Below are 40,401 nucleotides of genomic sequence, written 5' to 3' on the forward strand. Positions count from 1 at the left end.
ATGTCAACATATCTGGCGTTGACTTTTGGCACGCTGTTGAGTTCTCAAGGAACGGACACTTCCTTCGGACCGCCTTCCAGCGGGCCCTCCGGGCGTTTCGTTCTTTCGTGTTTCCAGCTTACCAGATGTTTTCCGCTCCGTTTACCGGCGCTTCGTTCATCCGATTTGCTTTCCTTCGGCCTTTCGGCGCTTCCGACTCTAGCAGATCGCTCTGCTTCGCCTTTCCGCACTTCCGGCTTTCCGGAGGTTGTCGGATTATCGACCCGGGGGCCTCTCCGACGTGTTGAACTCTAGCCGAACCGCGCTTCACAAAGCGAATCCGACCGCAACCGACTTAAACACGCACAACAATTCGAGCGGAGACGCACTGAAAGGCGACCCAGCCGGGAAGAGAGGTGTGAACAAGCGGATTGGCCGCCCCGGGACCGTCCGCGCGATTGCGTGTCCGTTGCTCCCAGCCGAGCGACTAGGAAACACTACCCGCCCCTGGCGGCAGAGGCAAACCTCCCCGGCCGGCCCAGACCGGGGGCTCGGCGGTCCGCCCGCCAGAGCCTGCCAGAGCCCTGGAGAGCCCCCGGAATGACGTCGGCGGCCCGGACGCCCGATGGCCGGATGTGACAGATCGCCGTCATTGCAGTCGTCCGGGTGCTGCCGTGACGATGGATGCATGCCCACTCCACACCGTGTCGTCATCGCGGTCTTCCCCGATGTCGACCTGCTCGACGTCACCGGTCCGGCCGAGGTCTTCGCCCTGGCCAACCGGGAGACCGGCGGCCGGGCGGGCTACGAGATCCGGCTGGCCGGCCCCGACAGCGGCCCGGTCGTCACCTCGGCCGGGGTCCGCCTGGTCGCGGACCTCTCCTTCTCCGAAGTGGGCGCCGCAGTGGACACGCTGCTGGTGCCCGGCGCGGTGGAGCTGCGCCCCGACGGTCCGGTGGCCCGGGTCGACGAGGCCGTCGTGGAGTGGGTGAGGGAGACGGCACCGCACGCACGGCGGATCGCCTCGGTGTGCGTGGGAGCGCATCTGCTGGCGGCCGCCGGGCTGTTGGACGGGCGGCGGGCGACCACCCACTGGTCGACCGCGGCCCAGCTCGCCGCCGACCACCCGAAGGTCAGGGTCGACGCCGACCCGATCTTCGTCCGCTCGGGCCGGGTGTGGACCGGCGCGGGCATCAGCACCTGCATGGATCTGGCGCTCGCGCTGGTCGCCGAGGACCACGGCGAGGACCTGGCCCTGGCCGTGGCCCGCCAGCTGGTGATGTATCTGCGGCGGCAGGGCGGCCAGAGCCAGTTCAGCGTGCCGCTGAGCCGGCCCGCCCCGGCCCGCAGGGACATCGACGAGTTGCGCGTCTTCATCACCGAGCATCTCGACGAGGACCTGTCGGCCCCCGTCCTGGCCGCGCGGATGTGCCTGAGCGAGCGCCATTTCGCCCGGGTTTTCCGCCAGGAGACCGGCACCAGCCCGGCCGCCTACGTGGAGGCGGCCCGGGTCGAGGCGGCCCGCCGCCTGCTGGAGACCACTGACCAACCACTGGAGCAGATCGCGGCGGGCATCGGGATGGGCTCGGTGGTAACGCTGCACCGCGCCTTCCGCAAGCAGATCAGCACCACCCCGGCCTCCTACCGTCGCCGTTTCCGCACCACGTCCTGATCGCACCGGCGTCCTGGTCGCACCGGTCTCGTCGCCCCTGCGTCGGGATCACCGGACGCCCTGACCGCTCCCTCACCCGGCCACTGCGGCTCGCGAGTCGTCGCGGCCGAGGCTCCGCCATGCCTGATTCCCGGCACCGGCACGGATACGGGCCGCCCGAATCCGCCCTTGTCCACCCCTTCTCACGTCCACCCCGTTCCGGTCCGGCGTCGCACCTTCCGGTCCGGCTTCCGACCGAATCCGTCATCCGCCCGAAAGGACACCCCAGCCATGTCTGCCTCCACCACCCTGCGTGACGTCATCGGCCTCGACAACACGCCGCCGCGCCTCGGCGAGAGCACCCTGATCATGATCGACTTCCAGAACACCTACCGCGGTGGCGTGATGGCGCTCGACGGCGTCGAGCCCGCCCTGGCCGCCGGGGCCCGTCTGCTCTCCGCCGCCCGCGCGGCCGGCACCCCGGTCGTCCACATCGTCAACGACGGCGGCGAGGGCACCCCTTATGACATCCGCGCCGAGATCGGTGCGATCAGCCCCGAGGTGGCACCGATCGACGGCGAGCCGGTCGTCGTCAAGCAGTTCCCCAACGCCTTCCACCAGACGGAGCTGGAGAAGACACTGCGCGACCTGGGCTCCGGACTCGACCTGGTGCTGGCCGGGTTCATGACCCACATGTGCGTCACCTTCACCGCCCAGGGGGCGTTCAACCTCGGCTACCGGCCCACCGTCGTCGCCGAGGCGACCGCCACCCGCTCGCTGGCCGCGCCCGAGGGCGGCCCCGTGCCCGCCGCCGGACTGCAGGCGGCGAGCCTGACCACGATCACCGACCTCTTCGGCATCGTGGTCCCCACCGTCGACCAGCTCGCCGGCTGACACGTCGGCGCTGCCGACCCCAGGCCCGCCGGGCCGACGGTCGGCAGCGCCCCTGTTCCGCTCGGGGGTCGGGACAGGGGCCGGGGCCGCCCCGGGTCCACTCAGGTACGCGGCGTCGGCCCGGCCACCACCGTGCTGCCGCGACGGCCCACGGCGGAGTCGGCCGGGCGCCGGGCGCATCCGGGGTCCCGCCGGGGGCCGGGGCTGACCCGGTCGGGGCTCGGTCCGAGCTCTGCTAGTGTTGGCGGGCAACATCAGCGCGGGCCTATAGCTCAGACGGTTAGAGCGCTTCCCTGATAAGGAAGAGGCCACAGGTTCAAGTCCTGTTAGGCCCACCGCTGGAACCCCCGGACGTCTGTCGTCCGGGGGTTCTTCTTTGCCCGTCGCGCTGCCTCTCCCCGGGCACGGCCTCCCGCCCCGGGCACCGCGTCCGCGTCCCGCCCGGGGCTCGGCGTGCCCACCCGCCCCGGGCGGTGTCGGTCCGCCGGACGGCGTGGGGCGACCGCCCGGCGGGGTGGGTCAGGAGAGCAGGCCGTTGTAGTCCGGCAGCTTGAAGGTGCGCTCGGCGTGGCCGCCGTCCAGGTCGGTCCAGTTGTTACCGACGCTGGCGATGATCGTGTAGCCCTCGTTCTCGACCTCGACCCGCTCGTCCGTCTTGTACTGCTGGACCGGCTTGAACAGGTCACACAGGTCGCGCCCGTGCAGCTCGTCCACGGTGTAACCGGCCGCGGCCAGGCTGTGCCGGGTGATCGGGTCGATGAAGTCCACCCGCGCGGTGACGAAGATGATCGCGACCCCCCGGCTGTGGGCGTACTGCGCCAGCTCCACGACCGGCGCGATGCCCGACATCGCGAACGGGTGGAAGTGCGTGGCGAGCGTGGTGTTGTCGATGTCGAACACGATCGCGGGCTTCTCGCCGGTGGGCGACGCCGTGCGCTGCTCGACGTACGCGCGGGCGGGCGCGATCGCGGCGCCGACGTCGGCCAGCCACTGCGCCTCGGTCACCGCACCGCTGCTCGCGGCGGCGGCGACGGCCGGGGCCTTGACCGGAGCAACCGGGGCCGCCGGGGCCTTCGGGGCCGCGACCGCCGGGGTGGCGAGACCGGCGGTGATCGCGGCCGTGAAGGCCGCTGCGGCAACGAGCCGTGCCTTGATGCTCATATCGGGGAGGTGGCCTTTCGTCTGTGGGGGTCGTCGGTCGGCGCGGCGGTGGGGATCGGTCGGTGGCGCGAGTCGCGACGACGTTGTGGCCGGGCGGAGCGGGCCTCCCTCGGACGAGGTCCTCGCTCGACGGGGCCGCCGCGGGCGCCGGTCGACGGAGGGTCGAGGGCATGCCGAACGGCCGGCTGTCGGCAGGAGTCGCCACCGGGGGGCCGAGCGCCTTCCGTCCGGCGGGAGCCGGGCGGGAGGGGGCCGAAGTCGCCGCCGACCGGGTCAGTGCAGCCGGGTCGCCCCGCGCGGCCGGGCCCGGCGTCCCATGAAGGGGCGTCAGGCGCAGTCCACCGGAAGGTCCCTGAACCCGGGGCAGTCGTTCCGCCCGGGCGAGAACGTACACCAGCCGACGGGGCGAGCCAATACCCGCGGGTAACAAAGAACCGGCGGGCGGGCGAACATCCATCGGCGGGGCTCCGGACCCCGACGGCACGCCGCACGATCCGGCCTCGTACGACGCGCCGCCACCGGACGCTGCGGGGCCGAGACCACCGGACGCCGGGGCCGTCACCGCCGGACCCTACGGGGCCCTCACCACCGGGCGCCCGGGCGCCGTCGCCGGCCTCGGACGACCCGTCGGCGCGACCGTCGGCGCGCCCGTCACCGCCGGCCCGGAGCGCCGCCGAGGATCGCCGCCGAGGATCGCGGTGAGGCCGTACTCGAAGCGCTCGTCGAAGGAGTCGGCGGCGAGGTGGCCGAGGACGCGCCGGAGGGCCGCGCTGGACGCGGCGCTCGCGACCGTACTTCTCCGGGCCGCCTCCGATCGGCGGCGGCGGGTCTCGGCCCCATAGACGGCGGGTCTCGGGCCGGTAGGCGGCGGGTCTCGGGCCGGTAGGCGGCGGGTCTCGGGCCGGTAGGCGGCCGGGGGCGGGCCCGCGGGCGGCCGGGGGCGGACGGTCTCGACCGTGCGGGCCACCGGGCCCCGAAAGGGGTGAATCGGATAGAACGATATAAATCGCGCAAAACGTGAATCAGGTGTCGTATGTCGGGTAGAACACCCGTGCGGCGTTCGCCCGGCCTACGCCGTTGCGCACCCTGCCGGGTGCCACCGGGACCTCCGGCCGAATCCGGCCACCGGTCCCGGAGGGAAAGAGACCCGGGGTCGGCGCACGTCACGCGCCGCCGCCGGGTGTTCACCCGATGCCCTGGAGATACACGTGTCCACCACCCTGGAGAACGTTCCCCGAGCCCCCGTGCCCCCCGGCCTGCCGGCCGACCTGCCACCCCGGCCGACCGAGGCCGAGTTGCGCTCGATGGGCAAGACCGAGGCCCGCGAACTGAGCGACGCGCTCTTCGACCGCCTGATCGCGCTGCCCCGGGAGTCGCACGCCTACAGCTACGTGCGCGGCACCGTCATCGAGCTGAACATGCCGCTGGTGCGCTTCATCGCCGCCCGCTTCCGGCACCGCGCCGAGGACATGGACGACATCCTGCAGGTCGGCACCATCGGCCTGATCAAGGCCGTCGACGGCTACGATCCCGGCCGCGGCGTCGAGTTCGTCACCTACGCGATCCCCACCATCGCGGGCGAGATCAAGCGCTTCTTCCGCGACACCTCCTGGCCCGTGCGCGTACCGCGCAGCATGCAGGAGCTCTACCTCACCGTCGCCCGCGGCTCCGACCGCCTCGAGCAGCGGCTCGGCCGCCTCCCCCAGCCCGAGGAGATCGCCGAGGACCTCCACCTCACCGTGGACCAGGCCACCGAGGGGCTCGTCGCCGGCCGCGTGTACCGGCCGGACTCCCTCGACGCCCCGCGCGACCAGGACACCGACGAGACCGGCAGCGCCATCCTCGACCGCATCGGCATCTGCGACCCCGGCATCGAACTCGCCGACTTCCGCACCGCCGTCCGGCCGCTGCTGGCCCAGCTGGCCGCCCGTGAACAGACCGTCCTGAAGCTCCGGTTCTGGGACGGCTGCACCCAGTCCGAGATCGCCGAACGCATCGGCGTCTCCCAGATGCACGTCTCCCGGCTGCTCACCACCACCCTGGCCCGGCTGCGCGAGCAGCTCGACGACCAGGACGCCCCCGGCTGGGACGACCTCCCGCACGAGCCCCACCCGGACTGATCCGGGCCGGCGCCGCCAGGCGTCGAGGCGGCCCGCCCCTCGTGTGGGGCGGGCCGCCTCGACGCGCCCGGTCGGGACGGACCGCGGTCAGGACGGACCGGCGGCCCCGGCCGTCACCCGCAGGGCGACGTCGATGCCCCGCAGGAAGTGGTCGAGGTCACCGGGATTGCGGGAGGTCACCAGTCGCCAGCCGTTGGCATCGTCCGTGACCAGCGGTTCGTCGAGCCAGGTCGCGCCGGCGTTGGCGAGGTCGGTGCGCAGCGACGGGTACGAGGTGAGCCGCTTGCCGAACGCCACCCCCGCCTCGGCGAGCAGCCAGGGCCCGTGGCAGATGGCGGCGACCGGGCGGCCGGAGGTGGTGAAGGCGAGCACCGCGTCGACCGCCTTCCGGTGGAGTCGGAGGGTGTCCGCGTTGATGGTCCCGCCGGGGATGAGCAGCAGGTCGTAGTCGGCGGGGTCGACCTCGTCGAGGGTGTGGGTCGGGCGCACCCGCTCCCCCGGCTCCTCGTCCCCGACGAGCGTGCGGATGTCGTCCGCGGTGGGGGCGGCGATGTCGACTCGAACGCCGTCGTCGCGCAGGTGCTGGGCGGGGACGAGGAGTTCGTCCTGTTCGACCCCGTAGTTCGTCACGATCGCGAGGACCTTGGTGTCGCTGGTCATCGTTCCTCCTGAAGGTCGGGATTGGGTGGGCGGAGACGTTCCTCAGGGCTCGGCCAGTCGGTGGGCGGGCGCAGCCGGTGGGCGGGAACGCGGACGCCGGCACCCCTCCGCGCCCCGGGAGCCGGCGGGTACCCGGCTTCGCGCCCGGCATGCCGGATTGGTGGCGTCCGGTTCGGGTAGCCGCGCGGCATCGGCGGGCGGGTGGCGCCCGCTCCGGACCACCGGGAGGCAGTGGTGAGCATCAGACGACGGTCCTGGGCCCTGGCGGTGCAGAACCGGTCCGGCCGGGAGCAGGACGGGCGGGAGCGGGACGGCCGGGAGCGGGACGGCCGGGAGCGGGACGGTGCGGGTGGCGCAGGTGGTGCGGGTGGCCTGCGACGGCGCCCGACGGACGGCACAGGCCCACCGGGCGCCGCCCCGTCGTCCGCCGGCGCACCGGCGGCGGGGCGCGGTGAGGACCGGCCGGTGCCTCCGGCCGCCGACAGCGCCGCACCCTGAGGGCGGCCCCGGCACCGGCCGGAGGCCCGCGTCGACCGACGGTGTCGGGTTCCCGGCGCCGTCGGTCACGGCACCGTTTGTCGCCGCACCGTCGATCACGGCAGCGCGTACGCCTGGAGGCAGGGGTGCCGGCCGCTGCCGGCCGGCGCCGTGAGGACGGTGGCCACGCCGCCGGTGATCTCCACCCGCAGGCTCCCGTCCGCGCTCTCCCAGACCGGTTCGCCGTCGGGGCCCGTCGCGTCGGTCGCGTGGACGACGACGGTGGTGGGCGGGGCGTGGCCGCCGACCGGGCCGGGCAGTGTCACCGCGTAACGGCGTTCGAGGCTTCGCATGGCGGGCTCCTGCTCCCCACCCCCGGCTGACCGGCCCGTACCCGTACCCGCGGCACCCGGTCGGGGGCGGGCACGATCACCCGGCACCACGGCCGACGCCGACGGGCCGGCGATCCGGTCGGGACCGCCGTCCGGACCTCCGGGCCTTCCGGAACTCCTCCGGTACCCGGGCGGGTCCCCCGTAGCGGCCCGGCCAAACGCCGCCGACGGCGATACACCCGGCGGTGTGGACTCGACCGCGTGTCGCTTCACCGGCGGCCGGATTCGGGTTTGGCGGAGCGGTGCCCGGCAAGCCGCCCGTTATGGATGCCTCAGCTCTGCACCTGCACCCGTGGTCCCGCCGACTGCGCCGGGCTCTGGACGCCCCGGCGCACTGGGAGTTCCTCGACGCCCCGGCCTCCTCGCTCGCCGACGCCGTGGAGTCCGTCCCGCTCGGGCCGTCCCGCGACGCCCTGCACGGGGTGTGGCTCGGCCACCCGCTCCACCCCGTGCTGGTCCAGCTCCCGATCGGCTGCTGGATGTCCGCGGGTCTGCTGGACTTCACCCCGGGCGGCCGCCGGGCGGCCGGCACCCTGGTGGCGGCCGGGCTGCTGACCGCCGGGCCGGCCGCGCTCGCCGGCTGGGTGGACTGGGCGCGACTCGACCCGCCGCGCCGGCGCACCGGCCTGGTGCACGCGCTGTCCAACACCACCGGTGTGCTGCTGTACGCCGGATCGCTGCTGGCCCGCTGCCGGGGGCACCGCGCCCGCGGCCGGATGCTCGGCCTGGCCGGGCTGACCGCCGTCTCGGTCGGTGGGGCGCTCGGCGGGCACCTCTCCTACCGGCTGGCCGCCGGGCCCGACCGGTCCGCCGCGGTGCCCCGGCTGGCGCCGCCCGACTGGGTCGGCCTCGGTCCGGTCGACGACTTCCCCGACGGCGAGCCCGTCCGCCGGACGGCGGGCGAACTGACGGTGGTCGTGGTCCACGAGGGCGAGCGCTACCACGTGCTCGCCGAGCGCTGCGCCCACCTGTCCGGGCCGCTGTCCGCCGGGACGGTGGTGGACGGCTGCCTGCGCTGCCCCTGGCACGGCAGCGAGTTCCGGTTGCGGGACGGCGAGGTGGTGCGCGGCCCGGCCACCGCGCCCCAGCCGGTCCTGGAGACCAGGGTGCTCTCGGGCCACCTGGAGGTACGGCTGCCGGGGGCCGGCTGACGTACGGGCCCGCCGAACCCCGTTCGGCCCCGTGTCCCCGGGCGCAGCCCGGGTAGGCGGTGCCGAGGAAGACGATGCCGAACGATCGAATCGAGCCCAGGAGCAGCCCTATGGGGACACCCCCGAACGACCCCGTACCGCCCAGTCCCACACCGGCCCCGGGCCCCGGCCCCGGCCCGCAGCCCGGTCCCCTGCCCGGTCCGGTCCCCGGCCCGGGCGGGCCGGACCCGGTACCGCCCGCACCGCCCCGGCCCGGACCGGACCCGCAGCCGACACCCGCCCCGGGACCGGATCCGCACCCCCGCCCCGGCCCCCTCCCGGGCCCGGGCCCGGCACCGGAACCCGTCTTCTGACCGGTCTCGTTATCCGGGCCTGCCCGCGGGCCTGCGATCGGCGAGCGCTCCCCGGCGGCGGCCGCCGCCGGGGAGCCCCTGCGCCGAGGCGCTCCTGGAGGCCGGTCGTGGTCAGGCCCCGCCCGCCTCTTCGGCGACCTGCCGCAGCGTCCGTCCGCTGCGCACCGAGCGGGCCCGCCGGGGGTCGGGGGCGGGCCGGCCACCACCGTGGCCGTGCCGCACCAGCAGCCAGGCCGCGCGCTCGCCGGTGCCGTCCTCGCGGAACCGGGTGAGTGCCCAGTCCCCGCGCAGCTTGCGGCCGGCCAGCCGGAACGACGCGTGACCGGCGTCAAGCGCCTCCGCGAACGGGAGCTCGTGGCCGCGCCGGTCCGTACTGCGGTTCTCGTATCCGCCCTCGTCCCAGATGATCACCGTGCCGCCGCCGTACTCGGCCTCGGCGATGACCCCCTCGAAGTCGCGGTACTCCCTCGGGTGGTCCTCGGTCGGCATCGCCAGCCGCTTGTCGTGCGGGTCACCGGACGGCCCCTTGGGGACCGCCCAGGACTTGAGCACGCCGTCGACCTCCAGGCGGAAGTCGAAGTGCAGGGTGCGGGCGTCGTGGATCTGCACCACGAACCCGGGCCGCGCGCCCGGTGCGGCGCGGCCGCCGCCCTCGGGTTCGGCGGTCCTGTCGAAGTCGCGCTTGCGGTGGTAGTCCGACAGCGCGTCCGAGCCGCCCATCCCGTCCTCCCTCCACCCCGTACGGCGCCTACCCGCGCTCCCGCGCCCCGACCCGCGCGCCCGCCCGGTTCCCGGTCCAGCGGCCCCGGCACGGGCCCGCACGGGCCGGGTGGGAGTAGCGGTCGCGCAACTTGCTGCCACGGGGGCGGGATGTCCACGTACCGCTCGGTGGGGCCATGCTGGGGGGAGGGCTGTCGAGGGGGCGGCCGTCGGACGACCCGGGGAGGCGCGGCCATGGCCGTCGGGAGCACCGTGCGGGACCGCGGGGCGCCCGGGCCGGGGGCCGCCCGGCACCTGGTCCACTGTCCGCCGTCCTGGGACCACTGCCTGCTGGAGGCGCCGAGCCGCGGTGAGGAGCGGTTCCGGCTGATCGGGGAGGTTCCGGGGGCCGACGACGGGCCGGGCCACTTCCACGATCCGCTGCTGGTCGCCGAGGCGGTCCGGGAGACCACCGAGTTCGTCGGACGGCAGTACTTCGGCGGGCCCCCGGACCGGGCCGGATGGTTCCGCCGGTTCGGACTCGACGTGACCGAGGTGGCCGCCTGGCGGGCCGGGCGCGGTCCGGCCCGGCTGACCGCCGAGCTGCGGGCCACGCCGACCGCGACGGTCGACGGGGTACCGCGCGGCCTCGACCTTCGCCTGGAGGTGTCGCTCGACGACGTACCGTGCGCGACGGGCACCGCGAGCCTGGCGTTCGACCCGCCAGGGCCGCCCCGCGAGCGGGCCGGGCGGTGGGCGGTGCGCGCCGCCCCCGGGGCGGCGGACGCCCCCGCCGACCCCGGTTCGGTCGGCCTCGCCTCGTCGGCGGACGTGGTGCTGAGCGAGCCCGCCCGGGAATCCCGCGGCCGGCTCGACACCTGGGTCCTCCTCCGCCGGGACCGCCCGGCCGACGGTCGGCTCCCGGCTCCGTTACTCCTGGAGGCGGTGCGGCAGGCCTCGGTGCTGGTCGCCGGGCGCGCCGGCGGGCTGGTCCCCGGGCGGACCCTGCCGGCCTCCTGCGACGTGCGCGTCCGCGGCCTCGCCGAGGTGGACCCGCCGGTGCACTGCGCGGCCGTCGCCGGGCCGGTCGGGCGGGACACGGCGGGGCGGCCGACCGTCCCGGTCACCCTGACGCTGACCCAGCACCGGCGGACCGTCGCCGAGGCACGCACCACCGTGGTGCAGGACTTCTGACCCGCCGCCGGCCGGCGGGCCACCATCACCGCCGTCACCGTCGTCACTGCCGGGGACCCGGCGCACGAGAGCACAGCGAGTACGGGGGGTGGGCCCGGTGAGGTTCCGGATCCTGGGACCGATGGAGATCGAGGGCGGCACGGGCCCGCACACACCGCGGGCGGCCAAGCTGCGGGTCGTCCTCGGCACCCTGCTGGTCCACGCCGACCGGGTGGTCTCGGTCGACAGCCTGGTCGCCGAGCTGTGGCGGGACGAGCCGCCCCGCACGGCCACCGCCACCGTGCACGTCTACGTCTCGCAGCTGCGCAAGCTGCTGCACGCCGCCGACCCCGACCGGGGCCGGGAGCTGCTGCGCACCCAGTCCCCGGGCTACCGGCTCTGCGTACCGCCGGACCGGCTCGACCTGTCCGAATTCGAGCGACTGCACCGGCGCGGCCGGGAGGCACTCGCCGCCGGCCGCCACCGCGCCGCCGCCGACCTCCAGCGCCGGGCCCTCGCGCTCCGGCGCGGCCCGCTGCTCTCCGACACCCCGCACGGGCCGCTGCTCGAAGGGGCCGCCGCCCGGCTCGCCGAGGCCGGCGTCGCCGCCCTGGACCAGCGGATCCGGGCCGACCTCGAACTCGGCCGGCACCACGAACTGATCGCCGAACTACGGTCGCTGGCCGCCGAACACCCGTTGCGGGAGGAACTGCACGGCCACCTGATCCTGGCCCTGTACCGGGCCGGGCGGCAGGCCGAGGCGCTGGAGGCCTTCGCCGAGCTGCGCCGGACGCTGGTCGCGGAGCTGGCGATCGAACCCGCGCCGCCGCTGCAACGGCTGCACCGGCGGATCCTGGCGGGCGATCCAGGGCTGCTGCGCACGGCGGCGAGCGGCGGCCGGGCCGTCGCCGTGGCCGTCCGGCCCGGGCACGAGAGGGCGATGCCGCCCGCCGACCCGGTCTTCGCGGGCCGCGGCACGGCCCTCGCCCAGGTCGAGGAGCTGCTGCGGGACGCCCCGGCCGGATCGTTCGTCGCGGTCGCCGGGCAGCCGGGGGTCGGCAAGACCGCGTTCGCCCTGGAGGCCGCCCGCCGCAGTGACCCGTCCTTCCCCGACGGCCGGCTCTTCCTGGACCTCCACCCCGAACGAGGGCGGCCGTTGCGCGCCACCGAGGCGATGTCCACCCTGCTGCGACGGCGCGGGGTACGGCCGGCGAAGGGCGCCGGGGCGGGCGAGCTCCGCGCCGCCTGGCAGGCCCAGCTGGCCGGTCGTCAACTCCTGCTGGTCCTCGACAACGCCGACTCCGAGGCGCAGCTGCGCCCGCTGCTGCCGACCACCGGCGGGAGCAGCGCGATCGTCACCGCCCGCCGGCTGCCCGCCGGGCTCGGCGGCATCCGGCCGGTGCTGCTGGACACCCTCGACCCCGAGGAGGCGCGGCTGCTGTTCGCGGCGGCCGCCGGCCCGGAGCGGGAGGCGGCCGAGCCTGCCGCCGTCCGCGAACTGCTGGAGCTGTGCGGGCGGCTGCCGCTGGCCGTCCGGGTCGCCGCCGCCCAGCTGACGGCGCGCCCGCACTGGAAGGTCGCCTGCCTGGTGGACCGGCTGCGGGACGAACGGTACCGGCTCGGCGAGCTGCGGATCGGCGAACTCGACGTCCGGGAGCCGCTGTTGCGGGCCTACCGGGACGCCCGGCCGGAGTTGCGGCAGGCCTTCCGGCTGCTCGGGCTGCTACCGGCCGGCCGGTTCGACCGCGCGACGGCCGCTGCGGTGCTGGGCCGCTCTCCCGCCGAGACCGCTCGCCTGCTGGACGGGCTGCTCGACGACCGGCTGCTGGCCGCCGACCGGGCCGGCCACCACCTCCCCGAGCTGCTGCGGGTCCTGGCCGTCGAACGGCTCACCGAGGAGGAGGACCCCCAGGACACCGGGGACGCGATCGAGCGGCTCTGTGCGGAGCACGCGCGCGCGGCCGAGCGGGTCACCGCCGCGCTGACGCACGCCCGGCCCACCGGGCAGGAGCCGCACGAGCCCGCCGGCTGGTTCACCCGTGAGCGGGAGGCGCTCGTCCGCGCCGTCCGGCAGGCCCACCGGGCGGGGCGGCCGGCCGCCGTCGTCCGGCTGGTGGCGGCGCTGGACGGCCACCTGGAGACGCACGCCGCCTGGGACGCCTGGGCCGAGACGCACGCGCTCGCCCTGGACGCGGCCCGGCGCTGCGGCGACCGCGGGGCCGAGGCCCGGACGCTCCGCTCGCTCGGCGATCTCGCCTGGCAGCAACGGCGCCCGGAGGAAGCCGGGGAGTACTACGGGCTGGCCCGCCGGGTCGCCGAGGAGTCCGGTCACCGGGCCGAGCTGAGCCGGGCCCTGGTCGGCCTGGCCGAACTGCGGATGGACGCCGGGGACGGCGCCGACGCCGACGCCCTGCTCGCCTCCGCCCACGCCACCGCGCTCGCCGACGACTCCGGACCGGCCGACCCGCGGGCCCGGTTCGACGTGCTGCGCGCCCTCGGACTCCACGCGCTCGCGGACGGTGACCACGCCCGGGCACACGCCCGCTTCACCGACTGCCTGGACGTCGCCCGCACCCTCCACGACCGCCGGCTGGAGTCCTTCGCCCACCGCGCCCTGCGCACCGCCCGGCCCGGCCCGGGCGACCACCTGGAGGTCCGCCCCGGCGTCTGGCGCCTGCCCGGCCCCGGCCGCCGAGCCGAGTCGGCGGGGTAGCCGAAGGGGTAGCCGAAGGACGGGCGGCCCCGGCGGGGTGGGCCGGCCGGTCCGAGGGCGGGCGAGGACGGCCAGGCGGTCGAGCGAGAACGGCCCCGGGAACGAGGGGCATCGGAGCGCCGACCGTCGGGACCGGGCCGAGTGCCCCGGCGGCGGGCGGGCGAGATCACACGCCGGCCGGGCCGGTCAGGGTGCGGCCAGGCGGGTGGCCAGGGTGGCGAGTTCGGTGCGCCAGGCGATGGTCAGCGGGGCTGCGGCGACGACCCGCCGGGTGCGGTCGAGGAGGTGGCCGATGGTGCGCTCGGCGCGGTCCGGGTCCTCGCCGCCCAGCAGCATCTCCCGCAGCAGGTCGCCGTACCAGTCGCGGTCCCCGCTGCCGCTGAGGAAGCCGCGCACCCGCCAGGCGGCGTGCAGCAGGCGGGCGTAGTCCTGGTACACCACCGCCAGGTCGCCGCGGCCCGCCAGCGCGGCGCCCATCAGCAGCGGGTGCTGGAGCGCGTACCAGCCGGTGCCGCAGCCTCGGGCGCAGCCCGCGAGGCAGCCGGCCGGCCACGGGTCGGCGAGGTAGCTGCTGGACAGCTCGGAGTCGACGTAACTGCCGCCCAGCCGGCCGATCCGCAGGTCGTGCCAGACCTGCCGGGCGGCGTCCGGCAGGCCTGCGGCGAGCCGGTCGGCGAGGGCCGTCGCGAGGTCCCCGATCAGGGAGGCCATGCCGACGCCGAACCCCTGGGCGTCACCGCACCAGCCGTTGCGCTCGTGCTCGGCCGCGTGCCGGACGTGCAGGGTCGGCGCGCCCTGCCGGAGCGGGGCGTTCTCCCGGGCGTCGCGGCGGATCAGGTAGCAGGTGTCGAGGAGTTCGAGGGCCGCCGCCGCGTCGACGGCGGGGCCGCCCGCCGGATCGCCGCCCGCCGCGAGGTAGCCGGTGAGCAGCACGGTCGGCCGGATCCGTTCGCCACCGGCGGTGACCAGGTCGGCCAGCGCCTCCACCATGCCCGCGGCCGGCGGGTCGACGGCCCGGCAGCGAGCCTGCTCGGCATGGAGCTGACCCCGCAGCCGCTCCTCGACCCGGGCCAGCATGCCGGTGCGCAGCACCTCGGGCAGGGCCGCGTCCGGCGGACCGGTGTGCGTCGTCATGGTGTCTCCGTGGGTAGGCGCGGCGTCGCACCGGGCCGGTCCGGCGGTCGGCCGGTCCGGCCGACGCCGCGGGCCCGGGGGGCTCCCGCCGCCGGTCCTGGCTGTTCACCGCGGTGCCGGACTCCCGTCACCCGGTCCGCCGGGCCGTCACACCCGGCCGCCCGAGCCGAGCAGGTGGAGTTCCGCGGGCAGTTCCCGCCGGCAGGTGATGTTGAGCTTGCGGTAGACCCGGGTGAGGTGCTGCTCGACCGTGCTGACGGTGATGTAGAGCTTCATCGCGATCTCGCGGTTGGTGTGGCCGTGCACCGCGAGCATCGCCACCCTCTTCTCCGAGTCGCTGAGCCTGGCGTGGAGTTCGGCGAAGTCGACGCCCCCGCACCGGGTGTCCTCGGACGGCCCGCCGGGTCCGCCGGGGCCGGGGGCGATCTGCTCGCACAGGGCCTGGGCGCCGCACTCCTTGGCGAGTTGCCAGGCGCGGCGGCCGACCATGCCGGCCCGGTTGGTGTCGCCGAGTTCCTTCAGCACGCGGGCGAAGTCGGCGAGCGTGCGGGCGAGTTCGTAGCGGTCCTCGGCCTCGTGCAGCTCGTCCACCGCGCGGGCGAGCAGCGCGTGCCGCTCGCGGGGCTCGCACAGGCCCGCCCGTACGCGCAGGGTGAGGCCGCAGATCCACGGGTGGGCGGCGTCCCGGTGGGCGAGCTGCTCGGCGATGAGCCGGGCGGCCTGCGGGACTTCGCCGAGCCGGATCAGTGCCTCGGCCGCGCCGCTGCGCCAGGGCATCAGCAGCGGCCGGTCCAGGCCCCAGCGCTTCAGGCTGCGGCCGATGTCGAGGAAGTCGCCGAGTGCGGCGTGGAAGCGGTGGGTGGCGAGGTGGTACTCGCCCCGGGCCCGCAGGTGGGCGAGACCGTGGATGCTGCCGGTCAGGCCTTCGGGCAGCGGGCGGCCGAGTTCGCGGGCGGCGGTGTCGTGGCGGCCGGCGGCGGTGGCGGCCCGGATCAGGGTGGCCGCCACGCCCCCGGCGTAGACGCTGCCGCCGCGTTCGGGCAGCAAGGCCAGGGCGGCCTCGGCCCGCCGCTGGGCGCCCGCCAGGTCGCCCTGCCGGAGCAGGGCCTCGGCGTGCAGGGCGGTGAAGGTGGTCTGCCAGCCGGGTGCGCCGCGCCGGACGGCCTCCTCCAGGAACACCTGGCACCAGGGCAGGGCGCGGGCCGGGCCGTCGGTGGCGAGCAGCGCCCGGACGGCCTGCACGATCGGGGCGGCGGTGCCGTCGCCGAGCGTGGCGCCGCGCAGGAAGGTCTCGGCCGCGGCCCCGGCCGCCCCGTCCGCGGTGTACTCGGGGACCGCCCACAGGGTGGCGGGCCCCTGGGTGCGGGCGGGCAGCGGTTCGCCGGGCCGGGCGCCCGCGGCCGACGGGGCCGGGCCGGCCCACCGGGGGAACGCCGAGAGGCCGTCCAGCGGGTCGGCGCCGCGGCCGAGCCGGGCGGGCTGTCCGGCGCGCTCGGCCTCGCGGGCGGCGGCCAGCCGTTCCAGGGCCTGGCCGGCCTCGTCGATCCGGCCCTGTTCGGTGAGCAGCCGGGCGAGCGGTCCGAGCCGGGCCGGGCCGAGCCGGCCGGCCCTGAGGGTCTCCAGCGGTCCGGCGAGGCTGCGCTCGGCGGCACTGGGGTTGGTCCGCCAGGTGATGGCGGCGAGCATGGTGCGGAACTGGGCGCGCTGTTCGTCGTCGGCCCGGCCGCGGTGGGCGAGTTCGAGGCAGGCGGCGGCCCGGTCGGTCGCGCCGTCGGCGAGCAGTTGCTCGGCGGCGGTGGAGAGCACCGCCACCGCCCACGGCAGCTCGGTGGGGCCGACGGCGAGGAGCTGGGCGGCCACGGCGGTGGTCGGGGCGCCGTCCTGGTAGGCGAGTTCGGCGGCGCGGCGGTGCAGGGCGGCCCGGTCGTCCGGGTCCATCCGGTCGAGCACCGCCTGCCGGGCGACGGGGTGGCGGAAGCGGTAGCCGTCCAGGATGCCGGCGGCGCCGAGCGTGGCGCTGCCCCGGACGACGGCGCCGTCGGTGCCGCCGAGCAGGCGGACGGCCAGTTCGCGCGAGCCGAGCTCGCCGAGGACCGCGACCACCTCGGCGAGGCGGCGCGCGACCGGTCCGCAGCGGTTCAGGCAGGCGAGGACGGCCTGGGTGAAGGCGCCGCCGAGTTCGGGGGCGCGGCCGCCGGCCCGGTGCTCCTCGATCAGGGCGCGCAGCAGCAGCGGGTTGCCGCCGGCGGCGTCGGCGGGCGGCGGGGTTCTGCCGTCGGCCGGGGAGGCGGCGAGTTCCGTGCGGACCAGTCGGTCGACGGCCTCGGGGCGCAGCCGCTCGGCCCGGATCCGGACGAAGCTGCGCTGGCGCAGCAACTCGGTGCCGTAGACGGGGTCGTCGCCGCGCTCGTGGACCGACTCGGTGCAGACCAGCAGGACGCGGGCGGCGCGGGTGCGGCGGACCAGGTGGAGCAGGTACTGGCAGGACAGGTCGTCGATGTGGTGCAGGTCGTCGATGCAGATCACGGCCGGCGTGGTCTCGGCCAGTCGGTGCACGGCGGCGCACAGGGACTGCATCACGTCGATCCGGGACGGGTCCGGCGCCCCCGCCGGGTCCGGCAGGGATCCGGCGGGGGCGGCGGCGAGCAACTGGCCCAGCACACCGAGCGGGAGGTCGTGCTCGACGGCGGTGCCGATGGCGCGCAGCACCACCGCGCCGGAGGCGGCCGCGCGTTCGGCGACCGTCTCGACGAGTTCGCTCTTCCCGCAGCCGACCGCGCCCTCGATCAGGACGATCCTGGGGGTTCCCTGCAGGCTGTCCGCGAGGGCGGAGTCCAGTACGGCCAGTTCTCGTTCACGGTCCATCAGCACTTTCGGCCCCCGGCTTCGTCCGCGTCACGGTCGGCGCGCCCGCCTCACGGCGATCGCCGGAGAGTCGTGGGCACGGTTGAGACTTGCCACCCGGAAAGTGATCCGCCGGCGGTTCGAGTCTAGGCAGGCGGGACCGCCCGGACGGGGCGCCGAGGGCCGTCCGAAAGCTGCACGGCAACAACTTCCCCCCCGCCTCGACGGGGGCTGTCCGGGGCGGGGTGACGAGGGGTCGGGTCGGGTACGGCGGGGGTCCGACCGGCCTGCGTGCGTAGCGACTTGGGTGCGGGCCGGCCTGCCCTCAACCGGACGCGGTGGTTCCGGCGGGTGTCGGGGAAGGGGTGGCACCCGGGCGCCGGCGCACCGGCGGGCGGGCGGCTGCCGGGCGCCGCGTCCGGGGCGAGTGGCCGTCAGGTCCGGGACGCGCGCCGGCGGGTCGGCCCACGTCGGCGGCGACGACCGGTCGGGCTGCGACAGCGCGGAGTTGGACGGCGGGCCGCCGGGCCACCCGGTGCATGACGTGCGGGCCGGGACCGGAGAGCGGAGCGGGGGCCGCAGGCCGGGAAGGGCACCGGCGGCGGCGCGAGCGCCGGGGCGAGGGAGTACACACCTCGGGGCGCTCGGAGCGGGTCGTGATCGGCGGGCGGGGGCGCGCTCCGGCCGGTCGGCGGGCGAACCCACCGACGACGGGTGGAGCACGCGGCCCGGAACGGCGGGCGGGGAACGACTCACCGCGCCCGCCCCGGTGGTCCGTCAGCCGGCGGGCGGGGCGCCGCCGGGCGGCCGCCGGCCGGGCCGGGGGCATCCGGGCACTGCCCCGCACCCCCGGCCGGTCCGACGGGTGTTCGCGGGGGATCAGCCCCAGCGGTCGTCGTCCTCGGTCGCGGTGACCTTGAAGCCCAGGCGCGCGTCGGCGGCCTTGATGAGCAGTTCCTTCTTCAGGCCCCAGTCGTCGCTCGCGACGGGGGACGGTATGAGGTGGGTGATCCCCCAGCGGTCGTCTCCGGGGCCGGTGACACCGACGCCGGAGGCCGAGCTGTGGCCGAGCCCGAGCAGGGTTGCGACACCCACCGCGAGCAGGGCGCTCTTCGCCGCCACCCGAATCCTGATGGTCGAGACCTTCATCTTGTCCCCCAAGCAGTCGGAACAGGTCGGAAACTCCGGCAGGGCGACGGCCGCACAGCCTTTCACCGCTTGCCTGGGCTCTACTCTGCCGCGCGGACAACGCCCGGTCCGAGCGGATCACCATGGCGTAAAGTTGCATGGCAGGAACTTCGCATTCCGACGGGGGCTTCAGAGTGTTCGGATACCCACAGCTTCAGACCGGCTTCGCCGAACTAGACGATCTGAGTGCGAGCGCCTATGGACACGCCGTCGAGTCGGGCCGCTTCGACCGGAATGCCATCGCCGCCGTGCTGAAACTGGACGAGGCCGAGGTCAGCCGCATCGAGCAGGTGCTGCGGCTGATGCACCTGCTGCAGCCGAGACCGGGCGACCCGAACGTCCTGGTGCCGGTCAGCCCGGACGTGGCCGCGGCCGACCTGGTCGGGCCGGCGGAGCATCAGATCCGCGACCTGCGGCAGGCGGTCACCGACGTCCGCAGCAAGTTGCTGTCGCTCAGCCCCCTGTACTTCGAGGGCCGCCGGCTGCGCAACCGGTTCGAGGCGTTCGACGTGGTCACCGACGTCGACGCGATCCAGAACATGCTCGACCACCTGGGGCAGACCTGTCGCAAGGAGGTGCTCACCGTCCAGCCGGGCGGCGCCCGCCCCTCCACGCTGCTGCCGGCCGCGCGCAAGTCCGCCGAGGGCATGCTGGAGCGCGGGGTGCGGATGCACACCATCTACCAGCACACCGCCCGCAGCGACCTCCCGACCAAGGCGTACGTCCGTGACGTCACCGCGATGGGTGCCGAGATCCGCACCGCGGACCAAGTGATCGACCGGATGCTGATCTACGACCGCGAGACGGTGTTCCTGCCGGTGCGCACCGCGGACGAGGAGGAGTCGACGGGCGCGGCGATCGTCCGTGAGCCGACCCTGGTGGCCTTCCTCTGCGCGGTGTTCGAGCACCTGTGGGACAGCGCGACCCCGTTCGTCTACGACACCCCGACCACGGACGACCTCAAGCAGTCGATCATCCGGCTGATGGCCCGGGGCTACAAGGACGAGATGGTGGCACGCCGGCTGGGCATGTCGGTGCGCACCTGTCGTCGTCACATATCGGAGATCACCGAGGAGCTGGAGGCCACCAGCCGCTTCCAGGCCGGGTACAACGTGGCGATGGCGGGTCTGCTCGGGAAGGGTCCGGCGGGCGCCGAACCGCCGCCGAAGCCGCCCGCCTGACCCGTCACGGGCTCGCATCACGCGCGGCCGTGGTCGGGCCCGATTGTCATATTCATGTCTTCGAGGGGGTCGGGCCCGGCGTCGTAGACCGCGACGCCGACCCGGTACCCGCTGTCCAGCTCGAAGGTGTGGAACCCCCACTCCTCGCCGGTCCCGGTGCTGCCGTCGGGTCGCCGTACCGGGACGGGCCGGCCGTCCGGACCGAAGCCGAACTCCGTGAAGTCGAACCGCATGCCCTGCCCGGTCGCCTTCCGGTACGCCTCCTTGAGGGTCCACAGCCGCACCAGGGCCGGGTTGCGCTCCTCCTCGGCCTGCGCCGCCAGCGTGATCAGCTCGTACGCGGTGCACACCTGGCGGCTCAGGCCGCCCTGGTGCATCGGGCGCTCGGCGGGCTCGGCGTCCACCCCGATCAGGCCCCGGGTGGTGATGCCCAGCAGCAGCAGGCCGTCGGCCTGGCTGAGGCTGATGTCCACCCGGTCGCAGCCGCGCAGGTACGGCCGGCCGGTGGGGCCGTACGCCAGCTCCGGGGCGTCCGGGCCACCGTCCGGGAGGGCGGCGGCGGCGTGTTCGAGCAACGCCCTGGAGGCGGCGTGGCGGTGGCGCACCTCGGGGTGGGCGAGGTCCAGGTAGCGCGACCGGTCCCGGTCGAGCGGCCCGCGCGGTTCCCCGCCGCCCGGCGGGACGGGCACCAGGTCGGCGAGGTCGGCGTGGACCACGGCGGTGCCGTACGCGGCCAGGTCGGCGCGCACCCCGTCCCAGGACCCGTCGAGGGCGGCCACCCGCCTGGGCCGGCCGACCGGCGGTCCGATCGTGGAGTTTCCCGGGTCGGTCATGCTCGTCGCTCCAGAACTGGGTGGGTCGTTGCGGGGCCGCGCGCCTGCGGGAGGGCGCGGTGAGGGGTGGCCGCGGTGACGGGTGATCGTGCGGTGGGCGGGGTCCGTCGACGCCCCGGAGCGCAGCGCACGACGGCCCGGGCCCGCGCGCGCCCGGCGGTGCTGACGGAACGTGACATGACACCCCTCGGGTCGTCTCCGGTCCTGCGGGTCCCGCACACCGGGCCCGTCATACGCCCCGATGGTCGCGCGGACCGCTAAAGCCCCGCTTAGGTGGGGGATTTCTCGCGATCGGTGCCCGGGGCGGCCGCGAACCCGTGGGCGGTCAGCGGCAGGGGCGGCCCGCCCCGCCCGAGATGGCGGCCCCGGGCGCGGACAGCGCGCACGGCAGGTCCATGGTCAGCCGGGTCGGGCCGCCGGGCGGGCTGCTCAGCGTGAGCGTGCCGTCGAACGCGGCGAGCCGGCACTGGATGCCCCGCAGCCCGCTGCCCAGCCGGGGGTCCGCGCCGCCGTGGCCGTCGTCGGCCACCTCGGCCCGCAACCGCCCGGCGGCGTGCGAGAACTCCACGCTGGCGCGCCGGGCACCGCCGTGCTTCACGGCGTTGGCGAGCGCCTCGCTGACGGCGAAGTAGACGGCCGACTCGACCGGCGCCTCGGCCCGGCCGGGGACGTCGGCCCGCACCTCGACCTTCAGCGGGACGTCCAGGGCGAGGGCGCGCACCGCGGCGACGAGTCCCCGCTCGGCGAGGACCGGGGGGTGGATGCCCCGGACCAGGTCGCGCAGCTCCTGGAGGGCCCGGACGACGTTCGCCTGGGTCTCCGACACCAGCTCCTTCGCCGCCTGCGGATCGCGGTCGATCAGCGCCCCGACCGCGCCGAGGCGCAGACCGACCGCGACCAGCCGGGCCTGCGCGCCGTCGTGCAGGTCGCGTTCGATCCGGCGCAGTTCGGGAGCCCGGACCTCGCCCAGGTCCGGGCGGCCCCCGACCGGCGGCCCGCCCCGGCCGGTCGGCGCGGCCCGCTCGGTGGGGCCGAGCAGGGAGGTCGGCGCGGCCCGCTCGGTGGGCCCGAGCAGGGGGGTCGGCGCAGCCTGCTCGGTGGGCCCGAGCAGGGCGCGGGTCCAGCGGCCGTGCAGGCGTAGCACCCGCTCCGCCAGACCGAGGCCGGCCGCCGCCAGGGCGAAGCCGAGGAGCGCGGTGTCGGCGCCGTCCAGCGGGAGGAGGGCGGTGTGCAGGGCCGGCTGCGCGAGGCCGGCCAGGCCGCAGCCGACCAGGAGCAGCGGGACGGCGGCGGTCGCGCCGCCGATCAGCGGGTTCAGCAGCACCCAGAGGTAGTCCCGCCAGGTCGCCGGGTCGGTCCAGAGCCAGCGGACGGTGCGGGTGTCCCCGGTGGGCCGGCCGCTCCGCTGGTGCTCCCCCGCGGCCGTCCTCCGGAGGGGCGCCGGGCGCTCCCGCTCCGGGCGCGGCAGGTAGGGCGACGGCACGGGCACCCCGGACCACGCCCCGGCCAGCCGCCGGGCGAGGCCGGCCGCCGCCCTGGTGAGTCCGGTGACCGCGGGGAACAGCGGGAAGACCCCGAGGCAGAACCAGAGCACGAAGCCGATCAGGGTCGTGACGAGCAGTCCGAGCGCGGGCGGGACGAGGACGGCCAGCACCGCCAGCCGGCCGAGGGCCGTCGCGTGCCCCCGCGCCCGGGCGACGGCGGGCAGGCCGGTCGGCCGCTCGGCCGCTGGGGACGGCATGCTGCTCACGGCTCCTCCGGCGGTCGGTTCGGTAGCGTCCGCTCGACGCCGTCCACTGCGGTGGTCGCTCCGGGACCTTCGGCTCCGACAGTAGGGCGCACGGGCGGCGGCCAGGAGCCACTCGGCCACCCCTTAGGGGTAGCGGCGGCCCCGACCCCTGTTCGCGGGCCCCGGAACAGGGGTGCCCGTCGCGAAGTCAGGGGTTCGCCACCGCACGGCCGGCGCCCGGTGTCCGGTCCCGCGCCTTCCCGTGGTTCGTGCACCGAGGTCGTTCCGCTCGCCGGTCCGTTCGACCGATCCGCCGGGATCACACTCGCCCCTCCCCCGGATTCGGCGATTTCCGATCGTTTTCCCTCCTCCTGCCCATTCCACCGGTCGTCTTGTGCACGGAATCGATTCGGTGGGATATCCCTGGGGCGTCTTGAAATCGAACAGTCAGGAAAGCCGGTGGGGGTAGGCCCACTGCGTACGGGGCATAGCGGGGTGGCCGGGCGGCCGGGCGAACCGTAGGTTCTCCAGTCCGGGCCGACACCGGCACGCGCAGCCAGCATTCGAAAGGACAACCGATGTCCGTGGTGATCGAGGTGCGGAACCTGCACAAGACGTACGGTGACCGGGTCGCGGTCGATGACGTCTCCTTCTCCGTCGAGGAAGGTGAGATCTTCGGGATTCTCGGGCCGGCTGGTGCGGGCAAGACCACGATCCTGGAATGCCTCGAAGGGCTCCGGGACCGGGACGGCGGCCGGATCGAGGTGCTCGGCCGCGATCCCCGGCCGGAACGGACCGGGGTGACGCGGCAGATCGACGCCCGCCTCCAGGACGACCGGGCACCCGACCACCCGCGGATCGCGGAGGCGCTGTCGCTCTTCAGCTCGTTCTACCGCGACCCCGGCGACTGGCAGCGGCTCATGGACGCGCTCGGCTTCACCACCGGGAACGGGACCGAGACCGCCGGGAACGGGACCGAGGTGGCCGGTCCGGCGTCCGGTCGGCCGGACCAGCGGCCGGACCAGCGGCCGGACCAGCGGCCGGACCAGCGGCCGGACCAGGTGCTGGCGAGCGCGCTGGAGCAGGTCGGGAACCCGAAGGTGGCGGTCTTCGACGAGCTGACCACCGGGCTGGACCCGCGGTCGCGGCGAGACACCTGGGAGCTGATCGAGGCCGTTCGCGCCAGTGGCGTCACCATCCTGCTGGTCACCGGTTCCTGGGAGGAGGCCGAGCGCCTGTGCGACCGGGTCGCGCTGATCGACCGGGGCCGGCTCACCGTCACCGACACGCCGGCCAGGCTGCTGGAGCGCGTCCGGAGCGGGCAGCGGATCCAGTTCCGCCCGTCCGCCCCGTTCGACCACCGCCTGCTGGCGCGGCTGCCCGAGGTCAGCGGCGTCAACCGCCAGGGCGACCACGTCGTGGTGACCGGCACGGACGAGGCACTGGGGAAGGTCACCTCGCTGCTGGCGCGGCACCAGGTCCTGGCCGAGAACCTCCGCGTCGACCAGGACGCCCTGGAGGCGTTCCTCGGTCTGATCAGAAGGCGCTCCGCCTGAGCCCGCACGGGGGCGCGCGGACCGCGGCGCCCCCGGACACCGTCCGGCCCGGTGCCGCCCTACTCGGCGGCGACGACCTGGGCCCGCCGGTTCAGCTCCTGGGCGAAGTCCTCCCAGATCTGGGAGTTCTGACGGGAGAGCTGGACGATCAGCTCTATGCAGTGCGAGGGCACGGACGCGCAGATGTCCGACATCTCCTTGGCGCCCAGCACGTTCTCCTTGAACATCCGCAGCAGCCGCCGGCCCAGCTCGTTCTGCCGCAGCGACGGGTCCCGCATGAGCTTCTCCAGCGTGACGGTCGAGGGCGGACCGACGACGACCGGGGTGCGGTCCGGCTGCTGCTCCCGGGCGGAGCCCGCCGGGGTACCGGCGGGGGTCCGCTGACAGGGCACGGGACCCTCCCCGCGCTCCAGCCGCCGGCGCACGTCGAGCGCCGTCGCGGGCGAGACGCCGGCCGACCGGGCCACCTGGCGCAGCGAGGCCTCGGGGTTCTCCCTGATCAGCTCCGCCACCCGCAGCCGCCCCGTCGCGCCGTTCAGCGGTCGGACCTTGCCGTCGCGCCCCACCCGGAAGTTCGAGGCGGGCACGCAGTCGGAGGAGCGGCGCAGCTCGGCGACCGCCCTGGCGCCCAGTCCGGTCGACTTGGCGACGGCGCGGTCCGACATGGTGGGGTGCGACTTGAGGATCCGCAGCGCGGCCGCGTTGCGATCGGCCTGCGACAGCGGAAGGCCGTGCTCGATGTTCGACTCGACCGCCTTGAGGAACGCCTCCTCACTGCTGCCGTCGAAGAACCTGACGTCGATCGCGTGGCGCCCCTTGAGGGAGGCCGCCATCAGCCGGTGGATTCCGTCGATCACCCGCATCGTCCGCCGGTCGACCAGAATCGGCGGCAGCGGACTCTCGATCGCCGCCAGCCGCAGGACGTGAATCTTGTCCTCACCCTCCAGACGCGGTGAGTCCCCGGGCAGGATCTGCATGATCGGAACCGAGACGATTTCCGACTCGCCAATCCAGTGCTCATCAATTCTGAGCGGCATGACACTGTGGGCTAGAAGTCCCATACTGCACCCCCATGACAACTCGGTCGAGTCATTTGCAGCGGAAGCGGAAGCTGTCTGTTCCGGCAGGTCGGCAGCCGGAGGAACGTCGCACCGACCCCCAAAAGTCAATAGCGTTCGATCGGATTAACCAGAACCGCACGCTAGCAGCCCCGGACACCGCCCCGGAAGCTTCCGCCTGGGGATATAGGGGTCCCCTCAGCGGATGTAAGGGCCCCCCGATTCCCCCCTCCTACCGGCCTGCTCCGGCCGCGGCCGGCCCCTGCCCGGGGAGGGTCGGAGGTGCTCCACGGGGTGGCCGGAGGCGCTCCACGGGGTGGCCGGAGGCGCTCCACGGGGTGGCCGGAGGCGCTCCACGGGGTGACCGCGGCGGCCACCGCCGACCGCACGGAAAACGCGGCGAAGCTCCGGTCGGGGTGACTCGAAAGTTCACCCTCGGCCGGAGCTCCGCCGCGTTCACACCCACCGCCACCTGGGCGGTTTCTTCGTCTCGTGCCGACAGGCTAGGCCGCCTCGGCGGCCGCCTCCTCGACCGGCGCCTGCGGCACCGCCGGGACGCTGAGGCCCGGGACCGTGAGGTCCGGAACCGTCTTCACCGTCTCCAGGGCCGACTCGATGGCCTCGGCCAGGGAGGGCGCGACCTCGTCGTCGAACTCGATCCTCGTGACCGGGACCTCCGCGTTGGTCGGAAGCGCGTCGGTCGAGAAAGTCGCGCCGGCGAAACCCGCGTCCTGCAGGATCGTCGATTCCTCGTCGGAGATCTCCCGACTGAGCACCAGAGAGAACTTGTGTCCCACGTACGTCACCTCTCAATGTCGCCGCGTATTTTGGAACAGTAACCGGGATCATCGGGGCAACGCAACAGGCAGCCACGCTCCCTCGGTCCAAAGGAATACCAGTCGGCCGGCCGCCCGGCCACCGTTCAACTGCCGCCCGCTCGCCGGTTGAGCGGATAACGCGGGGCCGGGCCCGCCGATCTCCTTGCCGCCGTTCCGGCAATTCGCTATGTTCGGGTTCAATTGACAATCCGGTATGACGACCTTCTGGAGTGGCATGTCTCGGCCTTCGCCCGGAGATGAACTGTGGTGCCGACGTTTTCACCCTGCCGAAAACGCGACCGCCCGACTCGTATGCCTCCCGCACGCGGGCGGCTCGGCCTCCTTCTACCTTCCGGTCTCGGCGGCACTGAGCCCCGCGGTCGACGTCCTCGCCATCCAGTACCCGGGACGGCAGGACCGGCGGATGGAGCCGGCCATCGACGACCTGGCGGTCCTCGTCGACCGCCTCTACGAGGTGCTCCGGCGCCAGCCGGAACTCCCGCTCACCTTCCTCGGCCACAGCATGGGGGCCGTCATCGGGTTCGAGCTGACCCGTCGACTGGAGGCCGACGGGCACGCTCCGGTGCGGCTGTTCGCCTCCGGGCGCCGCGCGCCGTCGACGATCCGTCAGGAGAACACCTTCCGCAGTGACGACGCCATCCTGGCCGAGGTCCGCCGGCTGAGCGGCACCGCGTCGGCCCTGCTCGGGGACGAGGAGATGATGCGGGCCGCGCTGCCCGCCCTCCGGGCCGACTACACGGCGGTCGAGGGCTACCGCTGCGCGCCCGGGATCACGGTGAACAGCCCGATCACCGTGCTGACCGGCGACAACGACCCCAAGACCACGCTGGACGAGGCGAAGGCCTGGGCCGAGCACACGACGGCGGAGCTCGACCTGCGGGTGTTCGAGGGCGGGCACTTCTTCATCAGCGAGCGGAGCAAGGACGTCATGCAGGTCCTCGTCGAGCACTTCCGGGGTGCGGGCGCCCGGACCGCCGGCTGACGGTCCGGCCGCACCACCCGGCGACTCCCGCCCCCCGGGGCCTCCGTGGTCCTCAGGCCCCGCAACCGCCCGGCCCGTCCGGGCGGTTGCGGGGCCTTCGCCGTCCGTCCCGCCGCACCCCTTCGCACCCGCCGCGCTCCGCCGGCTCGCCGACGGTTCGCCGGCCGATCGACGCCGGCCGCCCGCGGACCCCGGACACGCCGGAGCCGTGCACCGACCGGACGGTCCCGGTCGGTGCACGGCTCCGGTGCACGGCTCCGCTCTGCCGTACGCCGTCGACGTGCGGGTCGTTCGGCGTCCCGGTCGCGCTACTCGGCCACGTACGTGCTGTGGGTCCAGACGAAGACCCGCAGCTCGCGGTCGTCGACGAGAGTGGTCTCGGAACTGGCCTCGAAGTGCTCGTAGCGGTTGCCGAGCGGGACCTTCACCTTGGTCGCACCGGTATCCGCCACATGGCGCAGCCGCTCCGCACCGGTGAGCACGGGGGCGCCGGTGAGGAACACGTTGGGTGCACCGTTGTCGTTCATGATCACCCTCACTTCTCTGGGGTTCGGGATTCCTGTTCTTCTCCGGTCTCGGTTCCTCGACGTCCCTCGACGAGGCGCGCGCAGTGGTTCCGCTCTCCCCCGGGGCCGGGTCGGCCCGGCCGGAAGAGGGAAGGGCCGGGTGCTTCGGGGGAGCGCACCCGGCCCTGGCCTTGCGCATGATCGTAACAATCCCAATCGCCCTTGGCAGGGCGGCAGTTGAACAGTCGAACGGCCTGCTCGGGAGGGCTCCGCGGGGAGTGGGTCCAGACCCACCCACCCGTACGGACAGACCCATGTCGGGGCGGGCCGGCGATCCGTAATGTCGTTAGCACAACGACACGAAGGAGCAGGAACCATGGCGAACACCAGCGACATCACGGCCTCGGCGGCGCAGCTCGGCGAGTCCCGCACGCAGGACGCATTCGACACCGTGAAGAAGTGCATCACGCTCTTCGGCGCCGTCGGCGCCATCGTCCTGGGCACGGTCGCCGTCATGGCGTTCACCGGCCACGAGGCCTCGCCGTTCATGTGGATCCGCGGCGCGATCCTCTTCCTGATCACCTTCCTGCTGCACCGGATGACGGCCCGCGCCGCCCAGGGCTCCTACAAGGCCTTCGACCGGGTGCGCACCCTCTCCACGATCATGCCGATCGCGATCATCGTCGTCGACCTGATCCCCGGCCTCTGCCCGGTCTGGTACGCCGTCCTCCAGGGCCTGTCCGCGCTGGCTCTGATCGGCGTCGCCGTCCTCACCCGCGGCTCCGCGCTGAGCGCCGTCTTCCCCGCCCCCGACAAGAAGTGACGTGCTGAGGACCTGCTCCACCCCTCCGATGGCCGGACCCCCCTGGGCATCCGGCCATCCGGCGTCCGGGCCCCCGGTGCGCGCGGGACACCCGCGCGGGTGGCGTACCGGCAACCCCGGTAGGGGACCCGCCCGGCGTACGTTCGCAGGTACCGCCTGAGGAACCGGCGCCCGGCTGACACAATGATCACCCTTGCGAAAGGAACTGGCAGATGCGGATACCGCTCGGAGGCAATCCCCTGCGGTGGGGCGCCGGGATCGGGCTCGGGCTGTACCGGTCCGTCGTGCTGACCGGCCTCACCTGTGTGATGGCCCTGGTCGCCGTGCCCGTCGCGGTGGCCGGCTCCGCCCTCGCCTACTCCTGGTCCGACGGACTGTCCGCCCCGCTGGCCGTCCGCGCGCTGGCCACCCTCGGGGAGACCCTGGTGGTGGTCCTCTGGGTCGCCGTGTCGCTCTGGGTGGTCCACCCGCTGACCAGCCGGGCCCTCGCCAGGGGCGCGCGCCACTGCGCGAAGAAGTGGCTCGACCTGGAGATCCGGGTGGCCTACCGCCCCGTCCCACCGGTCACCAGGATGGCCACGGGCTTCTGGTGGGACGGTCACGAGTACCACAAGTCCGAGCGGGAGGCCCGCCGGCGGGCCAAGGTGCACGCCCGGTTCCACGACCCGCAGCTGCACTGGGACGGCGTCTGGTCCCTGGTCGCCTCGGTCACCGTGCTCCCGGTCGCGGCCCTGCCGCTGCTCGCGATCGGCTACGGCGGCTACATGGCGCTGACGCCCGCCCTCACCGGTTACGGCGTCGCCGTGATCGTGGCCGGCCTGGTCGGCGCCCCCTTCGCCTGGCGGATCCTGGGCCCGATGGGCCGGCGGTTCCTCGGGCCGGTCCCGAGCACCCGGCTCGGGCGGCGGGTCGAGGAGCTGGAGGCCATCCGCGCCGACCTGACCCAGACCCAGGCCGCCGAGCTGGAGCGCATCGAACGGGGCCTGCACGACGGCGCCCAGGCCCGGCTGGTGGCCATGGGGATGTCGATGGGCGCCGCCGAGCAGCTGGTGGACACCAACCCCGACGCCGCGAAGGCGATCCTCGCCGAGGCCCGGGCCACCTCCGCCACCGCGCTCGCCGAGCTGCGCTCGCTCGTCCGCGGCATCAACCCGCCCGTCCTCGCCGAGCGCGGACTGGTCGACGCCCTGCGGGCCCTGGCCCTGGACTCCTCGGTGAAGGTCAACGTCTTCAGCGAGGTGCCGGCCCGGCCCGAACGCCCCGTCGAGTCGGCCGTCTACTTCTCCGTCGCGGAACTGCTGGCGAACGTCGCGAAGCACTCCCGCGCCGAACGGGTCAAGGTCGAACTGAACTACGCGGCACGGTTGCTGACTGCTACCGTGAGCGACGACGGAATCGGCGGAGCGGCCGCATCCACAGGGTCCGGGCTGAGTGGCATCGAGCGCCGCATGGCGGCGTTCGGCGGACGTCTGGAGATCGACAGCCCGGCCGGTGGACCCACTCGTATCACCGTGGCGGTGCCGTGCGAATTGTCGTAGCCGAAGACCTCTTCCTGCTCCGCGACGGGCTGGTGCGCCTCGTCGAGGCGTACGGCCACACCGTCGTCGCGGCCGTCGACTCGGGGCCGGCCGCGCTCGACGCGCTGGTCACCCACAAACCGGAGGCGGCGATCGTGGACGTCCGGCTGCCGCCGACGTTCTCCGACGAAGGACTCCAGGCCGCGCTCTCCGCCCGCCGGGTCGTCCCCGGGCTGCCGGTGCTGATCCTCTCCCAGCACGTGGAGCAGCTGTACGCGCGCGAGCTGCTCGCCGACGGCCACGGCGGCATCGGCTACCAGCTCAAGGACCGTGTCCTGGACGCCAACCAGTTCATGGACGCGGTCCAGCGGGTGGCCGACGGCGGCACCGCGCTCGACCCCACGGTGGTCGCCAAGCTGCTGGGCCGGCCGATGCGGGCCGACCCGCTCGCCACCCTCACCGAACGGGAGCGCTCCGTCCTCGCGCTGATGGCCGAGGGGCTCTCCAACACGGCCATCGCCAACCAGCTGTTCCTCAGCGAGGGCTCCATCAGCAAGTACACGACGGCGATCTTCGCCAAGCTCGGGCTCGCCAACGACGACGACACCAACCGCCGGGTCCGCGCCGTCCTCACCTACCTCGGCGCCGACGGGCAGGGCGAGGACTGAGCACCCGGGCAGCCGGACAGCACACGGCAGCGGCCCTGCGGGATGTCCTCCCGCAGGGCCGCTGCCGTGTGCGCGGGACGGTCAGCCGGCCGGCGCCTGCGCCCGTGCCGAGTCCCTTACGGCGGCGGCCAGTTCACGCGGCGTACGGCGCTCGAACACCTCGGCCAGGCTGACCGACACCCCGCTGATGTTCTGGAACTCCTGCATCGCCAGCGCGGCGAGCATGGAGTTCCCGCCGTTGGCGAAGAAGTCGGTGTCGGCGTCGAGCGCCTCGTCCCGCAGGATGCTCCGCCACAGCCCCGTCAGCTCGGCCGTCAGGTCGTCGACGTCGCGTCGCTCCGGGTGGTCCGGGCCGGACCGGGTGGCGGCCGCGCGCCGGGCTTCGACCATCCGCTGCAGCGCGGGGTAGTCGACCTTCCCGCTGCCGTTGACCGGCAGCGAGTCGACCGTCACGAGGTCCCCCGGCAGCATCGACCGGGACAGCCGGGCGCGGGCGTGCGCCCAGACGCTCCCGGTGTCGATCGGCCCGGCGGCCGGCTCCAGGCAGCCGATCAGCACGGCGTCCGCGCTCGGGTCGCCGACCATGACCACCGCGGCGCCGCCGACCTCGGGGTGCGCCAGCAGGGTCGCCTCGATCTCGCCCAGTTCGATGCGGTTGCCCCGGAGCTTGACCTGCCGGTCGCTGCGGCCGAACAGGTCGAGCAGGCCGTCCGCGCGCCAGCAGGCGACGTCGCCCGTCCGGTAGAACCGGCCGAACCCGGGGTGCTCGCCGAAGCGCTGGGCGTTGAGGTCCGGCCGACCGTGGTACCCGATCGCCACCCCGACGCCCGAGATGCAGAGCTCGCCGCGGACGCCGACCGGCAGCTCGCGGCCCTGGCGGTCGAGCACGTGGACCCGGGTGTTGCGGATGGGTGCGCCGACGTCCAGGCGGCCGGCCGGCGCCTCGGTGACGACGCGTGACGTCGACCAGATGGTCGTCTCGGTCGGCCCATAGGCGTGGTGCAGCACGCAGCCGGCCGCCACCAGCCGCCGGGCGAGGGACAGCGGCACGGGCTCGCCGCCCACGACGACGCCGCGGCCGCGCAGGCAGTCCGCCACCCGGTCGATCACCAGCCGCCAGGTGGTCGGCGTCGCCTGGACGAACCGTGCCCCGTACCGCTCGATCAGCTCCCGCAGGACCCGGCCGTCGCTCCTGGCCCGGTCGGGGGCGGCCACCAGCCGGCCGCCGGAGCTCAGCGACACGAACAGTTCGAGGCCGGAGATGTCGAACGCGAAGGTGGTCGTCCACAGCGTCGTGTCACCGGCCGCCGCGCCGAACTGCTCGGCGAAGTGCGCGACCGCGTTGGCCAGCGCCGCGTGGTCGACCAGCGTGCCCTTGGGCAGGCCGGTCGAGCCCGAGGTGTACATCAGGTACGCGCAGGCCGCCGGATCCACCGCCGCGGGCCGGGCCTCGGCCGGCACCCGGTCCGGCGCGTCCTCGACGGCCGGCGCGGTCAGCACCACCGGGCCGGTCCCGGCCGCCTGCTCCGGGCCACCGGTCCCGCCCGTGGCCCCGGCCGGGCCCGCGACCAGCACCTTCGCGCCGGAGTCGGAGAGCTGGTGGCGGATCCGCTCCTCGGGGTGGGCCGTGTCGACCGGCAGGTACGCCGCACCCGCGAGCCACGCCCCCAGGACGGACGCGACCAGTTCGGGCCCGCGCGGAAGGGCCGTCGCCACCACGTCGCCGGCCCGGACCCCGGCGCCCCGGAGGAGGGCGCCCATCGCGTGCGCCGCGCTCCACAGCTGCCGGTACCGCACCGAACGGTCGCCCTCGACGACGGCGACCGCGTCGGGCGAGCGCAGGACCTGGGCGTGGACGGCCTCCAGGACGGAGCCGGGCCGCACGGGCCGGGCGGTGTCGTTCGCCGCGCCGATGATCGCGTGGTCCCGGTCGCTCCAGCACCGCACGTCGCCGACCGCGCGGTCCGGGTCCTCGGCGAAGGAGGCCAGCACCGCCTCGAAGCGGCCCAACAGCAGCTCGGCATGGGCCCGTTCGAAGAGCTCCGTCCGGTACACGACCCGCAGCGAGACGGCGTCCGCCGTCGAGGTGGCGCAGAGCTGGAGGTCGAACTTGCCGAAGCCGCTCCCGACGGCGATCGGCCTGACCGGCAGCCCGTCCAGGGCCGGCGCGGCGGCGCCGCTCGCCGTCCGGTGGTCGAACACGTGCCGGAAGGGCAGCGACCACCGGCCGGTCCGCGCCGCGGGCATGAGCTCCGCCCGGGCGTCCACGGCCACGTCGGCGTGCGCCGCGCCCGTGCGCAGCCGCTCGCCGCTGCGGCGCACCAGCGCGCGGACGCTCTCCGCGCGGTCCAGCCGCAGCCGCAGCGGCACATGGGTCACGTGGTACCCGATCGTGCGGGCGGCGTGCGGCGGCCGGAGATCGACCGGGCACCCGACCAGCAGGTCGGGCCCGGCGCCGGACGCCTCCAGCAGCACGTAGTAGGCGGCCAGCAGGACGGCGGACTCCGGGACGCCGAGGTCCTCGGCGAGGCGGCGGACCCCGGCCACCGTACCGGGCGGCAGGGTGCGGTCGAGCTGCGCCGCCGCCAGGGTCGGGCGGTCCGGCTCGGGCTCGGTGCAGGCCAGCTCCATGGTGCCGGTGCTCGCGCCCGCCAGCTCCGCGCGCCAGTGGGCGAGGCTCTCCGGGGTCGGATCCGGCTCGGTCCAGCCGGGCACGGGCGCGGGCGCTGCGTTCCTGTCGGTGTCGGCGGCGGCGTCGGCGTACTCGTAGGCCGATGCCAGGTCCGCCAGGAGCACCGGGACGGACACCTCGTCGAAGACCAGCTGGTGCGCCGTGACGCAGAGGACGTCCGACTCCGGCGAGCGGAGGAGCACCGCCCGCAGCATCGGCCCCCCGTCCAGCCGGAACGGCACGGCGGCCTCCGATGCCAGGTCGGCCTCACCGGGTTCGCCCGCCAGCACGACCTGGACGAGCTCCAGCCGGAAGTCGGCCGCGGCGACCACCCGCTTGGTCAGCCGGGTGCCGTCGACGCGGTAGACGGTGCGCAGGGCCGCGTGGCCCCGCAGCACGACGGCCAGCGCCGCGTCCAGCCGCAACGGGTCCAGCCGGCCCGCGACGGCGAACGCCGCGGACACGTTGTTCACGGGCGTGCCCGGCACCAGCGACTCCAGCAGCCACAGCGCCTCTTCCCTGGGGGAGACTCCCGCGTCGTCAGCCGGATCCGCAGGCGTACGCCCTTCCGCGGAAATCATCACGTCACTCCTCTACCCGTTACCAGTCCGTTGGGTCCGCCGGCGTTCCCGCTGCTGCCCGACCGCTCAGATCCCCAGCTCTTTGTCGATCAGGTCGAAGATCTCGTCGTCCGTCGCCCCGGTGATGTCCTCGTCGGAGGGCGCGCCGTTCGCGTCCGCACCGCGGAACTCCTCCAGGAGCAGTTCGAGACGGCTCGTGATCTTCGCGTTCTGGCCGCCGCCCCGCCGGGCGATCGCGGTCAGCAGGGACTTGAGCCGGTCGAGCTCGCCCAGCACCGGCTCGTAGTCGATCTCCTGCTCGGCGACCCGGTCCCGGAGGTACCGGGCCAGCTCCGCGGGGGTGGGGTAGTCGAAGACCACCGCCGCGGGCAGCCGCAGCCCGAGGGCGCCGCTGATCCGGTTGCGGAACTCCAGCGCCGTCAGCGAGTCGAAGCCGAGCTGACGGAAGTACCGGCCGGCCTCGATGGATTCGGACCCCGGCCGGTTGAGCACCAGGGCCGCCTGGGTCAGCACCAGGTTCAGGACCGCGCCCTCCAGCTGCTCCGGCGGGAGCGCGACCAGCTGGTTCAGGAGGCTCCTCCCGCCCTCCGGACCGGCCCCGCGCCCCACCGAGCGCCGACCGGGGCGGACGAGCCCGGTCACCAGCGCCGGCACGACGCTCCCGGGGCGACGCATCGCGGGCAGGTCCAGCCGGGCCGCCACCAGCAGGGGGTCGACGGCGTGCGCGGCCGCGTCGAGCAGCGCGAGCCCTTCGGAGGCGGACAGCGGCTTCAGGCCCTGCCGGGCCATCCGACGGCGGTCGGCCTCGGTGAGCTCACCGGCCATGCCCTGCTCCCAGGGGCCCCACGCCAGCGACACGCCGGGCAGGCCCTCGTGCCGCCGGTGGGTGGCCAGCGCGTCCAGGAAGGTGTTGCCGGCCGCGTAGTTGGCCTGCCCCGGGGTGCCCCAGACACCGGCCACCGAGGAGAAGAGGGTGAAGGTGTCCAGGTCCAGGTGGCGGGTCAGCTCGTGCAGGTGCCAGGCGGCGTCGGTCTTCGGCCGCATGACCCGCTCGACGCGGTCGTCGGTGAGCGAGCCGACGACACCGTCGTCGAGAACGCCCGCCGTGTGGACGACCCCGGTGAGCGGCTCGCCGTTCAGTACGCCCGCCAGTTGCGCGCGGTCGGCGGCGTCGCACGCCACCACCCGCACGCTCGTCCCGGCACTGGCCAACTCGGCCGCCAGCGCGGACAGCTGGGCGGCGGCCGGGCCGCGGCGGGAGGCCAGCAGGAGCCGTCCGGCCTGTCCGCTCGCCGCCAGGTGCCGGGCGACCAGACCGCCCAGGGCACCGGAGGCCCCGGTCACGAGGACGGTGCGCGGGCGGTCGGTGGCGTGGAGCCGGCGCCGGTCGTCCCGGCCGTTCTGATTGTTCCGATCGTTCCGATTGTTCTGGTCGTTCTGGTCGTTCCGGTCGTTCCGGTTGGAGGCCTGCTCGCCCGGCTCCTGCCGGTCCTGATCGGCCGCACGCGTCAGGCGCGGCACTCGCACGGTGCTGTCCCGCACCGCGAACCCGGGCTCCCCCAGCGCCGTTCCGGCCACGACGAGCGGCCCGGAGCCCGCCAGCTCCGCCACGTCCGCCGACACGATCCGCTCCGGATGCTCACCGGCCGCCGCCCGCACCAGTCCGACCACGCCCGCGCTGTCCAGTCGCACGCTCGCGCCGCAGCCGGCATCCACACCGCGCTCGGTCACCACGACCAGCCGGGTCCCGTCGAGCGAACCCGCCGCCAGCCAGTCCCGGAGCACCGCCAGCACACGCAGCACGGCGGCCCGCGCCGCGGCCGGGACGTCGTCCGCGCCTTCGCCGGTGGTTGTTCCGAAGGGTGCTGTTCCGGGAACGCCGCAGACCAGCACGACGTCCGGGACCGCAGCCCCCGCCTCCACCGCGGCGACCAGATCCGCCACGTCCGCGTACGCCGCGGCGCCGGGCACGGCCAGGCCACCGTCGTCGCCCAGCACCGCCCACGCCCGACCCGGCTCGCCGGCCGTCTCCGGCGCGGCGACCGGCACCCAGTCCACCCGGAAGAGTCCGTCACCGACCGCCCCCGCGGCCCGGTCCAGCAAGCCGGCGGCCGGCGCTCCGAGCACCACCGAGCCGACCGAGACGATCGGCTGTCCGGACTGGTCGGCCAGGGCCACCGAGACGCCCTCACCCGAGGGCAACGGCGCCACCCGTACGCGCGCCGCCGGGGCGCCCGAGGCGTGGACCGTCACGTCGGCCCACCCGAGGGGCAGCAGCGGGCCCTCCTCGGCGGCCTGTTCCAGGCCGATGAGGTGCAGCGCGGCGTCCAGCAGGGCGGGGTGCACCCCGAACCCGGACACCTCGGTCCCCTCGGCCGACGCCACCTCGGCGAACACCTCGTCGCCGCGCCGCCACGCGGCCCGGACCACCGGCCGGTAGCCGAGCCCGGCCGCCGCCAGCCGTGCGTACATCGCGTCCACGTCGGCCGCCTCGGCACCCACCGGCGGCCACTGCACGCTCCACGCCGCCGTGTCCGCTCCGGAGTGGCCGGCCGGCTCGGCGGGCTCGTCCGGGGCCAGGGTGCCGGACGCGTGCCGCACCCACTCCCCGCCGTCCGCCCGCGCGAACAGCGCGACCTCCCGCCGCCCGGCGGGACCGCTCTCCCCGACGGTCACCTGGACGCGCACGCCGCCGCGCTCCGGCAGCATGACCGGCATCTCGACGGTCAGTTCCTCGACCCGTCCGCAGCCGACCTCGTCGCCCGCGCGGACGGCCATCTCGACCAGCGCCGCCGTGGGGACCATGACCCGGTCCCTGAGGAGCGACTGGGCCAGCCACGGTTGCGCGGCCAGTGACAGCTGCCCGGTCAGGGCGACGCCGCCGGTGCCGGGCAGGGTGACGGCGGCGCCGAGCAGCGGGTGTCCGGGGTTCTCCAGGCCGAGGTCCTCGGCGCGGCTGCCCGCCGTCGCGGTCAGCCAGTAACGCTGACGCTGGAAGGCGTAGGTGGGCAGGTCGACCTGATGGGCGCCGGTGTCCGCGTAGACCTGCTCCCAGGCGACCGGCACACCCCGCACGAAGAGCTTCGCGAGCGCGGTGAACAGGGCGCGGGGCTCGTCACGGCCGCGACGGAGCAGCGGGAGCCAGACCTCGGGCTCGCCCTGGTCGTCGGTACGGGTCTGCGGGCCCATGCCGGACAGCACACCGTCAGGGCCGATCTCCACGAACGTCCGCACACCGGCGGCGCGAAGGGACTGCGCGGCGTCGTGGAAGCGAACCGCCTCGCGGACATGCTGCACCCAGTAGGCCGGGTCCGTGACCTCGTCCGTCACCGGGAGACCGGTCAGGGCGGAGACCATCGCCAGCTTGGGCGCGCGGTAGCTGACGGCGGCGACGACGCGGGCAAACTCCTCCAGCATCGGCTCCATCAGCGGGGAGTGGAACGCGTGCGAGACCTGGAGACGCTTCGTTCGTGCGCCGGACGCGGCCAACTGCGCGGCGGCCTGCAGTACTTCGTCCTCGACGCCCGAGATCACCACGGCCTTGGGGCCGTTCACCGCGGCGATACCGACACCGGCCCGGCCCGCGATCGCTTCGAGAACCTGCTCCTCGGTCGCCTCGACGGCCACCATCGCACCACCGGACGGCAGTTGCTGCATCAGCCGGCCACGTGCGGCCACTACAGCGCAGGCATCCTCCAGCGACCACACCCCCGCCACATGCGCCGCGGCCAGCTCACCGATCGAATGACCGGCCACCACCTGCGGACTCACACCCCACGACTCCAGCAGACGGTGAAGGGCAACCTCAACGGCGAACAGTGCGGGCTGCGCCCACCCCGTCTCGTCGATCGGGCCCTCACCCCGGATGACGGCGGCGAGGGAACCGTCCAAGTGCTCGGCCAGCCCCGCGCACACCGCGTCGAACGCCTCGGCGAACACCGGGAAAGCCTGGTAGAGCCCCTGCCCCATGCCAACGCGCTGCGCACCCTGGCCGGTGAACACGAACCCGACCTTGCCCGCACCGCCCACGGATCCGGTCACCACACCCGGAACCTCACGGCCCCCGGCCAGTGCCGCAAGACCGGCCAGCAACTCCTCGCGGTCCGCACCGAGGACCACCGCCCGCTGCTCCAACGCCGCCCGCGACACCACCAACGACCAACCAGCGTCCAGAAGATCAGCGTCAGACCGCTGTACGAAGTCCGCGAGCCGCTCCGCCTGACCGGCAAGACCTTCCGCCGACCGCCCCGACACCACCCACGGCACCACCGGGAGCGTCCGGTGGTCCGCCCGGGGGCGCGGAATGTCCTGCTCGGGAGCCTGCTCGATGATCACGTGTGCGTTGGTCCCGGAGAACCCGAACGACGACACGCCCGCCCGACGCGGCCGCTCACCCGTCTCCGGCCACGGCTGCGCCTCAGTGACCAGCCGGACCGCGCCCGCCGCCCAGTCCACGTGCGAGGACGGCTCGTCCACGTGCAGCGTCGCCGGAACGCTCCCGTGCTGCATCGCGGCGACCATCTTGATGACACCCGCCACACCGGCGGCCGCCTGGGCGTGCCCGATGTTCGACTTCACCGAGCCCAGCAGCAGCGGCCGGTCCTGCGGCCGGTCCTGGCCGTAGGTCGCCAGCAGCGCCTGTGCCTCGATCGGGTCACCCAGCCTGGTCCCGGTGCCATGGCCCTCGACCACGTCCACCTCGGCCGCCGACAGACCGGCGTTGGCCAGCGCGGCCCGGATGACCCGCTGCTGGGACGGCCCGTTCGGCGCCGTCAGACCGTTGGACGCACCGTCCTGGTTCACCGCCGAACCCCGCACGACCGCGAGCACCTTGTGACCGTTGCGGCGCGCGTCCGACAGCCGCTCCACCACCAGGACGCCGACGCCCTCGCCCCAGCCCGTACCGTCCGCGGACTCCGCGAACGCCTTGCACCGGCCGTCCGGGGCCAGGCCGCGCTGCCGCGAGAAGTCGATGAACGTGCCGGGCGTCGACATCACCGTCACACCACCGGCCAGCGCGAGCGAACTCTCCCCCGAGCGCAGCGACTGGCAGGCCAGGTGCAGCGCCACCAGCGACGACGAGCACGCCGTGTCCACCGTCACCGCCGGACCTTCCAGCCCCAGCGCATACGCCACCCGCCCCGAGGCCACCGAACCCGTGCCACCCGTCCCCAGATACCCCTCGACCTCCTCCGGCACGAAGTGCGACGGCAGGTAGTCGTGGTAGAAGAGCCCCGAGAACACCCCCGTCGCGCTGCCCCGCAGCCCCGTCGGGTCGATCCCCGCGTCCTCCAACGCCTCCCACGACGCCTCCAGCAACAACCGCTGCTGCGGATCCGTCGCCACCGCCTCACGCGGACTGATCCCGAAGAACTCCGCGTCGAACTCCCCCGCGTCGTAGAGGAACCCGCCCTCCCGCGAGACGCTCCGGCCTGCGGCCGCCGGATCGGGGTCGTAGACGTCCGTCGCCCAGCCCCGGTCGGTGGGGAACTCCCCGATGGCGTCCCCACCCGAGGCGAGCAACTCCCAGAAGTCGCCCGGGGACGACACGCCGCCCGGGAACCGGCACGCCATCCCGACGATCACCAGCGGGTCGTCCTCGACCCGTGCGCGCCCGGAGGCCGGGAGCGCGGTACCCGTCGAGACGGGGTCGTTGCCACCGACCAGCTCACCCAGCAGGAAGCCGACCAGGGCCGCCGGGGTCGGGTAGTCGAAGACCGCCGTGGCCGGCAGCCGCAGGCCGGTGGCGCTGTTCAGCCGGTTGCGCAGTTCGACGGCGGTGAGCGAGTCGAACCCGACGTCCCGGAAGGAACGTTCGGCGTCCAGACTGCCCGGTCCGGCCATCCCCAGCACCAGGGCGGCCTGCGACAGCACCAGCTCCCGCACCACCTCCCGCTGCTCGTCCGGCCCCAGCCCGGCCAGCCGCGCGGCCAGGGCGCTCCGACCGTCGGCGCTCGGCAGTCCGGCCGTGCGGCGGGTACGCGAGCCTGCGCGTGTCGCACGGACGAGGCCGGACAGCAGCGGCGGGACCTCGCCCGATCCCCTCAGGGCGGCCAGGTTCAACTCGGCCGCGACGAGGAGCGCTTCGGGCCGGCCGACGGCCGACTCCAGGACGGCGAGCCCGCGTGCGTCGGAGAATGGCCGCAGGCCCTGCCGGCCCATCCGGCGGCGGTCCGCCTCCGAGAGCTCACCCGCCATGCCGTTCTCCCACGGGCCCCAGGCCAGCGACACCGCGGCCAGGCCCTCGTGCCGCCGGTGAGCGGCCAGCGCGTCCAGGAACGTGTTCCCCGCCGCGTAGTTCGCCTGCCCCGGGTTGCCCCAGAGACCGGCCACCGAGGAGAACAGGACGAACATGTCGAGGTCCAGGTGGCGGGTCAGCTCGTGCAGGTGCCACGCCGCGTCGACCTTCGGCCGCATCACCGCCGCCAACCGCTCCGCGGTCAGCGAGGCGACGAGCCCGTCGTCCAGGACACCGGCCGCGTGGACGACACCGTTCAGCGCCAAGCCCTGCAGCGCGTCGGCGAGTTCCTCGCGATCGGACACGTCACAGGCCGCGACCGTGACCTCGGCACCCAGCCCCTTCAGGTCAGCCACCAGCTCCGACATCCCGGGGGCCTCATTACCACGACGCGACAGCAGGACCAGGTGCTCGACCCGCCCGCTCTCCGCGAGGTGCCGCGCCACCAGACCGCCCAACACACCCGATGCACCGGTGATCAGCACCGTGCCCGGACGACCACCCGAGTCGGCGGCAGGCATCGACGGCACCCGTACCAGCCTGGGTACACGCACCTGGCCGGCCCGCACCGCGAACTGCGGCTCACCCGAGGCCACACCCAGGCGCAACCACTCTGCGGACATGTCGTCG

At 74.7% G+C, this 40,401-nt stretch carries 26 protein-coding genes and 1 tRNA gene; 13 read left to right on the forward strand and 14 right to left on the reverse strand.

Going from position 1 to position 40,401, the window contains the following annotated elements:
* The first annotated feature begins 667 nt into the window (after positions 1 to 667).
* The 3 genes from ACZ34W_RS33655 (at position 668) to ACZ34W_RS33665 (ending at position 2,859) form a co-directional block, all read left to right on the forward strand.
* Positions 668 to 1,651 (forward strand): GlxA family transcriptional regulator, encoded by a 984-nt coding sequence (locus tag ACZ34W_RS33655; protein ID WP_465609603.1) that lies wholly within the window; start codon positions 668 to 670, stop codon positions 1,649 to 1,651.
* A gap of 270 nt (positions 1,652 to 1,921) precedes the next feature.
* On the forward strand, positions 1,922 to 2,524 hold the full coding sequence (locus ACZ34W_RS33660; RefSeq protein WP_465609605.1) for an isochorismatase family protein: 603 nt from the start codon (positions 1,922 to 1,924) through the stop codon (positions 2,522 to 2,524).
* Between the two features lie 261 nt (positions 2,525 to 2,785).
* A tRNA-Ile gene (locus ACZ34W_RS33665) sits at positions 2,786 to 2,859 on the forward strand.
* A 184-nt stretch (positions 2,860 to 3,043) separates the two neighbouring features.
* Here ACZ34W_RS33665 and ACZ34W_RS33670 read toward each other — a convergent pair.
* A complete protein-coding gene (locus ACZ34W_RS33670; RefSeq protein WP_465609607.1) occupies positions 3,044 to 3,685 on the reverse strand; it encodes an HAD family acid phosphatase in 642 nt (213 codons plus the stop codon).
* 1,208 nt (positions 3,686 to 4,893) lie between these two features.
* On the opposite strand from ACZ34W_RS33670, the gene ACZ34W_RS33675 reads away from it, so the two are divergent.
* The gene (locus ACZ34W_RS33675) at positions 4,894 to 5,805 is read left to right on the forward strand and encodes a SigB/SigF/SigG family RNA polymerase sigma factor (RefSeq protein WP_465609609.1); all 912 of its coding nucleotides are present in this window, start codon (positions 4,894 to 4,896) and stop codon (positions 5,803 to 5,805) included.
* A gap of 87 nt (positions 5,806 to 5,892) precedes the next feature.
* Here ACZ34W_RS33675 and ACZ34W_RS33680 read toward each other — a convergent pair whose 3' ends face one another.
* Complete coding sequence (locus ACZ34W_RS33680; RefSeq protein WP_359839284.1) at positions 5,893 to 6,465, reverse strand: type 1 glutamine amidotransferase domain-containing protein; 573 nt, start codon at positions 6,463 to 6,465, stop codon at positions 5,893 to 5,895.
* 593 nt (positions 6,466 to 7,058) lie between these two features.
* Complete coding sequence (locus ACZ34W_RS33685) at positions 7,059 to 7,295, reverse strand: DUF6296 family protein (protein ID WP_329490273.1); 237 nt, start codon at positions 7,293 to 7,295, stop codon at positions 7,059 to 7,061.
* A gap of 302 nt (positions 7,296 to 7,597) precedes the next feature.
* On the opposite strand from ACZ34W_RS33685, the gene ACZ34W_RS33690 reads away from it, so the two are divergent.
* Positions 7,598 to 8,485 carry a Rieske (2Fe-2S) protein gene (locus ACZ34W_RS33690; RefSeq protein ID WP_329490272.1) on the forward strand — a complete coding sequence of 296 codons (888 nt, stop codon included), beginning with the start codon at positions 7,598 to 7,600 and terminating at the stop codon, positions 8,483 to 8,485.
* Between the two features lie 464 nt (positions 8,486 to 8,949).
* Here ACZ34W_RS33690 and ACZ34W_RS33695 read toward each other — a convergent pair whose 3' ends face one another.
* Complete coding sequence (locus ACZ34W_RS33695) at positions 8,950 to 9,558, reverse strand: DNA polymerase ligase N-terminal domain-containing protein (RefSeq protein WP_465609613.1); 609 nt, start codon at positions 9,556 to 9,558, stop codon at positions 8,950 to 8,952.
* 234 nt (positions 9,559 to 9,792) lie between these two features.
* Between ACZ34W_RS33695 and ACZ34W_RS33700 the strand changes: the two genes are divergently transcribed.
* Both ACZ34W_RS33700 and ACZ34W_RS33705 read left to right on the forward strand, forming a co-directional pair.
* A complete protein-coding gene (locus ACZ34W_RS33700) occupies positions 9,793 to 10,731 on the forward strand; it encodes an AfsA-related hotdog domain-containing protein (protein ID WP_465609615.1) in 939 nt (312 codons plus the stop codon).
* Between the two features lie 121 nt (positions 10,732 to 10,852).
* Positions 10,853 to 13,423: an AfsR/SARP family transcriptional regulator gene (locus tag ACZ34W_RS33705; protein WP_465609617.1), complete on the forward strand. Its 2,571-nt coding sequence runs from the start codon at positions 10,853 to 10,855 to the stop codon at positions 13,421 to 13,423.
* A 186-nt stretch (positions 13,424 to 13,609) separates the two neighbouring features.
* On the opposite strand, the gene ACZ34W_RS33710 is transcribed toward ACZ34W_RS33705, so the two are convergent.
* The 3 genes from ACZ34W_RS33710 to ACZ34W_RS33720 all read right to left on the reverse strand — a co-directional run bounded on the left by ACZ34W_RS33710 (position 13,610) and on the right by ACZ34W_RS33720 (position 18,550).
* Positions 13,610 to 14,557: a polyprenyl synthetase family protein gene (locus tag ACZ34W_RS33710; RefSeq protein WP_465609619.1), complete on the reverse strand. Its 948-nt coding sequence runs from the start codon at positions 14,555 to 14,557 to the stop codon at positions 13,610 to 13,612.
* 147 nt (positions 14,558 to 14,704) lie between these two features.
* Entirely contained in the window at positions 14,705 to 17,422 is a 2,718-nt protein-coding gene (locus ACZ34W_RS33715; RefSeq protein WP_465609621.1) for a helix-turn-helix transcriptional regulator, read from the reverse strand.
* 858 nt (positions 17,423 to 18,280) lie between these two features.
* Positions 18,281 to 18,550, reverse strand: coding sequence for a hypothetical protein (locus ACZ34W_RS33720; protein ID WP_329490266.1), 270 nt, complete (start codon positions 18,548 to 18,550; stop codon positions 18,281 to 18,283).
* 287 nt (positions 18,551 to 18,837) lie between these two features.
* Between ACZ34W_RS33720 and ACZ34W_RS33725 the strand changes: the two genes are divergently transcribed.
* A complete protein-coding gene (locus ACZ34W_RS33725; protein ID WP_329490265.1) occupies positions 18,838 to 19,770 on the forward strand; it encodes a LuxR C-terminal-related transcriptional regulator in 933 nt (310 codons plus the stop codon).
* A 17-nt stretch (positions 19,771 to 19,787) separates the two neighbouring features.
* Here ACZ34W_RS33725 and ACZ34W_RS33730 read toward each other — a convergent pair whose 3' ends face one another.
* Together ACZ34W_RS33730 and ACZ34W_RS33735 are read right to left on the reverse strand one after the other, a co-directional pair.
* Positions 19,788 to 20,603 carry a 4'-phosphopantetheinyl transferase family protein gene (locus tag ACZ34W_RS33730; RefSeq protein WP_329490264.1) on the reverse strand — a complete coding sequence of 272 codons (816 nt, stop codon included), beginning with the start codon at positions 20,601 to 20,603 and terminating at the stop codon, positions 19,788 to 19,790.
* 325 nt (positions 20,604 to 20,928) lie between these two features.
* Positions 20,929 to 22,344, reverse strand: coding sequence for a sensor histidine kinase (locus ACZ34W_RS33735; RefSeq protein ID WP_465609624.1), 1,416 nt, complete (start codon positions 22,342 to 22,344; stop codon positions 20,929 to 20,931).
* Between the two features lie 566 nt (positions 22,345 to 22,910).
* Here ACZ34W_RS33735 and ACZ34W_RS33740 point away from each other — a divergent pair.
* The gene (locus ACZ34W_RS33740) at positions 22,911 to 23,888 is read left to right on the forward strand and encodes an ABC transporter ATP-binding protein (RefSeq protein ID WP_465609626.1); all 978 of its coding nucleotides are present in this window, start codon (positions 22,911 to 22,913) and stop codon (positions 23,886 to 23,888) included.
* 59 nt (positions 23,889 to 23,947) lie between these two features.
* Here ACZ34W_RS33740 and ACZ34W_RS33745 read toward each other — a convergent pair whose 3' ends face one another.
* Positions 23,948 to 24,865 (reverse strand): ParB/RepB/Spo0J family partition protein, encoded by a 918-nt coding sequence (locus ACZ34W_RS33745; protein ID WP_329490261.1) that lies wholly within the window; start codon positions 24,863 to 24,865, stop codon positions 23,948 to 23,950.
* Positions 24,866 to 25,449: 584 nt separating this feature from the next.
* Positions 25,450 to 25,743, reverse strand: coding sequence for a hypothetical protein (locus ACZ34W_RS33750; RefSeq protein ID WP_329490260.1), 294 nt, complete (start codon positions 25,741 to 25,743; stop codon positions 25,450 to 25,452).
* Between the two features lie 256 nt (positions 25,744 to 25,999).
* On the opposite strand from ACZ34W_RS33750, the gene ACZ34W_RS33755 reads away from it, so the two are divergent.
* Positions 26,000 to 26,767 carry a thioesterase II family protein gene (locus tag ACZ34W_RS33755; RefSeq protein ID WP_465609629.1) on the forward strand — a complete coding sequence of 256 codons (768 nt, stop codon included), beginning with the start codon at positions 26,000 to 26,002 and terminating at the stop codon, positions 26,765 to 26,767.
* 308 nt (positions 26,768 to 27,075) lie between these two features.
* On the opposite strand, the gene ACZ34W_RS33760 is transcribed toward ACZ34W_RS33755, so the two are convergent.
* Positions 27,076 to 27,294, reverse strand: coding sequence for a DUF5988 family protein (locus ACZ34W_RS33760; RefSeq protein ID WP_329490258.1), 219 nt, complete (start codon positions 27,292 to 27,294; stop codon positions 27,076 to 27,078).
* 355 nt (positions 27,295 to 27,649) lie between these two features.
* Here ACZ34W_RS33760 and ACZ34W_RS33765 point away from each other — a divergent pair, with 355 nt between their 5' ends.
* From ACZ34W_RS33765 to ACZ34W_RS33775, 3 genes are all read left to right on the forward strand, one after another.
* Positions 27,650 to 28,096, forward strand: a complete 447-nt coding sequence (locus ACZ34W_RS33765) for a hypothetical protein (protein WP_329490257.1) — start codon at positions 27,650 to 27,652, stop codon at positions 28,094 to 28,096.
* Between the two features lie 212 nt (positions 28,097 to 28,308).
* A complete protein-coding gene (locus tag ACZ34W_RS33770; RefSeq protein ID WP_329490256.1) occupies positions 28,309 to 29,634 on the forward strand; it encodes a sensor histidine kinase in 1,326 nt (441 codons plus the stop codon).
* Positions 29,619 to 30,281: a response regulator transcription factor gene (locus tag ACZ34W_RS33775; RefSeq protein WP_465609632.1), complete on the forward strand. Its 663-nt coding sequence runs from the start codon at positions 29,619 to 29,621 to the stop codon at positions 30,279 to 30,281. Before ACZ34W_RS33770 ends, ACZ34W_RS33775 begins: the two co-directional genes overlap by 16 nt.
* Positions 30,282 to 30,362: 81 nt before the next feature.
* Here the strand turns inward: ACZ34W_RS33775 and ACZ34W_RS33780 are convergent, their stop codons facing one another.
* Together ACZ34W_RS33780 and ACZ34W_RS33785 are read right to left on the reverse strand one after the other, a co-directional pair.
* Positions 30,363 to 33,533, reverse strand: coding sequence for a non-ribosomal peptide synthetase (locus ACZ34W_RS33780; protein ID WP_465609634.1), 3,171 nt, complete (start codon positions 33,531 to 33,533; stop codon positions 30,363 to 30,365).
* A 66-nt stretch (positions 33,534 to 33,599) separates the two neighbouring features.
* The coding region (locus ACZ34W_RS33785; protein WP_465609636.1) for a type I polyketide synthase at positions 33,600 to 40,401 on the reverse strand (6,802 nt) is incomplete at its 5' end.

It is taken from the genome of Kitasatospora sp. NPDC022856, assembly GCF_055561235.1.

Bases quoted from the DNA above. Each gene is read 5' to 3' on its own strand.
- ACZ34W_RS33655 (WP_465609603.1), top strand. From the start codon at position 668: ATGCCCACTCCACACCGTGTCGTCATCGCGGTCTTCCCCGATGTCGAC.
- ACZ34W_RS33660 (WP_465609605.1), top strand. From the start codon at position 1,922: ATGTCTGCCTCCACCACCCTGCGTGACGTCATCGGCCTCGACAACACG.
- ACZ34W_RS33670 (WP_465609607.1), bottom strand. From the start codon at position 3,685: ATGAGCATCAAGGCACGGCTCGTTGCCGCAGCGGCCTTCACGGCCGCG.
- ACZ34W_RS33680 (WP_359839284.1), bottom strand. From the start codon at position 6,465: ATGACCAGCGACACCAAGGTCCTCGCGATCGTGACGAACTACGGGGTC.
- ACZ34W_RS33685 (WP_329490273.1), bottom strand. From the start codon at position 7,295: ATGCGAAGCCTCGAACGCCGTTACGCGGTGACACTGCCCGGCCCGGTC.
- ACZ34W_RS33690 (WP_329490272.1), top strand. From the start codon at position 7,598: ATGGATGCCTCAGCTCTGCACCTGCACCCGTGGTCCCGCCGACTGCGC.
- ACZ34W_RS33695 (WP_465609613.1), bottom strand. From the start codon at position 9,558: ATGGGCGGCTCGGACGCGCTGTCGGACTACCACCGCAAGCGCGACTTC.
- ACZ34W_RS33700 (WP_465609615.1), top strand. From the start codon at position 9,793: ATGGCCGTCGGGAGCACCGTGCGGGACCGCGGGGCGCCCGGGCCGGGG.
- ACZ34W_RS33705 (WP_465609617.1), top strand. From the start codon at position 10,853: ATGGAGATCGAGGGCGGCACGGGCCCGCACACACCGCGGGCGGCCAAG.
- ACZ34W_RS33710 (WP_465609619.1), bottom strand. From the start codon at position 14,557: ATGACGACGCACACCGGTCCGCCGGACGCGGCCCTGCCCGAGGTGCTG.
- ACZ34W_RS33715 (WP_465609621.1), bottom strand. From the start codon at position 17,422: ATGGACCGTGAACGAGAACTGGCCGTACTGGACTCCGCCCTCGCGGAC.
- ACZ34W_RS33720 (WP_329490266.1), bottom strand. From the start codon at position 18,550: ATGAAGGTCTCGACCATCAGGATTCGGGTGGCGGCGAAGAGCGCCCTG.
- ACZ34W_RS33730 (WP_329490264.1), bottom strand. From the start codon at position 20,603: ATGACCGACCCGGGAAACTCCACGATCGGACCGCCGGTCGGCCGGCCC.
- ACZ34W_RS33735 (WP_465609624.1), bottom strand. From the start codon at position 22,344: ATGCCGTCCCCAGCGGCCGAGCGGCCGACCGGCCTGCCCGCCGTCGCC.
- ACZ34W_RS33740 (WP_465609626.1), top strand. From the start codon at position 22,911: ATGTCCGTGGTGATCGAGGTGCGGAACCTGCACAAGACGTACGGTGAC.
- ACZ34W_RS33745 (WP_329490261.1), bottom strand. From the start codon at position 24,865: ATGCAGATCCTGCCCGGGGACTCACCGCGTCTGGAGGGTGAGGACAAG.
- ACZ34W_RS33755 (WP_465609629.1), top strand. From the start codon at position 26,000: ATGTCTCGGCCTTCGCCCGGAGATGAACTGTGGTGCCGACGTTTTCAC.
- ACZ34W_RS33760 (WP_329490258.1), bottom strand. From the start codon at position 27,294: ATGAACGACAACGGTGCACCCAACGTGTTCCTCACCGGCGCCCCCGTG.
- ACZ34W_RS33765 (WP_329490257.1), top strand. From the start codon at position 27,650: ATGGCGAACACCAGCGACATCACGGCCTCGGCGGCGCAGCTCGGCGAG.
- ACZ34W_RS33770 (WP_329490256.1), top strand. From the start codon at position 28,309: ATGCGGATACCGCTCGGAGGCAATCCCCTGCGGTGGGGCGCCGGGATC.
- ACZ34W_RS33780 (WP_465609634.1), bottom strand. From the start codon at position 33,533: ATGATTTCCGCGGAAGGGCGTACGCCTGCGGATCCGGCTGACGACGCG.